Origin of the sequence: Streptomyces sp. NPDC096046 (assembly GCF_040303285.1) — a bacterium.
GTDB lineage: Bacteria > Actinomycetota > Actinomycetes > Streptomycetales > Streptomycetaceae > Streptomyces.
In genome coordinates this window covers 89,854-147,524 of record NZ_JBEOSZ010000004.1, presented here as the reverse complement: position 1 = coordinate 147,524, position 57,671 = coordinate 89,854, and the positions used below count along the sequence as shown (strand labels likewise).

Genomic DNA, 57,671 nt, shown 5'->3' with positions numbered 1-57,671 from the left:
AGGGCGCGCTGACGAGCACCTTCTTCGCGCCCGCGTCGAGATGGGCGCGGGCGGCCTTGGCCGAGGTGAAGCGGCCCGTGGCTTCCAGGACGATGTCGACGCCGAGTTCGGCCCAGGGCAGCTGAGCCGGTTCGCGCTCGGCCAGCACCGTGATCCGACGGCCGTCGACGACGAGGGCGTCCCCCTCGACGGCCACCGGGCGCCCGAGCCGGCCGGCCGTGCTGTCGTAGGCGAGCAGCCGGGCGAGCGTGGCGGGCTCGGTGAGGTCGTTGACGGCGACGACCTCGAGGGAGCTGTCGCGCTCCAGCAGGGCGCGCAGCACATTGCGTCCGATGCGGCCGAATCCGTTGATGGCGATGCGAGTCATGAGTGATGTCCCTTCCCTTCGCCACCAGGCTCGCCCGTGTCCCACGCAGCCGACAGTGGCGCGATCGCCACGGTTCAAAAGGATCCCGCCACAGGGTCGCGCGACAGGTGCTACTCGCCCCGGGTGAAGGTGCGCCGGTACTCGCTCGGGGTGGTGCCCAGGATGCGCTGGAAGTGCAGGCGCAGGTTCGCCCCCGTACCGAGGCCGACGTCGGCGGCGATCTGTTCGACGCTGCGCTCGGAGCGCTCCAGCAGTTCGCGGGCCAGGTCGATGCGGGCGCGCATCACCCACTGCATCGGGGTGTAGCCGGTCTCCTCGACGAAGCGCCGGGAGAAGGTACGCGCCGACACCCCGGCCTGCTGTGCCAGTACGTCGAGGGAAAGGGGCTCACCGAGTCGGTGCAGCGCCCACTCACGGGTGGCGCCGAAGCGCTCACCGAGCGGCTCGGGGACGCTGCGCGGCACATACTGCGCCTGGCCGCCGCTGCGGTAGGGGGCCGCCACCAGGCGGCGCGCCGCGTGGTTGGACGCGGCCACCCCCAGGTCGCCGCGCAGGATGTGCAGGCACAGGTCGATGCCCGAGGCGGCGCCGGCCGAGGTGAGCACACTGCCCTCGTCGACGAACAGGACGTTCTCGTCGACCTGGACGAGGGGGTGCCCGGCCATGAGCGCCCGCGTGTAGTGCCAGTGTGTCGTGGCGCGCCTGCCGTCGAGCAGGCCCGTGGCGGCGAGGGCGAAGGCCCCCGTCGAGATGGCGGCGAGCCGCGCGCCCCGCGCATGGGCGGCGATCAGTGCGTCCACGACGGCGCGCGGCGGGTCCTCGCGGTCCGGGTGCCGGTAGCCCGGGACGAAGACGATGTCGGCCCACGCCAGCGCGTCCAGGCCGTGGGCGACGGCGTAGGACAGGCCATCGCCGCCGGTCACGAGACCGGGTGTCGCCCCGCACACCCGCACCTCGTACGGCATGCTCGCGCGGGTCGTGAACACCTGCGCGGGGATACCGACATCGAGCGGCTTGGCGCCCTCGAGTACCAGGACGGCGACGCGGTGCAGTCGGGAGGCCGGCATGGGAACGAGGCTACGTGGGACGTGACGTCGTCACGTTCACCGCCCGGGCCCGACTTCGCAGTGCGGTCCACCGCTGGTTCCGCACGTGGCATGAGGGCTTCCCGCCCGGCTGCGTTCTGGTCGCCGGACCGATTGGTCTGCCGGCGACGACGTCTTCGGCGTCCTCGCTCCCGCCCGCCGCCTGGGTGCTTCCTGCCGCTACTTGGCCTCGGCATGGGCCCGTTTCATTCCCTTCCGGTCCTTGCGCTCCAGGCCCGGCGGTCGGCCGGAGCCCTTTGCTTTGCCGTGCGCGGTCGCGTCGGGCGCCGCCTGCCCAGAGCTGCCTGGAGTTCGGGTCGCATGCGGGGCGGGCCTCGGGCCGCCGGAGGCCGGACGAGCCTTGCGCGTGGACGCGGGATTCTTCACCGGCTGAGCCGAGACGGAAGGGCTGCGCGAGGGCGGGGTCGCCGATGCGGAGGGCGTGTCGTCGTCGTGAACGGCGGTGTCCGGGAGGGTGGAGGGGGCGACCGGATCAGGGGCGGACGGGGCCGCTTCGCCTGTGGCGTCGCGGTGCGAGAAGCCGTCGGTGACCACCAGGCCGCCGGCGATGACGGCGGCCAGTGCGGCCGCCGCCCCACGCGTACGCATGCGGCTGCGGATGGGGGCCGGCCGTGGCGCCCCCTCGGTATTCCCGGCGGGCGGCGAACTCCGGTGTGTCCTGTCCGCGTGATCCGCGACCGCGGCGGGAACAGCGCTGAGAACGGGCCGGGCCACGGAGGCGGACGAGGGCACCGTGCTCGTGCCGGCGAGACGGGTCAGGGCTAGGGCGCAGTCGCGCGCCGTGGGCCGGTCTTGTTCTTCCAGGCTGGTCATGTCCCGCAGGAGGGCGGCGAAGCCGTCGGACAGGAAGTCCGGCACAACAGGCCGGCGGTGGAGGCGCGCTATCGCGGCCTCCAGGGGGCCGCCGTCGTATTCGAGTCGGCCGGTGATGCTTTCGAGGAGGACCAGGCCGAGCGCGTAGAGGTCGGCGGGCCGGCCGACGGGCCGGCCCAGCACCTGTTCGGGGGCGAGATAGGCCGCCGTGCCGGTCAGGGTGCCGGTAGCGGTGCGGGTGGTCGCGTCCAGCAGCCGGGAGATGCCGAAGTCCGTCAGATGAGGATGGCCGGAGGAGTCCAGAATGATGTTGGACGGTTTCACGTCCCGGTGGACGATGCCCGCCTCATGGGCGTGCGCCAGAGCATCGGCCAACGCCGCACCGAGCGCGGCCGCGGCTTCGCACGACAAAGGCCCCTCGGCGATGCGGCTTTTCAGGGTTGGCCCGTCGATCAGCTGCATGACCAGGAAGGCGTCACCGTCATGACGTCCGGCGTCGAAGGCGGTCACCAGTCCCGGATGCTGCAACCGGGCCAGGATCACGGCCTCGCCACGGAAGGCCTCCTCCGTGTCGAAGCCGGTACCGGCGCGGAAGACCTTCACAGCGACCGGCCGCCGCAGCCGCAGGTCGAGACCCCGGTACACGTCAGCGGCGCCACCCGAACCGATCAGCGCGTCCAGGCGGTAGCGGCCCGCCAGAATCGGCGCACAGCCTCGAAAAGCCCGTGCCTCCCTCGCGTCGCGCCATCGCACCTCGATCTCCCCACTCCACACACTCGCACCTCGGACGCCCGTCGACGACGAGCCGCCGCACGCAGGTACCCAGCCATCCGCGACTTGCACACAGCCGGGGCGTCGTCCCGGGCAAGCGCCTCGATGCCCGTGGTCAGGATCTGGGCCGGTTGCGTTGCCAAGGTGCGGGGAAACGGTGCCTGTACGCCGGCGAAGCGGCGGTCCATGGCAGCGAACCGGCTCCGGCGGGTCACGTCCTCAGTGGTTGGTCCACAGGTTCCACTTCCAGGGCCACATGTTGCCCTCGGCGCACTGGTACTGGTCCCAGAAGCCGCCGGCTCACCGCCCCTCCCCCGCCACGCCCCCTGGCGCCGGCTGCGCGGACCGTGGTCCCTGCGCCGGATCGTCACAGCGGTCCTCGCCGCTGTCGTCACGGGCGCGCTCGTGACGGGCCTGTGGCTTCTGCTCTCCCCGCAGGACGGTCCGGGTAGCACGCCCGCGCAGGGCGCCGCAGCCGGAGCGAGCTCGGGCGGCGGTGCGGGGTCCTCGTCCACAACGTCGAGAAGGCATGCCAGGAGCCCCGCACGCACAGATGCGCGCTGTCGCTGGCCTACAACCCGTACCGGCCCTACACCACCACCAACTCCGCAGGCCGCGTCTGGCACCGCGACCTCCTTCAAGCCCGCTGCACCATCGCCAACGGCGTCACCGTCACCGACGAGAACACAAACACACCAGCATCTGGATCCAGGTCACATACCACGGACAGCGCCTCTGGCTCCCCGGAATCCGCGTCCGCCCCGGGCACCCGACCCAACTCACCACGATCCTGCCCGCCTGCGCCCCGCCGGCGTGACACGGAGACCCTCGGGCCAGACCGACAAGGGCGCCCGTCCTTCCGGTTCCGCCCGGGGTCAGCTGGACAGTTCCATGAGGCGATGCATCAGTCGCTGCTCCTTCTCGGCGGCCTCGTGCACGATCTTCGACGCGCTGTGGAGGGACTCCCGTGACGATGCGACTCCCGCCTCGTGCAGAAGTCCGGCCACCTCGGTCCACTTCTTCGACACCTCACGGTATGACTTCGAGACCTCCCCATATGCGCTGATCCCGGTGATTTCGGCGGTCTCCGCGAGGAATTCCGCCCACATCGTGCGGAACAGGCCCCCGCCGGTTCCCGCGTCCTCCATGATCGTGCAGATCTCGGGCAGGCTGTCGGCGGGCGATTCGAGGTCGTCGAGCCACTGCGGCATCAGGTCGGCGACTTTGTGCATGCCCTTGTATCCGAAATTCGAGATCGGCGGGTTCAGGAAATTTTCCGCCGCCGTCCTGATGCCCTTGCGGGCCGCTTCCCCAAGATCGGGAAGCCCGCCCTTCGGGAGATCGAGGGTGAAGGCACGGTTACGTGAACTCATCGGTCCGCGGGCGTTTCGCGCGGTCGCGAGGGATTCGCCGGTGGCCCATTGCAGGCCGAGGGGTCGAGTTTCGACCAGAGCGAAACGGTCGTCGTCGTACCCGACACAGGCGACATAGTGAGCCGCGAACCGGAAGTCGTCGGTGGAGTAGTCGAGAAAGTAGCGGTCGAGCTTGAGACCGACAACGGTTCCGGAATCGAGCTGGGCCAGCAGGTGTTCCCTCGCCCGCTTCGCCGACGACGTCTCATGGACGGACAGCCGCAGGTTCAGTGCGTTCGCGAGATGCTCGGACAGTGTGTCCGGTTTGATACGGCCACCGACGAACGGCGTCGGCATCTGCTTCGTCCGCCAGTAGATGAACGACAAGCCACCGGCGAGCCCGAAGATGAGCGGCTCCGACAAGTCCACCTCCCGCTGCCGCAGCAAATTCACGAGAGTGGTCGACTCGCAATGGTTGCCGACGTATGGATCTGCCTCTAAAAGCGACACTTGGTTTCGTCTCCCTTCCGTCGCGTCGAGCGTAGCGCAACCCCCTGAAGCACGATTGCGGACACCCGAATCAGGGAGGCGTTCACTCGCTCAGATTGGCGACACCAGGAAGTTGCCGAGGAACAGATGATCCATCTCCGTCTTGAGGAAGCAGGACAGAGCGTCCCCGGGTGAGCAGACGATGGGTTCGCCGGCGACATTGAACGAGGTGTTGATCAGGCAGGGAATCCCGGTCAGCTCGGTGAACTCACGCAGCAGCCGGGCGAGCAGGGGATTGCTCTGCTCGGTGACCGTCTGGATCCGTGAGGTGCCGTCGACGTGGCAGGCGCCCTGGATCATGTCCTGGTACTCGGGACGCACCGGAACCACGAAGGTCATGTAGGGCGAGGACTTCTTCTTGCCGAGCTCGAACACGTCGGGCGCGAGATGCTCCAGAACCACGGGGGCGAAGGGCCGGAACTGCTCGCGGTGTTTGATGCGTTCGTTGATGATGTCCTTGATGTCGGGGAACTTCGGGTTGGCCAGGATGCTGCGGTTGCCCAGTGCGCGCGGTCCGTACTCCATGCGCCCCTGGAACCACCCGATGACGCATCGCTCCCGCATCAGGGTCGCGGCCTCCCGCGGCACGTCCGCGGGGTCCAGTTCCCGCCACACGACCCGGTCGGCGTACTGCTGGAGGGCCGCCTGTATCTCCTGGCCGTCATGGCTCGGGCCCAGGTACGGCGACGGGCTGATCCGGGGCGGCGTGCCGGCCTGCCCGCTGGCGAACAGAGCCGCCCCGATCGCCACCCCGACGTCGCTCGCGCCGAAGCTGACGTCCATCGAGGTGAAGCGGGAACGCTCCAGCAGCTTGCTGTTGTTGACGCAGTTCAGGGCGAGTCCGCCCTCGAAGATCACGCGTGGGAGGTCGCTCCGGGCTTCGAGCGTCCGGATCTGCCCCGCGGTCACCGTTTCGAGCATGTGCTGTGCCGCACTGGCCACGCGGACGCGGTAGTCGAACTCCTCTCGGCCATCGGCGTCTCCGCCGAAGATCCGGTCCAAGAGTGCGTAGTAGTCGGGTATGGCGTTCGCCGGATACGGAATCCTGTAGGTGCCGTCGGGGCACATCTCGACCACGTCCGTGAGGAACGGGTTCGGCTCGGGCGGCGCGCCATAACCGGCCAGCCCCATCACCTTGTACTCGTCGTTGTTCGGCACGAATCCGAGGTAGCGCGTCACCACGGAGAAGAGCATCGCCAGTGAGTGCCGCGAGTCGATGGTCATGTCGTCGAAGATCTTCACTTCGCCGTCGCGCACTTCACCCGTGATCGACGACAGCCATTCGGCGCGACCGTCGCTGACCAGGAATGCCGCGTCCTGGCCGCCCGACAGGTGATACCCCGTCATCAGATGCGCCATGTGATGCGGGACCCGAACCAGTTTCTCCGGGTTCAGCCTGTGTCCCGTGTGTTCGATGAAGTCGGCTTCGGTCGCGGCCTGGCTGAACATCGCCTCATGAGTCTCCGCCAGGCGCTGCAAACGCGCGAACTTCTGCTCGACGGACGCCGCCGGGTCTTCGGTGATCTCGGCGATCATCTTGTTCAGCACGTCCTGGGAGAACTGCCAGGAGAAGGCGAAGAGATCGACGTCGTCGAAGGATATCCCGGCCGATTCCAGACACCAGCGCATGGCGTGGACCGGGAAGCTCGACGTCTTCTTCTCCCGGTTGAGCCGTTCCTCCTCCACGGCGGCGACCAGTTTCCCGTCGATGACGAGGGCGGCGGACGAGTCATGGCCGTACAACAGGTGGCGGTCGATGCCGGTGGCGCGAAAGAGGCGTCCGAAGATTTCCGCGGACCTACCGAATCCGTTGTAGCCCAGAACGATCATGAGAGCTCCTTTCGCTATGGCCAGATCGTGAGGTAGTCCGAGATCACAGCAGTCCGCCGAAAGCCCGGGTCGAGCACCGCGCCGGTCAGATCGGCGCCGCTGAGGTCCGCGCCCTCCAGCTTCGCGCCCACGAGGCGGCAGCCGTTCAGCTCGGCCAGGATGAGGTACGCCTCGCTCAGGTCGGCGCCTTCGAGGTTCGCGCCCCTCAGGTCCGCGGAGATCAGGTATGACTCGGTCAGCACGGCGTCGGTGAGGTCCGCGTCGGCGAGCTCGGCGCCCTGTAGGTCGGCGCCGTGCAGCACCGCCTTGCGCAGGTCAGGCCGGAAGGGGCCCAGTGCCCGGCTCCGTCGGGCGTGCTCGTTCCAGCGTGCGGGACCCTGGAGCAGTACGGTCTCGTCCTCGGTGGGCATGTCTCGACCTCGCCTCTACAGAGGGGTGAGCGCGCTGAGCGCCCGCTTCTCGACGTCCATCGCGGATCGCGCCGTGTCCGTCACGGCGTCCACGAGCGTTGTGAGATCGTCGCGCGCGGTGCCGGACCCCGCTGTGAGCAGTGCGGATCCCAGGTTCGACCACAGCCTCCCGCTGATGAGGAACTGCTCGGCCGCGTCGGCGTAGCGGGCCTCGCCGGTGCTGTCGGCGACCCTCGCCAGGTAGCGGCCGATCATCGGGCGGAACAGCCCGCCGCCGGTGCCGAAGGACTCGATCTGCCGCCCCAGGTGCAGCAGTTGACGCGCCAGTGCGTCGGTTCGCACCACGTTGCCCGTCAGGTCCACGTCCTCGACCTCGCCTTGTTTGGACTGCGGCCATGACGCCGCCGTCGTGGCCAGCGTCTTCATCCCGGGGAGGCCGAGATTCCTGCTGCCCGGCTTGAGGACCTCGCGGCACAGGGTGCGTACGGCCACCGGGCCGACGCGGTCCAGCTGGGGAGTGCGCCGGGGCGCGCCGAAGACGTACACCTTCCAGTCCGGGTTCAGCGGCGGCGAGTCGCGGCTGGACCGGGCCGCCTGGAGCTCGTCCGCGCTGACCGAGACGGGTTCGGCGAACGCCGGATCCGACACCTCGAACGCATCGGCCCCCAGAGGGCGGACCACGTTGACGAAGTACCCGCCGAAGGAGGAGCGCCCCTGCAGACCCCAGTACGGAAGCAGGCCGAGGTCCACCCGGGCCGTGACGGCCGGAGCCGACTCCAGCAGTCCGGTCAGGCCGGCTCCGGTCTTCGGCGTGTGCGTCACCACCTCGACCCCCATCAGTCGTGACGCCCGAAGCGGCATGATCGCCTGCTTGCCGACGACGATGTCCGGCGCGTTGCCGTTCGCCGGGAAGAAGGCGAAGCCGAACCCTCCGTCCAGTCCGAACACGATCTCCTCGTCCACCTCGTAGCCGGCGGCCGCGAGGACGGCGCATTGGCAGGCGGACTCAGAATTGATGCCTCGCCGGTGGGCGTAGCGGCCGGTCGCGTTCATCGCGTCACCCCTGTCCCAGTTCCATCAAGGACCGTCGAAGCCGCGGGTCCATCTTCTCCACCGCGTACCGGAACGTGTCGCGGGGCATGTCGGTGTGCCAGGTGCGCAGGAACTCGGCCACCTCGTCGGGGTGGACCTCGGCGGTGACCTTGAGCAGCCAGCCGGAACCCTTGCGCACGTAGGCGTCGTCGTCGTGCATCAGCCGGACGCAGTTGTCGAAGACGTGCGACAGCGGCAGCTCGAAGACCGTCCGGCCCACTGTGCGCCGGACGAACTTCACGACTGCCACGTTCGCGGCACGTCTGGCCCACGGGGAGGCGGACCCCGTCCAGCGCCGGGTGCGCGGGATCAGTTCCAGGTGCCCGAGGAAGAACGGGTACAGCAGCTTCAGGCACATGTCGTCGCACTGCGCCCAGTTGGACACGTATGTCTCCAGCCAGTGCTCGCAGCGGTCCAGCAGTTCGCCCCCGAGCCCGGTCCGGGCGACCTTGTGCAGGACGGCGAAGCCCAGCAGCACCTCCTCGTGGTGCGAGGCGCGCGCCAGCACCTCCTCCGCCAGGAGCAGCCGCGTCGCCGCGGGGATGTCGCGCCGCTCGCGGAAGTAGTCGGTGGCGATCTCGGCGACCGCGGCGTTGCCGACCCCGAGGGCCCGGATCTCGTGCGGGAAGTACCGCTGCGTACGCACCGCGAAGTCCGGGTCGGCTCGGGCCGCAAGTGTCTTCGACAGCTCGTCCGCGGCGGCTGCAACATCGATCACGGGGTGCCGATCGTGAGTGTGAGCGGCTGGGCGGTCACCGGCTTCGGCGCGCGTTCCAGCCGGGGCTTGCCTTGCATGACGTACTCGTACTCTTGTTGCATGTCGGCCACGGCCTGGACGGTGTCCCTCGAGCGGTCCGTCAGGTTCTGCCCGCCCAGGCCCCACCACAGATACCAGTTCTTGTGGCTCAGGTAGGCGTCGCGGACGAAGTCGAGCGTGTCCCGGTCGGCGAGGACGGCCGGCTCCACGTAGAAGGCGGGGACGAACGTGCCCTGGCCTTCTCGCAGGATGCCGGCCTTGGCGGCCTGACGCTGGAGCTTGGTGCCGCTGAGGATCCGGATCCCGAGGTTGGCGTAGATCTGGGCCGGGTTCAGGAACCGCTCGGTGAAGCGGATCGACTCCCTCAGTGCCTGCGGAGTCTCCCCCGGCCCGCCGAGGAAGATGCAGTGGGTGTGCTCGATCGGGCTGGCCGTGAAGAGGCGGTCGATCTCCAGGACCCGGGCCATGTCGAAGCCCTTCATCAGGTCCGCCAGGGCCTCGTCGGTGAGCGCGTCGGTGCCGAGGTCCACCCGGATGCAGCCGGCCGCGTGCAGCAGCTTCACGAACTCCGGCGTGACCGCGTTCGGCGTCAACTGGCAGTACCAGGGCACGTCGAGCTTGGCGCGGATCATCTCCTCGCACACCTCGGCGGCGTACTCCATCGGGTAGTTGAAGGTCGCGTCCACGATCTCGAACTCCCGCACGGCCGGGTTCTCCGCCATCGCCCGCTGGATCTCGCCGACGACCTCGGCCGGGTCCTTGAACCGGTCGCCCTTGCCCTCGGTCTTGCGGATGATGCAGTAGGAGCAGAACAGCTTGCAGCCCCGTTTGGTCTGCAGGGTTTCGATGGCCGGCTGGTGATCGCGGGTGAGGTCGGAGGCCGCCGAGACACCCTCCTCGAAGTAGCGGGGGTCGTAGACGGACCGGTCGGGCTCCAGCGCGCCCAGGTCGAACGCGGAATTGGATGGGTTCTGGCAGAACTTGCCGTTCTCGTCGAGGTAGCAGAGTCCCGAGATCGACTCCAGGCGCCCGCCGGACTCCAGGTAGTCCATCAGCTGGACGATGCCGGCCTCGCCCTCACCTGCGATGCCGTAGTCCGGCTGGGCGTACTCGAAGAACGACAGCGGCTCGACGGAGAAGCCGGATCCGCCGAGGACTACTTTGGCGCTGGTGTACTTGCGCACACACCGGACGATCTTCTCGGTCATCGGACCGAAGAAGACCGGGTCGATGAAGGTCAGGTTGTCCAGGTTGCGCACGGCGACGCCGACCACGTCGTACGTCGTCGCGGTCAGCTTCTCCCGGACCGCCTTGAGCTCCCGGGACTCCCAGAGCAGGTCCAGGACGTCGACCTGGTGCCCGGCATGCTTGAGCGCGGCGCTGATGTAGGCCATGCCGATGGGCAGCGCCGGCCGTGGTACCCGGATCTTGTTGGTGGAGATGAGCAGTACACGCATGGGCCTTCACTCTCGTCAGGACTGCCAGTACGTCGCCGGCTGCAGGTCGCCGCTCAGGGTGGCCTTGGTGCGGTAGCGGCGCATGCGCTCCAGGTCGACCTCGACGACACCGACGCCCGGCTCCTTGCCGAGGTCCACCATCCGCTCGTCACCGTCGACGAAATCGAATCGCTCGGCTTCGAGGAACAGCGGGTCCGCCAGGATCTGGCTGCGCCCCATGTATCCGAATCCCGCGTACAGGTTGGTGCCGATCCCGGAGGCGAACGCGATGACGCATTCGGCGTCCACCGCCCTGACCGGCAGTCGCATGTTCGCCACGTACGCGAACATCTCGGGCACCAGCGCGGAGCACACGATGACGTCGACTCCGCGGCGACAGTACTCCCGCGCGACCTCGGGGAAGTTGATGTCGTAGCCCTGCATCAGGCCGATGCGGCCGAACCCGACGTCGAAGACCGGGTATTCCGATCCGCCGGAGAGGTAGCGGGCCTCCAGTTCGTGGCAGTGCACCCGCCGGTAATGGCCGAGCATCGTCCCCTCGGGGCCGCACAGCACCGAGGTGCTGTAGTACTTGCCGTCGTCGCCGCGCTCCAGCAGGCCGGCCACGAGGTGCACGTCTGCCTGCTTCGCCTGCGCGCACAGGAACTCGGACTCCGGCCCCGGGACGGGCACCGACACGTCCGCGACCTCGAGGATGTTGCCGGAGGTGGAGAACGCCTCGGGCAGGCAGACCAGGTCCGCCCCCTGCTCGACGGCCTCGTGGATGTAGTGCTCGGCGCGCCGCAGGTTCTGGGCGGGCTTGCCGAGCTTCGATTCCATCTGGATGACGGCGATCTTCGTCCCGGGCATCACGGGCTCACCGGTTCGAGGGGACGCGAGGAGATCACCAGGCCGAGGTCCTCCTCCACCACCTGCCAGTCCGCCAGGCCGGCTTCCCGGAGCAGCTCGGCCGCCTCGTCCCGGGTGTAGGCGGCCTGAAGCGAGCGCATGAACTCGTCGCCGCCCTCCTTCACGAACTGCAGGATGAAGGTGATGTGCCCTTCCTCGGCGTGCCGGTTCATGTCCTCGATGATCACGACGCCGTCGGGCTTGCAGATGCGGGCGCACTCCTTCAGTGTCTCGACCGGCCTGCGCCAGCGGTGCAGCGAGGAGAACGAGAACACGATGTCCGCGGAGTCGTCCGGGAAGGGCAGCCGGTTCAGCTTGGCCATCTCGAACTCCACGTCGCCGGCGCTGTTGGCCCACACGGCCAGCGTCAGGTTGTCCTCGGCGACGTCTACGAGGTTCTGGTTCTCCTCCACCCCGGACACGGCCAGGTCCGGCAGTCGGCCGGCCACGTGGAGGGACAGCAGGCCGGTGTTGAAGCCGACCTCGACGAGGTCGGTCATCCCGTCGCGGACATGGGCCAGGATGCGGTCGCTCGGTCGCTTGTACGCCATCAGCGCGGAGCGGCGCATGCCGAGGTCGTAGAAGCGCACCTTGTCGATGTCGTCGTGCGGGGACGGCTGCGGCACCCGCTCGGTCAGGTTCAGCAGTCGGGCCTCAGTGGTGGTCACAGCCGGCCTCCTCGTCCTTGGGCCGCGTGGTGAGCTGCAGGGGGATGGGCTGGCTGGAGATGAAGTCGGAGATGTCCGCTCCCAGGTGCTGCGGGTAGCGCCGGTACTCCGGCGAGTAGAACGCCTTGGAGATGTTGTCCAGGTAGTACCAGCCCTTCGGGCCGGTCACCTCGATGCCGTTCTCATCGGCGGTGACGAGTTCCTTCTCGATCAGGTCCTCGATCTCGGTGCGGAACATCTCCATGAAGTCGACGCCGTGGATCCGGCGGAAGCGCTCCCGGTTGACCCGACCGGCCTTGACGCCCAGGACCATCGAGCGCCGGATCGCCTCCGACTTGGTGATGTGTTTGCCCATGGAGATCGGCAGCCGGCCCTCCATCACCGTCTGGATGTAGCGGCCGATGTCGGGCTCGTTGAAGTACCAGTGGTCGCGCAGGTGCCCGGTCGCGGTGGGGCCGAGCGGGATGATGGGGATGTCCTCGCTCCAGGACGTCTCGCCGTACTTGGGCTGGTACCCCGGCTTGGCGAAACAGTCGCCGTAGTAGCCCAGGAAGCCGTTTGCGGACAGCTTCTCAGCGGCGAACAGGAACATGTCGTCGACCACGGCCTTCTCCGGGACCGGCGGCAGTTTCCTGCGTTTGGTGGAGATCTGCGCGAACTCCATGTACGTGTAGAACGAGATGCAGGTGACGCCGAGTTCGATGGCGACGTCGAGGCTGTGCTCCCAGCTCTCCATCGTCTGCCCGTTGATGCCGTGCATCAGGTCGATGTTGATGTTCTCGAAGCCGCACCGGCGCAGCAGCCGGATGCTCTCCTTGAGCATCTCCGGGTCGTTCGGGCGGCCGATGTTCTTCAGTTCCTCCGGCACGAAGGTCTGAACACCGAGGCTGATGCGCCGTATCCCGCGCTCCAGCAGGACGGTGGCCTTGCGTTCGGTGATGTCGACGGGGGTGGTCTCGATGGAGAAGTCCGCGCCCTCCTCGACGTTCAGGCTGCTGAACATATGGCCCAGCAGGTCGTCGAGCTGGGGGGCGGTCAGCGCGGTCGGGGTGCCACCGCCGATGTAGCCGAGGGTGATGACGTGGTCCTGGATGTAGGGGCGCTCGGCGTAGTTGGTGATCTCCGTCTTCAGCGCTTCCAGGTAGGTGCGGGTGAGGTCCCGGTCGGTCTGGTGCTTGATGTACGGGCAGCTGAAGCAGAGCCGGTTGCAGAACGGGATGTGGACGTAGACGCCCATGGGCTTGCGGGCGAACACCTCCTCCTCGTTCACCGGCACGTGCTTGGTCGGGTACTGCCGTACCCATTCGCTGTCGCGCTCGGGGTACTCCTTCCAGAACGGCATGCTGGTGGTCGTGGTCGTGATGCTCATGCGATGTCCTCCGGTTCGACTTGGTCGACGATGGAACGGACGACGTCCGCCAGAGTGGGCTGGAAGTAGGACGCGGAGCGCAGGGCGAGGCCGGCGGCGTGGGCCCGGGCGACCACCTCGGCCAGAGTGCCTTGATGGTCGCCGTCGGCCAGGTCGAGCCGCACGCCCTGATCGACGGTGCGGACGGAACGGACCAGGCCGCCGGCGTCGGCCTCCTGCCCGGCCCAGGAACGCAGCCGTGCCAGGTGCGTCTCGGTGAAGGCCTCGATGATCAGGCTGGAGCGTTCACCCCACCGGGTGACGGCGTCGAGAGAGGCGTCCTTGATCTGCCGTCCCTGGTGGAGCACCACGACGGAGTCGGCCAACGCGACCAGTTCGTCGCGGTGGTGGCTGGCGAACAGCACGCCGACGCCGTCCTTCTTCAGGCTCCCCAGCATCTCCAGCAGCGTCTCGCGCGCCGTCGGGTCCAGGCCGGTGGTCGGCTCGTCGAGGATCAGCAGGTCGGGCCGGTGCGCGACGGCGCAGATGACGTGCAGTTTGCGCTGGCTGCCGCCGGAGAGACTGCGCACGTACTGGTGGCGGTACTGCTCCAGTTCGGCCAGGGCGATCAGCTCCTCGTACCGGCCGGGGTCGGCCCGCCGGAGTTTGAGCTGGTGTTTGACGTAGGTCTCCACGCTGACGCCGTCCGGGAGGTCCTTGGCCTGCTGGACGTAGCCGATGTGGCGGCCGACCCGGCCCCAGCGGCGGGGGGCGGTGCCGCAGATGCGCACCTCGCCGCCGGAGGGGCGCAGCAGCCCGGCGACGAGCCGGATCAGCGTGGTCTTGCCGGCGCCGTTGGTGCCGATGATGGCCATGCCCTCGCCCGCGTGCACGGAGAAGCTGAGGGAGCGCAGGGCGAAGTCGGGGCTCACCCGGTGGTCGAGCCGGGAGACCGACAGGACCGGCGCCGCGGTGCTCGTGGTGTCAGCCATGGCCGATCCTCCTGCGGAAGGCCCACGCGGCGACCGTGAGGGCCAGGAACGAGTAGGCCACCGCCAGCACCGACGCGCCGGTGGCCGAGACATCCGGTGAGGTGGCGGCGCGGAACATGTCGACGTGCACCGCGAGGGGGAGCTTGTCGAACACGTCGCCCAGCGAGCCGAGGTTGTCGAGGGGGAAGAAGATCCCGGCGAAGTACATCAGCGGGATCACGATGATGTTCACCACCGCCGGGAAGGAGATCTCGTTCGTGTAGGTGGCGATGAGGATCCCCAGCCCGGCGAAGGCCGTGCACGCGGTGAAGAAGCCCAGCGTGAGCATCGGCACCGACTCGATCCGGGCGTCGAAGACCCCGACGCCGAGCAGGAGCACCAGCACGAACTGGAACAGGCACTTGAGCACCACGCCGACGATCCGGGCGAGCAGGAACCCGGAGTACGACAGGGGCGAGAGGATGAGGTCCTCGATGGTGCGGCGGTTGCGGTCGATGATGACCGTGTAGCCGACGGTGTAGGTGCAGCTGAACATGATGCCGGCGCCGATGATGCCGGGGAAGACGAAACCGAAGTAGTCGGCGGCCGTCGGCGCCGGGCTCACCATCTGGTCGGTCGCCGCCCCGAAGGCGAGCACCATCGACACCGACGTCAGCAGGGTCGAGACCGCGAACAGACGGTTGTCGAAGAACTGCCGCATGTCCATGACGACGAGGCCGAGTACGTCACCGAGCCAGCCGGACTCCGGCTGTATACGCGTTGCCCTCATCAGGCGCGCCCTCCGTGGATCGTGGTCCAGGTCGAGCGCAGGTCGCCGTGGAACGGCAGTCCGGCGCGGACTTTCCGCCGCTGACGCCAGTAGACGTCCGCGTCGATGACCGCTTCCCGGCTGCCCGGGGCGGCCTCGGCGAGGATGTCGGCGTCCTGGTCTTCCCGGGCGTCCTGCACCAGTCCGTCGACGATCATGCTGCGGCCGACGTAGGTCATGTTCGCGAAGCGGTTCTCGCCTACGCCGCTGGCGAGCACCAGCGCGCACTCGTTGTCCGCGGCCCGGGCGCGGCACAGGGAGCGCAGCGGGTGCGAGAACGGCCCGAACAGGTTCGCCAAGCAGACGACGAGGTCGGCGCCCTGGGCGAGGTACTGCCGGCTCGCCTCGGGGAACCGCAGGTCGTAGCTGACCTGAAGGCCGATCCGCCCGACGGGCGTGTCGATCACCTCGCCCGGCGAGCCGGTGGAGATGTACTCGGACTCGCCCGCCCACACGCAGGACCGGTGGTACCGGCCGAGCGGGTCGCCGCCGGGACCGACGAGCACGGCGGCGTCGAAGACGTCCCGCCCGTCCGACAACAGCACGCCCGCCGCGATGTGGATGCCGAGGGTGCGGGCCTGCTCGGCGAGGAACTCGACGACCGGGCCGTCCTCGGCGGTGGCGTCGGTGCGCAGGGTCGGGAAGTTGAGTCCGGTGGCGAACGTCGCCGGCAGGCACGCCAGATCGGCCTCGCGTTCTCGTGCGGTGGACAGCAGCTTGGCGGCTCGCGCCAGGTTGTCCTCCCGCTGCCCGGGCTCGATCCGCATCTGCAGGGCGGCGAGCCGGGTTCGCGGGCCACGGAAGAGGCTCATCGCGGCGCCACCTCGGCAGCGACGTCCTTGCACGCCCGCTCCAGCTCCGGAAGGAACTCGTCCACCATCTTCGGTGTCACATGGCGGGTGACGACCAGCCGCAGGGTTTCACCGAACCGCTTGGAGGTGGAGACGATCCAGCCCCTCGTCTCCAGCAGCTGCGAGATCCGCACCGCGTGCGGCATCCTGACCACCACGATGTTCAGCGGCGGTTCGGTGAACAACTCGTGCCCCGCCGCGCGCAACCCGTCCACCAGATACCTCGTCACCTCGTAGTTGGTCCGGGTGAGGTCGAGGAAGCCGTCACGCCCCAGGTGCTCCAGCACCGCGTAGGCCGACACCGCGGCGGCCCCCGGACGGGTGCCGAGCAGGGTGTTGTGCACCGGCGTGTCGATGAAGAAGGAATCGACCGCGAAGCGTCCGGCGTCCTGGGCGCCCCGGAACAGGATCGCTCCGGCCGGGACGTTGGCCAGTCCGTACTTGTGCGGGTCGATGGTGATCGAGTCGACGCCGTCGACGCTGAAGTCGAACTGCGGCAGATCGTGGCCGAGTTCGCGGGCGAAGGGGATGATGAAGCCACCGGTGGCCGCGTCCACGTGCAGATGCACGCCCCGTCCGGCCACCACCGGGCCGATCTGGTCGACCGCGTCGACCACACCGAACTCGCTGCTGCCCGCGGTGGCGACGACCGCGACGGTGTGCTCGCCGATACGCCGGGCCACCTCACCGGCCGGCAACCGCAGGGACTCGTCGACCGGCACGACCACCGGGGCCAGCCCCAGCAGGCCGAAGACCTTGGTGAAGGAGAAGTGCACGGTGCTGCTGACCACGACTTCGGGCCGGTCGGTCAGCCGCCCCCGGGCACGCGCCGACTCGCGGGCCACCAGCATCGCGATCAGGTTCGCCTCGGTCCCCCCGGACACCAGACTCCCCGACCCGCCGGGGTTGCCCAGCAGATCGAGCAGCAGCTCGACGACCTTGCGCTCGATCCGCTTGGTGCCGCGGAAGATGCGCGGGTCGCCGAGGTTGGTGTGCGCCGCCGCGGCGGCCATCTCCACACCCAGCGGATGCGGTGCGGTGCAGATGGAGTTGAGCACCCGGTTCCACGGCACGTCGTCTGCCAGCTCCGTCGCGATCCGCCGTCGGACGTCGGAGGCGGGAGCGCCGGCGTCACGCATCTCACACCACCTGCGCGGTGAGGTCCGTGTACAGCTCCGTCCGGCGGGCCCACAGCCCGAACCACAGGGTCTGCTGGAAGCGCAGGTCGGGCTCGCGCAGGTGCCGGATCCTCTCGACGTCCCAGGGCGCCTCGATGACGCCCCCGTCGGCGCCCGCCTCGGCGACGAACCCCTCGGGCACCGCCACGGCACTGCCCCCACCGCAGCGTTCGCTCAGCGAACCGGCGAAGGCGACCGCGACGGTGTTGAGCGTCGCGATACCCCAGACCGCGGCGCGCTGCGCGGCCTGCTGCGCGCCGTCCAGGGAGCCGGCGACCAGCAGCAGTTCCGCGCCCGCCAGGCATTCGATGCGCGGTGGTTCGACCAGCCAGAAATCAGGGCCGAGCAGCACACCGACGTGGCCGAACGGCGTCTCGACGACGGGGAAGTCGTCGCCGGTGCCGGTCGTCCCGTCGGGCAGGACGGGCCGCTCCACCCGGGCGCACTCCGCGCCGCTCGGGTCGAGCAGCCTGGCCACCTGCATCAGCCCGCCGCCCGGCCGTTCCTCCGCCCACGAGCCGGTGAGCACGTAGGTACCGCGGGTCCGTGCCAGTGCCGTCAGGCGGTCCAGGCACCGCTCACGCAGCGGCCGGGACAGGGCCGGGCCGGCGTCGCCGGTGGTGAACGCGTTCTCGGGCAGGACGACGAACGATGCCTCGTCGGTCACCCGGCTGTCGAGATCGTCGAGTACGGCGTCGGCAGTCGCCTCGGGGGTGGCCCGGCGGGCGTGTTGAGCTACGAAGATGGTCACGGACGAGTCCCCTCATGTGCGCTGGTGGCGGCGACGGGCCGGCCGCGGTCCGGACCACCGCCCCCGGTCAGGCTCGCCCGCAGTTCGGCCGCGAGATCCCGGTCGGCTCCGGCGTACGGGGTGAGCAGCGCCCGGTAGGCGTCGGGCCTGCGGAGTTGCTGCCAACGGCGGCCGTCGCCCTCCGCGGGTTCGTCGAGGTCGACGACGAGGGTTTCCGGTTCGTCGCTGCCGGCCTGCGCGATCACGCCCTCCGGGCGAGCGACCAGGCTGGTGCCGGCGAAGTGGATCTCCACGAGCCGGTCCCCGCGTTTCCCGCGGACGACACCGACCGAACTCGCGTAGACGATGTTGACGTCGTTCAGGTACGCCGCCGTGCGCAACGCGTTCACCATCAGCGGCTGGTTCTGCCCCAGCGTCCCGCCCGGCACGAAGATCGTTCGCGCACCGGCCAGGGCCAGCAGCCGGACGACCTCCGGGATCCAGAAGTCCGAGCACACGGCGATGCCGATCTGCCCGAACTCGGTGGACAGGACGCCGAGCGAGTCCGCCTGACGGCACACCACCATCTCGTTGCCGAAGGCGTGTGCCTTGACGGCGCGCCCGGTGATGACGCCCTGCCGGCCGATCAGCAGGGACGTGTTCCGGTACATGCCGTCCTGCATGTCCTCGACGAGCGAACCCAGCAGGATGTGCGTGCCGAGCTTGCGGGCCAGGGACTGGAAGCCGTCGACGACCGGCCCCGGGACGGGGGTGTCGGTGCGCCCCCTCAGGCCGTCCTGCCCCGGCATGTACCACGGCGGGCCGAGCAGGAACTCGGGAAAGCACACCAGGTCGACGTCGCCGGCGCCGCAGGCGTCCTCGATCGCCTGGTAGGCATTGCGCAGGCCGTCCTCGTGATCATCGACCCATCGGGTCTGTACTACCGCTACCCTCATACGTCTTGTCTCCTCGGGATGCCACCGGTGGATCGGCCGCGGCGGCTGCGTGCCGCGGCCGGGTGCGGGTCATGACGTGGCGGTACTCCAGTCCTGCACTCCGACGACCGTGACCTCGGCCTCGATCCCGAGCGCCTCGCCGATGCCGCTGCGGATCGCCCGCCGCATCGCGTCCACGTCGACCGCTCGGGGGTCGGCCACGGCGCAGGTCAGGTGGAACGTGCCGTTTCGGAGGTCGCAGGCGAAGTGCGGTGCGAGCCTGCTGTGGCGGAACACGATCCGCTCCACCTCCAGCGTCGAGACCAAGCCGTCCGGACCGCGCACCGCCGACGCCGTGCTGCCGAGCGGCACCAGGATCCGGCTCGTGGAGCCGCAGTCGCAGCCGCGGTCCGCCGGCCACAGTTCGACGAGCTCCCCGGTCGGCGAGCCGTCCAGGAGCAGCTCACCGCGCAGTCCACCGCGGACCTCGGCCCGCAACCGGTGATCGCACAGGTGCAGTGCACCGGACTCGCAGGCGACGGCGACCGTCGGTGTCGACGACGTCCCGTACAGGGCGGAGCTTCTCGCCGCCCAGGCGGCGCCGATGCGGTCGAGCCGCTCGGTGGAGCAGGCCTCCCCCACACAGACGATCGCCCGGATCGTCGAGTCCTCCGGTCGCCGGCCCAGCGCGACCGCGAGGGTCGCCAGCTCCGCGGCGAAGCTCGGCGAGCACACCAGGGCCGTCACTTCGTACTGTTCGATCAACCCGAGCAGCCGGGGCATCGGGCAGATGGTCCCGCTCGTGCCGACGCTGATCACCGAGGCGCCGACCATCTCTATCACGCGGTCCACCTCGGCGCCGATGAACGACAGTTCGTACGGCACGGCCGAGACCACGACGTCGTCCTCGGTCAGCAGCCCGCCCAGCGCCAGCGTCAGGTCGATCTGGTTCCGCATCCACTCGTCGCGGGTGAGCACGATCGGCTGCGATCCGCCCGACGGGTCGACCCGTTCGCCGTACCGGGCACGGAGCCTGTCCCGGACGTCTGCCGTGTCGTCGGTGTCGCGGGTATCGCGGGTATCGCGGGCGAGCAGTTCCAGGAAGTGCTCGTAGTGCGTCGCGATGGAGGTGGTCGTCCTCACCTGGCCTCCGCTTCCCGGGCGAACCGGCGCCACCCGTAGTCGTCGAGCGCGCTGTCGCCCCGTTCGGTCCGCAGCAGGGGCCTGCGGTCGGCGCCGGCCTCCATGTCGACGCTGACGACCGTCGCCAGGACGAACTCGTGGTCGCCGATCCGGTAGGACGACTTCAGACCGCAGTCGATGGTGCCGACGGCGCCGGAGAGCCGTGGGCAGCCGTTGGCGGAGGGCGTCCACGACAGGGCGTCGAAGCGGCTGTCCGGCCTGCCCTGTGAGAAGGCGTCGGACACCTCGTGCTGGTCCTCGCCGAGGATATTGACGCAGAACCGGCCCGTGTCGGCGATGGCGTTCCAGCTGGTGCTGCCCGAGCGCACCAGGAAGCCGATGAGGGCGAGCTCGTCGGAGACCACGGTGAGCGAGCCGATCACCAGGCCGTACGGTGTCGGTCCGCTCCGCTCGGACTGCCGCGCCGTGCCGGCGACCACCGTGACGGCCCGCGGCAGAAGCTCGCCGATGACCCCGAGGTCCGGCGCCGCACTCGGTCGCCGGCTTCCGGCGGGCTCGGGCACCGGCGCCACCGCACCGGGTTCGTCACGCAGCCGGCGCAGGAACCGGCCGGTCACGCTGGCCGCGTTGTCCGCGAGGTCCTCCGGCGGCCCACTGTGCACCACCCGGCCCCCGTCGCGGCCCGCACCGGGCCCCAGATCGATCACCCAGTCGGCGATGGCGATGACCTTCAGGTCGTGCTCGATGACGACGATGGTGTTGCCGGTGGAGATCAACCGCTCGAACAGGGCCAGAAGATGGCGGATGTCGGCGGCGTGCAGACCGCGCGTCGGCTCGTCGAAGATGAACAGTGTGCGGCTGCGGCGCTGTTTGAGCAGCTCACCGGCCAGGTTGAGCCGCTGCGCCTCGCCGCCGGAGAGCGTGGTCGTCGAGCAGCCGAGCTGGAGATAGCCCAGGCCGAACTCGGTGAGCACGCCGAGCGCCTGGACGACCTTGGGACTGCTCGTGACGTCGAACCATGCGAGTGCGTCCTCGACGGTCATCGACAGCACATCGTGGATGTTCTTCCCGCCCAGCCGTACGTCGAGGACGTGCTCCTGGAAGCGGCGGCCCTCGCATTCGGGGCAGACGATGAACTCGCTCTTGAACAGGGTCATCTCGATCTCGGCCAGCCCGAGTCCCTTGCAGGACTCGCACCGCCCGCCGGCGACGTTGGGGCTGAACTCGCCACGGCCGAGTCCGCGCTCCACCGCGTCGGCACTGGCGGCGAAGGCGTCGCGGATGTGGTCGCTGATGCCGACGTAGGTGACGAGTGTGCTCCGGCTGGAGCGGCCGATCGGGCGCTGCTCGACATAGATGACGTCGTCCAGGGATTCGGCCCCCTCGATGCCGGTGCTCGCGGAGCCCGCACCCGTGGACCGCTGGGCGATGGCCCGGGAGACCGAGGCGTGGATGCCGGCCACCAGTGAGCTCTTGCCGGCGCCGGACACTCCGGAGACACAGGTCAGTCCACCGAGCGGGAACTTCGCCGTCTGGTCCACCACGTTGTTGCGCGTGAGGCCGCGCACCTCGAGCCAGGACGCGCCGGCGAGGTCGGCCCTCGCCCGCGACGGCCCGTTCGACACCATCGCGGTCGCCGTCGGCGAGTCGCCGGAGTGCAGCAGGTCGGTGAAGCGGCCCTCGAAGATGATTTCGCCGCCGCGGGATCCGGCTCCCGGCCCCAGCTCGACGATCCAGTCCGCGGCACGGATCACCGACTCGTCGTGCTCGATGACGATGACCGTGTTCCCGAGATCGCGCAGCCGTCGTAGTGAGTCGAGGATCTTGCCGGTGTCGGCCTCGTGCAAACCGGCGGTCGGTTCGTCGAGGACGTACATGACCCCGGTGAGGTCGCTGGCCAGGTGCTGCGCCAGCAGCAGCCGCTGCAGCTCACCGCCGGAGAGGGTGGTGACCGGCCGCCGCAGCTGCAGGTGCCCCAGACCGACGTCCTCGATGTTCGCGCTCTGTTTGACGATCGCGGAGGCGAGCTCACGGACCTGCGCCGGTACGGCACCGGAGGAAAGCCCCTCACGCAGGCGGGTGATCGAGCGTGACAGCTCGTCGCTCTGGAAGTCGGGGAAGGTGTGCCCGGCCACCGTCGCCTTGAGCGATTCCGGACGCAGCCTCCCTCCGTTGCACGCGGGGCAGACTTCCCGTCCGAGGTAGTTGGTGAAGGCGTTCTTGCGGGCGGCCGACGACGCGTTGCGGTACGCGCGCTCCAGGAAGCCCAGGATGCCTTCGAAGCGGAAGTCGTTGGTGACCTTGCGGATCTTGAGCGTGTAGACGGTGTCCGATCCGTGCAGCACCCGCTCGGTCTGCTCAGGGCTCAGCTTCTCGAACGGCAGGCCGAGGTCCAGGCCGATGTCCGCGGCCATCGCCTCGAAGGCCTTGCGCACGTTGGGAACGGCGAACGTTCCGGGGTCGGCACCGTCCCAGATCTCGGTGAGCGTCTTCGACCGGTCCGGGATGATCCTCTCGAGGGAGAAGCCGACGAGTTCGCCGATGCCGTCGCACTGAAGGCACTTGCCTTCCTTGCGGTTCGGGCTGAAGTGCTTGGCGGAGTGTGGTTCGGCGAAGCAACCGCAGTCGTCGCAGAACAGGTCCGCACCGGTCGGGCCGAGACAGGCCGGGCACACCGGCCGCGAGCCGGCGCCGAACAACAACCGGTACAGACCGTCGAGCCCGGTGAGGGTCCCCACGGTCGAGCGGGGATTGGAGTAGCCGCCGTCACGCTGGCGCAGCGCCACCGGCGGCTGTGTGCCCGCGATCCGGTCGAACTGGTAGTCGCCGTCGCCCATGTCGAGGGACTTGCTGGACAGGGCCCCCAGGTAGAGCGTCTTCGAGTGTTCGAAGAGGGTGTCGATGACCAGGGACGACTTGCCCGAGCCCGAGACTCCCGCGGCGACGACCAGCTTTCCCTTGGGGAGGGAGACGTCGACGGACTTGAGGTTGTGGGTCGTGACTCCCTCAAGCCGGATGCTGTCGAGACTCATGTGATGTCGTTCCGCCCTTCCGCCAGGTTTCGGGCCTGGGTTTCGCAGCGCTTCAGGTCGGGATACCGGGCGTAGAGCATGGAGCGGACCCGTGCGGGATCGCCGCGGTTCCACGTCTCGTAGAGCTCCTGGCGCATGCCGAAGCGGTCGACGGCCAGATCGGCGGCGAGGCGGAAGACGCGGGACTTCTCGTCCACGCCCATCTCGCGCCCGCACATGTAGGTGTCCAGCACCGCGCGCAGCTCGGACGTGCCCAGGTCGGCGTCCGAAGGCTGCATGATCAGGCCCGACGCGCCGATCTGCCGGATGATCTCCGAGCCCCGGGTCGAGAAGCGTCCGGCGACGGCGTCGAGCGCTGCCGTCGAGCCGGGGGCGAGCAGACCCGAGGGGGTGGGCCGGCTCTCGGCGTCGATCGCGGCCAGGCCGAGCCGCACGATCTCGACGTACGAGGTGAGTTCGCCGAGAAGGTCGGTGACCTGCCGGAACGTGTCGACGCCGATCGCCTGGGCCAACAGCGACGCGACACCGAGCATGGTGCGCAGCCGGTGGTAGTAGCGCAGTTGGCCGGTGTAGAGCGACCACTTGTTGAGCTCGCCGAACCCGCGGACGGCCGTCTGGGAGTCGTCGAGCAGGAAGACCCGGTCCATCGGGACGAACACGTCGTCGAACACCAGCATGGCGTCCTGCTCGTCGTAGCGCGCGGAGAGGCCGCGGGAGCCTTCGGCGTACGACGTGCGGCACAGGACGCGCAGGCCGGGCGTCGCCAGGGGGGCGGCGAACCAGCAGACGTAACGGGGGTCCTCGCGCAGGTAGTTGGCGGGCGAGAGGTAGATGAGCACCTCGTGGGCGTACGGCGCCAGGGTGGCGATCTGTTTGGCTCCCCGCACGACGATGCCGTCGGCGCCCCGCCGTACCACCCTCAGTCCCAGTTCCGGCCGGTCGGCGGGGGTCGCGGACCGGTCGATCTGCGGGTCGCCCAGGCCGTGCGTCAGCGTGAGGTCGTTCTCCCGGCAGTAGTGGTAGTACTTCTCGGCGTTGGACCCGAACTCGGGGTCGACCTCGGCCAGCTCGAACCGGTAGTCGTACAGCCCCACCACGACGTTCGACATGAAGTCGGGTATCCGGGAGAGCTGGCCGTAGGAGGCCTCCGCCCACCGGTGGGAGTTGGTCCACTTGCGGCTGAGGCCGTCCCGGTCGGCCGGCGCCAGGTACGACAGGCTGACGAGGTTGCCGGAGGTGTCCGACCGGTGGAGCATCTCGTCCGCCCGGCCGGGCAGGTGCTGGGCGTCGTAGAGACCGGCCAGGGTGGAGAGCATGGGCCGGAAGCCCGGATCGCCGGTCACGTCGACCCGGCGCCCGTCGCACCAGACTTCCCGCTCGTCCTTGAGACTGGCGATGTACTCGGCCCCTCGCCAGGCACCGCCGGAGGTGCCCGGCAGCAGGGCGGTCCCGTCGGTGGGCATGAGGCCGTCAGAGGCTGTGGATCCTGTGGTGGTCACCGTCCGCGCTCCTACGGGTTCCGCTCGGCCGCGCCGGACCGGAACGGCTGGTAGCTCTGCTCCTGTACCTGGGGGAAGTACTCGCGTGTCGCCTCGCCCACGACCCGCATCAGCTCGGAGTCGAGGGAACTGGGATCGGTGATGAGCTTGGCGAGGGGCGAGTCCGGCACGGCGTTCGCCAGGCTCGTGCGGCGTGCCCGGTGGATCACGGCCAGGGAGTGCTGGGCATTGGCCGCGTCCCGCATCTTGTAGACCGCCTGGGGCCCGTCCGGAATGCCGATCATGGACTTGGTGCCGCCGCTGCCCAGGCAGTTGCGGGGCATGTGCAGATGCTCGTGCCGCCACTGCTGGTGGGCGGAGTGGAGTTTGAACGCCTGGTCGACCACCGTGTGCCGCAGCCATGCCTCCGGGTCGTCGTGCCGGTGTGCGTCGATGCCCCGGACGGTCTCCTCGAGCGAGGACTCTCCGAGCGAGTCCAGCCAGGCCTCCAGGTCGTTCCACATGTGCTTGAACAGGTCCCGGAACATGTGCTGTTTGATCGACAGGGAGTGGGTGCCGCTGGCGGGCCCCAGATTGGTCCGGAACCCGTGGTACTCCCCGGTCGCCAGGTGCTCGGCCATCACCCGCTGCGCCTCGACGACCGGGCCGAGCAGTTCCCGGCAGGCCGTCAGGTGCTGCGCCGCCCGGCTCAGGGCCTTGGCGCGGATCGCCCGGATCGCGACCTCCAGGTGGTCGTTCGCCTCGGCGCACAGGATCTCCGGGACCTGGTGCAGGGCGACGAACTCACCGTGCAGGGTGTCCGCGTTCAGCTCGGTCGCGGCGACGGCTCGCGCCAGCGTCTCGGCCGAGATCAGCTCGTCGGTGCTCCGGCTCACCCCGATGGGCACGGCGGTGAGGTCGCTCTCCCACTTGGTCGCGTCGTGGCAGCCGGTCCGGATGCCGTGCAGCACGCGGTACAGCGCGTCGTCGATGCTCTTGGTGGCGATGGTGGAGCGCGTCAGCTCGGGCGCCCCGGCCAGCAGGGAGCCCTTGGCGACGTCCTCCAGCGCCCGGAGCTCATCGACGTAGGCCGCGTAACCGGCCGACTCGCAGATGCTCACGGTGGTGGTCCCGGCGGCCACGCCGGCTCCGAAGACGCTGTGGGCATCGAACATCACCGTGCCGAGCCTGCGCAGCAGCCGGTGGAACCCGACGGCCCACTGGACGTAGCGGGAGGCGGCGGGGATGTCGTCGGCGAGCAGGCGCTCCTGGGTCCTGCGGGCCAGGCGGGCCAGGTTGAGCAGGCACACCTCCGACGCCTGGAGGACGGCGCTCACCGTCGAGTCGTACGTGCCCTGCGGCACTCCTCGCGCGGCCCGCGCCTCGCCGAGCAGGTCGATGCGGTGCAGTTGGTCGTAGCTCTCGGCCACCGGGCCCAGTTCGGTCATCTGCCGTCGGCCGGCGCACCTGTCGGCTTTCACTGGATCGTCCAGGCTGGACATTGCGCCATCACTCCCCGTCGGGTGCCGCTGAGTACCGGATCGATTCGGTGGGGCAGGAGTCGAACGCGTCGAGAACGCGCTCGAGCTCGTCGGACGTCTCGGGCTGTTTGCACACGTAGTGGACGTCGTTGTCGAGGTCTGCGTCGAAGTTGTCGGGCGCCAGGTCGTTGCAGAGCTTGCAGTCGATGCAGGTGTCGTCGATCTCGAAGCGCCCGTCGAGCGGAACGCGCGTGGGAAGCGGCAGTTCAACCCTCACCGGCGGCCTCTCCTCCCTCATGGGCACGGAAGTTGCGCATCGTCGGTTTGGCCGAGGTGCGCAGCGCCGTCTCGAACCGGTCGGTGTCCAGCGGACCGAATCGTGTGGACGCTCCGAGACGGTCACGGACACCGCCTTCGATCGCCTTGCGGGTCGCGTCGTCGGCGCTCGACGGCGGCAGGGCGATCGTGAGGGCATCCCCGTCGACGTCGAAGGCGAAGTAGTACGGCTCGGTGGTCATGGCGCTCAGGACGATGTCCTCGATCTCCAGCTGGGAGGTCCAGCGGTCACCGACCGGGATGCGGTCACCGATCCGGCCCCGATGGCGCAGTCGGCGCAACGGGGAGCCGCAGCCGCACGGCGCCGCCTCGATCTGGCACACGTCACCGGTCCGGTACCGCAGCAGCGGCATGGCCCGGCTCGCCAGCGTCGTCACGGCCAGTTCGCCGACGGAGCCGTCCGGCCGGCGCTCGCCGGACCGGGGGTCCACCACCTCGAAGAACGTCCGTGTCTCGACCAGGTGCAGCTCACGCTCCCGGCAGAACATGGCCAGCGTGTTGGTCTCGGTCATGCCGAACATCGAGTACGCGACGGCGTCCCACTGATCGGCCAGGCGCCGCTTCTTGGCCGGTGACGCCCCCTCCCCCGCCATGAGGATCTTCGAGACCGCGAGGTCGCGCCGCGGGTCGATGCCGCGGCGGCGAGCGATCTCGCCGAGGAACAGGGCACGCGTTCCGGAGCACACCAGGGTGGTCGCGCCGGAGCGCAGCAGGGCATCGACCATCCGGTCCGGGGTGCAGGACGGTGAGGCCGCACCGAGCGGTACGACCGTGCAGCCGAGGATCTCGATGGCCCGGTCGAGGTCCTGGCCGACCCCGGCCAGTTCGTACGGGACGGCGATGGCCGCGACGTCCCGCTCGTCCAGGACGGCGGCCAGCAGGTGGGCGACGGTGAGGTTGTTCTCCAGCCAGTCCGCCATCGTGAAGAACGCCGCGATCGGGCGCCCGTTGCCGGTACCGGAACTCTCGTCGAAGCGGATCACCTCACGCCGCGGCACGGCGAGCATGCCGAGCGGGTAGGCAGCCGAGAGGTGGTCACGGGTGGTGAAGGGCAGGGCCTCGAACGCGTGTGAGCGGCCCTGCGCGACCGCTCGGGCGACATCGGCGGGGATGAAGTCGGCATAGAACGGTGAGTTGCGGCAGGCGTGCTCCACCGTCGCGGCGAGCGCCTGCGCCGCCCAGGTGTCGAGCGCCTGCCGGTCCAATGAGGTGACCGCGGTGACCTTCCGGGCGATGTCGACGCGGGAGACGAGGGTGTCGTGCAGCCTGCCGCGCGGGTCATGGCCGGCCGGCCGGGCGAGCGTGGTCATCGGGACGCCTCCTCCAGCCGCGCCATCGCCGTGCGCTCCTCGGCCGCCAGGCCGTCGACGATCGACGCTGCCTCGTCGAGTGAGCGGCGGGCACCGGCGTCGTCGGTCTCACGCAGCAGGTTCGCCACGTCCGTCCAGCGCCTGGAGATGCGGCGGTACTCGACAGCGAGCTCGTCGTAGGCGTCGATGCCGGTCAGTTCGTGCGCCTCTTCCAGGAATTGCGCCCACAGCGTCCGGAAGAGTCCGCCGCCCGTCCCGCCTTCCTCCATGCTGGTGCCGACGGCGGCCATGGCCTGGACGGGACGGTCGAGCCGCTCATGCCACCCCCGCATGAGCGAGCCGGCCTTCGCGATCCCCTTGAAGCCCATGTTGGTGATCGGCGGGTTCAGGAACTCCTGTGCGGTGGCCAGGATCGAGGTCTGGCAGGCCTTCGCGAGGATCGACTCGTCGTACCCGCGCGGATCCACCCGGACCGACAGATGGCGCGAGGACATCGGCCCCTTGGCGGCCCTGGCCCGGGCCAGGCTCTCCCGCGATGTCGACTGAACGCCGAGGGAGCGGGTCTCGACGACGACGAACCTGTCGTCCTCGTATCCGAGGCAGGCGACGTAGTGCGCGGCGAAGTGGTGGTTCTCCCGCGCGTAGTCGAGGTGGTAGCGGTCGAGTTTGAGTCCGACCACATCTCCCTCGTCGAGAGCCTCGATCAGCGTGGCCTCGGCCTTCGCCGCCGAGGACGTCTCCTGTGTCCGCAACCGCAGGGAAAGGGCGTCGGTGACGTTGCGCATGAGGTGGTCGGGCTTGACCCGGCCGGCGAGGAACGGGCTCGGCATCTGCTTCGCGTGCCAGTAGAGGAAGGACAGCCCCTGTCCCAGCCCGAAGATCAGCGGCTCGCTCAGCTCGATGTCGTGGTTGCGGAGCATGTTGAGCAACGCGGTGGATTCGCAGTGCTCACCGGAGTACGGAGAGATCTCAATGACCGCCATCGCCGTGCTCCGATCCGCCGCGCGACACCTCGTGGACGATCTCCAGCACGGAGCCGCTGTCGTTGTTGCGCAGGTGTCCGTAGGTGTGGCCGAGTTCGTCCGCCTCGGTGAACGCGATGTTCTCGAGGTGGTCGACGTCCCGGTCGAGGACGTCCAGGAGGTAGCGGACGTCGGCGTCGGTGTGCACGTCGACGGCGACGTGCGACATGAGACGCCCGCGTTCGCCGGCGGGGCGGTCCGCCCAGGGCCCGAACCGTCGGCAGGCGAACATCTCGATGACACGTCCGTCGGCGAGCACGATCGAGTTCCACCATCCCGGTGTGCCGTACTGCCGGGGTGAGATGTACGACGGGCCCATCTCGACGGTGGTGATCCGGCCGGACGCGCGGAGGTCGTTGAGGTAGGCGTTCCAGCCGAACACCTCGTCGTCGCTGTCGTAGTCGCCCATGTAGACGCCGACGTGGTTGACGCCGGCGAACTTGGCGACGACGTGGTCCGGCGCGTATCCGCACCAGGCCGACAGGTACTGCCCGCAGTCGAGGTCCCGCCACGTGTTCGACGTCTGGAGAAGCTCTTCCCAGGATCGGTCGAAGCCGGCGCGGCCGGGGAAGCGCCCGTCGCGTGTGGCGGTGATGGCCGGCGAACTTCCCGCGAGTGCGTTCATGGCGCTTCCTTCCTGCCCGTGATGACGATCCCCATCTGGACTTCCGTGACCGCGGCCGTTTCGAGCGCGGTGCCCCGCAGCAGCTCCTCGATCTCGCTCTTGACGTACGAGGACCGGATCGAGGTGCGAAAGCCCGGGCGCATGTCGGCCGCGATGTTCGCCTTCATGAACTGGAACGTCGTCCGGTCGACGTCCCGGCGCAGGTCGGAGACGCAATAGCGGCCGCCCGGCCTGAGCACACGGTGCATCTCCGACAGGGCGATCGCCGGATCCGCCCATTCGTGCAGCGAGGACGCGCTGATGACGTGATCGAAGCGGTGGTCCTCGAACGGCAGGGCCAGCACGGTGCCGCATTCGTAGGCGCATCGCCCGGCGACGCCGTAGCCGTCCGCGTTGGCGCTCGCGCGCCGGAGCATCGCCGGTGAGATGTCGAGGCCGACGAGTCGGGCGGAGTCACGGGCCTGGGTGAGCCATTCCAGGCCCAGGTAGCCCGGGCCGCATCCCAGCTCCAGGACCTCACCGGAGTCGATCTCCGCCGCGAGGATGTCGTCGATCTTCTCCTGGAGCCAGCCGTTGTCCCGGATGTGGCGTTGCATCTCGTCGTACTTGCGGGCCAGTTCGTCGCCCTGCAGGCCCTCGTCGGTTTCCGGCACCCGGGCGGCCACGGTGCTCCGCGCGCTAGCCACGGCCTGGCCCGAGTCGCCGTATTCCCACTGCTACACCTCTCATCGTGGCGCTCCCCATGTGCACGTCGGAACGGTCGTTGGTCGTCAGGAGATTGACCGAGGATCTGAGCGACTCGTCGATCGAGGGCTCGTCCGGATACCACCAGCCGGCGTCCGCCATCACGACGTTCGGTGCGACGGAGTCGGAGATCTTGACGGTCATGCGCACCCCGCGCGCACCGGCCCGCGTGAACAGGTCCACTTCTTCGCCGTCCGTCAGCCCTTCCCGCTGCGCGGTGTCCGGGTGGACGGTCACCCGTGCCGCCGTCTGGCTGCGCGAGGTGGTCGGCAGTTGGTGGAACTCGGTGTTGTAGAACTGGCGTGGATGGGCGCTGGTCATCACGTAGGGCAGGGCGAGGTCCGGCTGTGGGGGGTGCCGGTAGACGGGGAACGGTTCGTAGCCCATGGCCCGCAGCCCGTTGTTCATCAGGTTCACGCGCCCGGACCGGGTGCGGAATCCGCCGTCGCGGTACTTGCGGTAGCGCTTCTCGTTCCGGATGTGGCCGATCGTCGTGAACTGTTCCCAGGTGAGGTCGAGGCCGGCGAGTTTGGCGTCGAGAGCGGCGTGGAGGGAGGGGTGGAAGTGGTGGCTCAGGCCGAGCCGTTCGGCGAGTTCGAGGATGATCTCCTCGTCCGAGCGGCAGCCGTCGACCGTGGCGATCTTCTGCCGGGCCGCGATGTAGGAGTTGAACTCGACGATCTGGTCCCGTTCGAGCCAGCTGGAGGTCGGCAGGATCACGTCGGCGTACCGCGCGGTCGGCGTCATGAACAGGTCGCACACGACGACCAGGTCCAGCTTGGTGAGCGCCTCGCGGACCAGCCCGGTGTTCTCGTGCGAGGCCAGGATGTTGCTGCCGAAGATCAGCATCGAGGTGATCGGGTACGGCGTCCGGGTCACGATGGCCTTGTGCAGGTCTCCCGGCGCGACCCAGCCGGACATCGAGAGGATTTTGTGCCTGTCGCCGCCGATCCGCTTCCTCGCCTGCTCCTCGGGGAGCAGATCCGAACGCGGGAAGGCACGCCGGCCCTCGATCGGCATCGGTTCCCAGATCACGTCGCCACCGGGGGCGTCGATGTTTCCGCAGATCGCGGCGAGGAGGGCGATGGCGCGGTGGGTGTCGAAGGAGTTCTCGTTCTGCGACAGACCGGTTCCGGCCTCGATGCACGCCCGTGCGGCGAGGGCGTAGGACCGGGTGGCTTCGTGGATGAGCCCGGGTGTCAGCCCGGTGATCCGCGCGACCCGTTCGACGTCGAAGGCCGCGACGTGCTGGGCGAGTTCGTCGAACCCGGAGGTGTGCGCGGCGACGAAATCGTGGTCGTACCAGCCCTCGTCGATGACGATCTTGATCATGCCGAGTGCCAGCGCGCAGTCGGTTCCGGGCTGGACGGCCAGGTGGAGGCCGGAGCGGGCGGCGGTCTGTGTCCGTCGGGGATCGATCGTGATGAGGCGGCTGCCCCGTTCCACGGCTCGCAGCAGTTTGACACCGATCACGCCGTCCGAGTGGGTGTTCGGCTTGTTGCTGCCCCAGAGCAGGACGACCTCGGGGTCGCCTTCGTAGTCGCAGAACGTGAAGGCGCCGTACGTCATGATCGAGGCCATGACCCGGGGGTAGAAGCACACGTGCGCCGGGCCGGCCACGTTCGGCGTCCCGATCGCGTTGGCGAGCCGGAACACCCACTCCTGGTAGTTGCGGTCGGTTCCCTGGGCGAGGACCACGGATTCGGGACCGTGTCGGCCGATGGTCGCGGCGAGCTCTCCGGCGATCCGGTCGAGCGCGGCTTCCCAGCCGGCCGGTTCGAACGTTCCCGACCCGCGTGGGCCGCTGCGTACGAGCGGCGTGGTCAGCCGGTCCGGGCTGCGCAGGAGGTCGAGTGACGCCTTGCCCTTGATGCAGAAGTAGCCCTCGCTGGTGGGATTGTCCGGGTCGCCGTGGATGTCGGTGATGACGCCGTCCACGAGCTCGACGATGGCGCCGCATCCGCCGTGGCACATACGGCAGACGGATTTCCTCCGGGTGACGGTCAAGCCGGCTCACCCGCCCGCTTGGTGGCCGGTACGAGCAGCCCCTCGAAGAGGGCCTGTTCGGCGTCGGCGATGGCGTCCAGCCGGGCCGCGACGGCCAGCAGTTGCTGTCGCCGGTCTGCGCCGGGGTAGGCCATCAGCATGTCGATCGCCTGGTCCCACTGGCGTTGCACGTCGTCGAAGCCCTGGACGTAGGGGTCGAGTTCGCTGTCCCCGCACCGCTGCCGCGCCTCGTGCAGGAACTCACGGTAGAGCTTGCGGAAGTTCGCTCCCCCGGTTCCCGCGAAACGCCAGAAGCGACCGACTTCCGCCACCGTCTCGTCCGCGGAGGTGAGGGTGTCGCTCCATCCGGAGATCTCGGCAGCGGCTCGCCGCATGGCGCGGATCCCGCAGCGCGCTCCGCGGTCCTCGGTCATCCGCTCCGCCGTGAGCCGGATGGCGTTCCAGATCTGCTCGCGCAGCACCGCGTCGGTGTCGGTGGCCAGCCGCGACGGCAGCCGTTCGATGTACAGGTGCAGATGGGGCGAGGGCATGAATCCTTCGTCGGAGGCGCGGGCCCGACGCAGCGACTCCACCGGAAGCGTCTGCGCTCCGCCCTGCTGTTCGGTGTCGACCACATGGGCGAGGGTGTCGTCGAGTCCGTACAGCGCGATGTAGTGCGCCGCGAAATGGCTCCGGGACCTGAAGTAGTCGAGGTGGAAGATGTCCACGGACACTCCCACGACATGTCCCGCGTCCAGCAGTTGTGCCGCTGCTGTGGAGGCGGATTCCGCGTCGGGTGAGCGTGCTTCACGCAGTTCCGCGCCGAGGGCCGCGCAGGCGTTGCGGGACAGCAGGGCGGGCTCGATCCGGCCGGTGAGCATCGGGGTGCCACGACCCGGGTCCGGGGCGTCCCGGTATTGGAAGTCGATCCCCTGGCCGAGGCCGAACAACATGGCTTCGGATATGTCGACGCCGGCCTGGTGGAGCATGTTGCGCAGGGTGGTCGTCTCGCAATGAACGCCGAGCTGGGGTTGAAATGTCGCCAAGCGCATATGGCTTCCCAATCACCGGGTGCGGAGATGCCGTGAACGAGGGTGCGGCTATGCGTCGAGCAGGACTTCGCTGTATCCCTGCAGATCGAGGAAGCCGGAGCCGCTGGCGAGGACCACGATCACCGGTTCGAGGTCGTCCGCGTCGGCCTTGGCCACGACGTCCAGGGCCGCGGCGACCGCGTGACCGGCCTCGGGGGCGAGCAGCAGGCCCTCGGTCTGCAGCAGGAGCCGGCCGGCCTCGAGCGCCGTCCGCTGGTCGAAGGCGACGGCGTCCAGGACGCCCTCCCGCCGCAGCAGGCTGACCAGGGCGGAACTGTGGTGGTTTCGCAGGCCACCGACGTGGTTGGGCGGTGGGATGAAGCTCTCCCCCATGGTGTAGCCGAGCACCTCCGGCGTGAATCCGCCCAGGTCGGTGCGGCCATAGGCGTAGAGGCCCCGGGTGAGCCGAGGCGCGGCCGTGGATTCCGCGGCGAGGAAGCGGAGGTCCGCCCCGTCGGCCCTGGCCCGCAGGTGAGGGCCGACGAGACCGCAGAGATTGCTTCCGCCACCCGAGCATGCTATGAGGTGGTCGCCGCGCCCGTCGACGCCCAGGTCCTCGCCATGGATGTCCTTGAGCTGCTGCGCGACCTCGAGCCCGAGCAGTGTCTGGTGAAGGTAGACGTGTGGCATGCCGCTGCCGGCGAGATACGCGGCGGAGGGATCGTCCAGAGCATGCTCGATCGCGTCGCTGATGGCAGTGCCGAGACTGCCGGGGTGGCCCGGGTTCTCCGCGAGGATCTTCCGTCCGATCGCTGTGTGACGCGACGGCGACGGCCGCACCCGGGCCCCGAGGAGTTCCATGTAGTGCCGCCGGTAGGGCTTCTGCTCGAGCGAGCACCTCACCATGAAGATCTCGGCCCGCAGACCGAACATCTTGGCCGCCAGCGCGACACTCATGCCCCATTGACCCGCCCCCGTCTCGGTGACGAGGGTGGTCCGCCCCTCTTCGGCCGCGTAGTACGCCTGGGCTATCGCGGTGTTCAGCTTGAAGCTGCCGCTGGGAAGGACGTCTTCACGCTTGAGGTAGATCCTCGCGCTCGTACCGAGTTGCTTTTCCAGGTGGTGTGCCCGGTGCAGTGGTGTCGGCCGGCCGCATTGCCGCAGCCGTTCCACGACGGGTCCGGGTATCGCAGTCCATTGCTCGTCCGGGCTGTTTTGCTCAATGAGGATTCGCGGCCGGACTTTCGCGGATATCTCCGCTGCGGTAGGGCTTCCGGAATCCCTGATCTCCGGCATGGGGCCGGGCAGATCTCCCAGGAAGTTGTACCAATGCGACGGCATCTCCGATAATGCTGAACCGCTTGATGATGTACCGCTACGGACAACGGGCTGAGCCACGGGCGACCGATCATGCCCGGCACGGCTTGGACTATACGAAGTCACGTTCCCCCAGCTCCCCCGTTTTGCCTATTGTGCGAGTCAGCGTACAAAGCGTTCGAGCGCCACGCAACCGTGCGTATCGCAAGTCGCGGGTTCAACGATTGCGGCCGCGACCCAGAAAGCCTTTTCCGTCCTTGACGGAGCACTTCGAAACGATCAGTCGCCGGATAAGGAGCAGCGTATGCATGCGCAGGCAAAATCCCCTGAGTACAGCCGGATCTGTTGGGCCGGCGTTCAGGCGCGCGGCAGCATGAAGCACGGAGAAGATGTCGCCGGATTCCAGCGGAAGGCGCCGGAACCTAGGCATGGGAAACGGTGCCTGATGAACCGACCGGACCTCTTAGGCGTCAGTGTCGCGAGAATTCATCCGTTCCGTCAATGACTCCGCCAGGAGCTGCCAGCTCTCGGCGTGGTGTCGTGCCAGCTCGGCGATCAAAGGAGCGCAGTGGATGGGAATTCTGCTCGCCATCGCCGCCCAGTCGTGTGGCTGCGTGGCCGAGGGTTCCAGTGTCCGCAGCAGCTTCCGGCCCACCTCGGTGAACCGAAGTGAGGGGTCCGCCCGCAACCGGCGGACCGCCAGCGACAGATCCGCGCCCGCCGGGTGCGCCCTGGAACGCCTCGCACCGGCTGGGTGGCCGGTCCCATCGTCCGGGACCGGCGCGTCGCCCGGCTGCGCCGTCGTCGACGGTTCTCCTTGGTGTGTCCGCGCCCGCTTTCGCGCGTCCTTCGCCGTGGTGAGCGAGATGCCGGCGGCGCGCGCCACCTCCTTCGCGGACGCGTCGGGATGCGCGGCGAGGTGTTCCAGCGCGCGACGGCGGCCTTCGGCCGCCGCGAGCGGGTAGGCGACCCCGTCCCGCCCGAGCCGCACCGCGGGCGGGTGCGGAACTTCCGCACCCGACCTTCGCCTGAGTGCTGCGATGGTCTTGTCCGACAGGCCGACGACCCCCGCCAGCCGCCGATTGGACCACTCCGGGAAGTCGGCGAGCATGTGGAGGGCCGCGGCCTTGCGGTCGGCCAGGGAGAGCGGCAGTCCGTGGTTGCTGTTCAGCTTGACCGCGAGCACGAAGGCTTCTCGCTCGTCACCGTTGAAGAGCACGGCGCTTATGTGTGTGGCGCCGCTGCTTTCCACCGCCCTGAGTCGGTGCACACCGTCGATGACTGTCATCGTTTTGCGGTGTATCACGATCGGAGGCAGTTCCGAGCACACTTCGGCGAGCGCATTGATGTGCCGTGGGTCCTCCCCGGCCGTGCGGAGTGAACCCGCGACCATGATTCGGCTTATCGGTATCCGGGTGATCTCCGACAAGAGCCCGCCGAGCTGCGAATCCGGACGGCGAAAGTGCTGTTGTATCGGCTTCTGCACGGACGGAGAGATGTGGTCCATCGCTCTTCCTCCTCAGCAAACCCCCCGGTGGACCGGCCGGCTGTCGCACGACTCATCCGTGCGCGGATGACGTCAGGCAGCGCGGCGAACCACGGGCCGAGGCGGGAAAGAGCCGTCGTGGGCCATCGGAAAGGTGGACAACATCGAGTCTCCCCCGTGACGCAATGCCGAGAACCGACCCCCGAACACTGTCAGGAGGAGCGGGCCGGTGCAAGGCCTCTGTCATGCGGTTCTGCGAGAGAAGGCGAGCATTTCTTGATCGCTGATCGCGTGACCGCGGGACTGCAAATCTCCCTCACCAGGCGGAATGATCAACTCCCCGAGGACGGCCGGAAATATTTTCGCTGCTGACCGCACGATCTGCTGTGCCCGTCCGGAGGACGCAGCCTGTTTGCTTGGCCGGTGTGAAGAGCAAAGACGCCGAGAAATGTTCAACACTTGACTAATTTCCCGCTGCATCCACGGCGAGTGCGGAATGCCTTCTTCGACGACATGGGGAATACAGCGCCGCGCTCCGCACCCGTCGGCCGTAGCGCAGGGGCACGCTTCCCCTCCTGGACCGCCACCGGCGTGGTCTGGTTCTGGGCACCCCTGGCGCACCGGGGGGGGGACCTGTGCGCCCGGCCTGCCCCCGCGACCTCCCCCTCGGGAGCCGTCCGGATCCGGGGACCGGCCACGGCGAGGCTCGTCACCGGTCATGACCAGCCGTTCACGATCGCCGCCCGCGGCTGCGAGACCGCATGAAGGATCCGCGTGCGGCAGGTCAAGCGCTGGAACGGGCCACCAGACGCGCGGCAAGGATCAACGGTGTGGGGTCCTGCCCGTTGATGAGCGAGACGAGCATGCGCGCCATCTCCCGTCCGAGAGCCGCGACGGGTTGGTGGACGGTGGTGAGGGGCGGATCGGCGACCTGGGCGACGGCCAGGTCGTCGAAGCCCACCACGGCGACGTCGGCGGGCACCGCCCTGCCGGCCGCACGCAACGTGCGCAGGGCCCCCGCCGCCATGTTGTCGTTGGCGGCGAAGACCCCGTCCACATCGGGGTGGTTCGCCAGCAGGACGGTCATGGCGGCGGCTCCGCTGGGCTCGGTGAAGTCCCCCTCCCTCGGCGGCAACGGATCGAGTCCGGCCGCCAGCAAGGCGTCCCGGTAGCCGCGGTACCGTGCACGTCCGGCCTCGGTGTCCAGACGTCCGCAGATCGCCGCCACGCGAGTCCGGCCACGCGACACCAGGTACTCGGTCGCCTCGCGCGCTCCACCGACGTTGTCGACGTCCACGTACCACCGGGGAGCCGAACCGATCGGCCGCCCTCCGAACACGACGGGCATCTCCGCCTCCTCGGCCATACGGGCCAGCGGATCTCCCTCGCGCAGCGCCATCAGCATGACACCGTCGGCGCCCTTGGACCGAAGGAGCTCTCCCACGCGCTTGCGGCCCCGGTCGGAGGCGGCCAGACACAGCATCAGATGCAGATCGGCCTCTTCCAGAGCCTGTGAAGCCCCCACGATCACCTGGGCGAAGAACGGATCCGCGAAGATCGATGGATCCTCTCCCGAGACGACCAGGGCGGCCGCTCCCGTCTGACGCGTGGCCAGCGCGCGTGCGGTCGGATTGGGCACGTAATCCAGTTGCCGGACAGCCCGTTCGACCGCCTCGCGTTTGGAACGGCTGACATGCGGAGCGTTGTTGAGAGCACGGGAGGCCACGGACAGGGAGACACCGGCGCGTTGGGCCACTTCCAGGAGCGTCGGCTGCCGACGCGCCGCACCTTCTGCCATGGAGCACGCCCCCTTCCCTCACGATCGGACGGGAAGCGTCTCACTCCGGCCCGCGGCAGTGCCACCCACCAGGGCCCCTGTGACCACCTACTGGAAGCGCTTCCAATTTTTCGGCAGTAGACCTGTTCTCGCCAAGCGCATCGGGTTCCGCAATGGCCCTTGACAGCTCAACTACCCCGCCACACCATACCGAGCACGCCCCGACGATTTCCCCGTGCTATTGGGACCGCTTCCAATGGGAGCGCTCCCACTGCATGGCGCATCACCGCTCTGCTCAGGTCGCACGCTCGGGACCGGAGGGTGCGACACCCTGCCAGGAAGTTGAGGTTCAGTCATGCGCCGCAGACTCCGTGCCTTCGCCGCGACACTCCTCGCTCTGCCGCTGGCGCTCGCTGCCGCACCGTCCGCGCACGCGGCCGACCCGACCACCATGACCAGTGGGTTCTACGCGGACCCCGACTCCAGTGCGAAGAGGTGGGCGGCCGCCAATCCCGGCGACGGCCGGGCCGCCGCGATCAACACCTCCATCGCCAACACCCCGACGGCCCGCTGGTTCGGCTCCTGGAGCGGCGCCATCGGTACCGCCACGGGGGCGTACGCGGGAGCGGCGGACCGCGTCGACAAGCTGCCCCTGCTCGTCGCCTACAACATCTACAACCGCGACTACTGCGGCGGACACTCCGCGGGCGGTGCCGCCTCGCCGTCCGCCTACTCCAGCTGGATCGCCCAGTTCGCCGGCGGTATCGCCAACCGCCCCGCCATCGTCATCCTCGAACCGGACTCCCTCGGGGACTACGGCTGCATGACCCAGGCGCAGATCGACGAACGCGAGAACATGCTCACCGGCGCGCTCGCGCAGTTCAGCCGCCAGGCCCCCAACACCTGGGTGTACATGGACGCCGGCAACCCGCGCTGGGTCGACGCGGCGACCATGGCCCGGCGCCTCCACGAGGCCGGACTCCGGCAGGCCCACGGCTTCTCGCTCAACGTCTCCAACTACATCGGCACCGCCGAGAACACCGCCTACGGCAACGCCGTCAACCGTGAACTGAGTTCCCGCTACGGCTACACCAAGCCGTTCGTCGTGGACACCAGCCGCAACGGCAACGGCTCCAACGGTCAGTGGTGCAACCCGGCGGGCCGTCGGATCGGCTCCCCCACTCAGCTGGGCGGCGGCGCCGAGATGCTGTTGTGGATCAAGGTTCCGGGCGAGTCCGACGGAAACTGCGGCGTCGGAAGCGGGACCTCGGCAGGACAGTTCCTCCCCGAGGTCGCGTACAAGATGATCTACGGCTACTGACCGCGCGACCGTCGGCGACGATCGAACACACAGCGTGCGGCCCTCGGGGCCACACCCTCGCCCGGCTCGACGCGCTGTCGCCCGCCTGAGGCGCCTCAGGCGGGCGACAGCGACCCCGGGGCACCCCGGCGCGAATCGGCGGGCGCTCACCCGGCCGCCTGCCCGCTCTGAGCCGGATTCCGTCGTACCGCCTGTTCCTCCGTGCTGATGACGCTCGTCGCCGCCCCGACTCGTGGCGAGGCGCGGCACAACCGGCCGGCCCACGCCGAGACACAGGCCCGGTCGGGGGCCGCTGGGGCCGTCGCAGCGGTGGCGCTGCCACTCGGGTCGAGTCCGGGGGACGGCGGATCGATCCGGAGCGTGGCCAACCATTTGTCGGGGCCGGGCGATTGAGGTGCCGAGCCCTCTTCCCTTGTCATGCCCACTTCTGAGATCTTGCGTCGACCCAATCGACCCACGGCCCGGTCGCTGCCACCCCTCGCGCCGGGCTCTCGGAGGATGCTGTGACAACCCCCCGCATATCCCGGCACCGTCTCAGACGGCCCCTGCTGTCCGTCGCCGCCGCCGGAGCGGCTCTCGCGTTCGCCACGCCCGCCGGCGCCGCCGACCTGGGCACCGGCCTTCCCCCCGGCCCTGCCGCGGCCCGCGCCGCAACGCCCGCCCAGTCCGCCGCCGGGTGGGCCGCGGGCACCCGCTCCTACCTCGTCATCACCGCTCCCGGTGACACCTCGGCCGCACGCAACGCCGTCACGGCGAACGGCGGTTCCGTATTCGCGCACTACGACGCGATCGGCGTCGTGGTCGCACACTCCGCTTCGGCCGGCTTCGCCACCGCCATGCGCTCCGTCACGGGCGTGCAGAAGGTGGGCGCGACCCGCACCTCGGACGTCCCCGCGGACGCCTACTCCCCCACCCTCCCCAGTGCTCCCCCTCAGTCGACCACCACGCTCACCGAGACCGCGCGGTGGGACATGACCAGGATCAAAGCCGACAAGGCCTGGGCCGTCAGCACCGGCTCGCCGTCCGTCACGGTGGGCGTACTCGACACCGGAGTCGACGACCGGCACCAGGACATCGCGCCCAACTTCGACGCCGCGGACTCCCTCTCCTGCGCCTACGGCAAGGCCGACACCCGGGCCGGCGCCTGGCGCGACGTGGGCACTCACGGCACGCACGTGGCAGGCACCATCGCCGCCGCCAAGAACGGCAAGGGAGTGGTCGGCGTCGCTCCGGGCGTGAAGATCGCCTCGGTGCGCATCGCGGAGCCGGGTACGAGCCTGTTCTTCGCCGAGAACACCATCTGCGGGTTCATGTGGGCCGGTGACCGAGGCTTCGACGTCACCAACAACAGTTATTACACGGACCCGTGGATGTTCAACTGCCCCGACGACCCGGACCAGGCGGCCATCATCGAGGGGGTGAGCCGGGCGCAGGAGTACGCGGAGGGCAAGGGCTCCCTCCAGGTCGCGGCAGCGGGCAACTCCAACTACGACCTGGCGAACAAGCGCACCGACAGCTCCAGCCCGAACGACTCCACCCCCGTCAACCGCACCATCACCAACGCCTGCGTCGACATCCCGACGGAACTGCCGGGCGTGGTGACGGTCGCGGCGATGGGCAACGGGAACATCAAGGCGTCCTACTCCAACCTCGGCCGGGACGTCATCGACGTCGCGGCCCCGGGTGGCGACGGAGCCTACGGCGTCTACTCGACGCTGCCCGGCGGCAAGTACGGGAACATGAACGGCACGTCGATGGCCTCACCGCATGTGGCCGGTGTGGCGGCGCTGCTGAAGAGTGCCGACCCGGCCGCCACCCCCGCTGAGCTCCGCGCACGGCTGGGCACCCAGGCCACCGACATCGCGTGCCCGTCCGACAGCCGCTGCACCGGTACCACCGCGAAGAACGCCTTCTTCGGGGAGGGTCAGGTCGACGCGCTGAAGGCCATCGGCGGGACCGTTCCGCAACCCGGCCCATACTTCGAGAACACCGCCGACGTCACCGTCGCCGACAACGCCACGGTGGAGTCCCCGATCACCGTCACCGGTGTGACGGGCAACGCCCCGGCCGCGCTGAAGGTCGGTGTCGACATCAAGCACACGTACCGGGGGGACCTGGTGCTTTCGCTCGTCGCCCCTGACGGAACGGTCTACGCCCTGGAGGACTTCGCCGACCGTGACAGCGGGGACGACGTGGTGAAGACCTACACGGTCGACGCCTCGTCGGAGACGGCCTCCGGTACGTGGAAACTGCGTGTCCGTGACACGGCGACACAGGACACCGGGCGGATCGACACCTGGAACCTCACCTTCTAGCAACAGGTTTCGGCCGCGTACATGCACTCCTCGCGGTGGGGCGGCGTCACCACCGCCGCACCGCGAGGACCGTGATGGCCGGAGCGAGGGGCGGTGCTCGCTACCGTCGCGCCTTCCCGCCCCGGAGCGAATATGACCGAATCGCAACAGGAACCCGTGATGGGCAACTTTTCCGCCAGCTCGATCATCTCAGTACGCGACATGGTCAGACGCAGGTAAGAGGGCCCAAGGATGAACGCGGTACCGGTTGATGAGACGTCCGCCCAGGGGCCGGAAGGTGAGCAGGCTCCTGACGACGGGCACAGGGTACCGGTGGAGGGGCCTGACACCGCCGAGGAGCCCACCCGCACGCGCTCCGCTGCCGCTTCCGGGGGACCAGCGGGTGCGGCGGGCTGGGACACCGACTCCGCGGAAGATCCGGAAGCCTGCCCGGAGGCCCGCCCGGAAGCCGGACCGCAGCAGGAAGCGGCACCTGTCCTGAAGCCGGGACCGGGACCCGGGCTGGACCCCGGGTCTGGGTCTGGGTCTGGGTCTGAGCTTGAGCCCGCTGCCGAGCGTGACACCGACGCCGAGCCGGCATCCGACGAGGCCGAACCGGCCACCGAACCGGAGCAGGAAGCGCCGAGTGGAGCGGAATCGAATGCCGCACCCGATGCCTCCGAAGCGGAGCCGCACGCCGAGCTGGAACGGGAAACGGCGCCCGCGTCCGAGCCCGAATCCGAGTCCGCGTCCGACTCCCAGCCCGCGTCCGAGCCGGCATCCGAGCCCGAGCCTGCGTCCAAGCCCGCGTCCGAGCCCGAGCCTGCGTCCAAGCCCGCGTCCGAGCCCGAGCCTGCGTCCACGGACGTGCCGGACATCGACGCGGGTTCCGCCGACGCCGATGCTGGGGACGGGGACGGGGACGGAGGCGGGGAAGCGGTGGCTCCCTCACCGGAGCCGAAGCCGGAGCCGGAGACAGAGCCGGAGCCGGAGCCGGAGCCGGAGTCAAAGCCGGATCCACAGCCAACCATCTCCCTGCGCGTGCCTGCACCTGCGCCCGCTCGCTCACCGGACGTCCGCCGCGACATAGCCGACCCGGAGCGGACACGGGAAGCTCCGCTCCCGCCGCTCGATCTGCTCGCGCAGCTCACCAACACTCCCCCGCCGGCCGGGACCCCGACCAGGACCCTCGTACGGCGGATCAAGATCTGGACTCCGCTGTTCCTGCTGCTGGCCGTGGTGTTCATCGGCGTACAGGCGCTGCGGCCGCTGCCGGAACCGGCGCTGGGCGGCGCCAGGACCTCGTACGTGCTGCCGGGCCGCTTCGAGATTCCGTGGCCGGACCACGGGCAGGGCGCGGTGCGCATTCCCGGCAGCGGCCAGGTCGCGGTGTTCGGTCAGCAGAAGCCCGCGCCGACGGCCAGCGTCGCGAAGATCATGACGGCGTACGTCATCCTCAAGGAGCACCCGCTGAAGCAGGGTGAGGAGGGGCCGCGTATCGCGGTGGACGCCAAGGCCGTCGAAGAGGGGAAGGCCAAGCACGAATCCCGGATCGAAGGCCTGGCCGCCGGGGCCACGTTCAGTCAGCAGGACATGCTGAAGATGCTGATGATCCCGTCCGGCAACAACATCGCCCGGTTGCTGGCCCGGTGGGACGGCGGTGGCGACTCCACGGCGGCCTTCGTCGGGAAGATGAACGCGGCGGCCGAGGACCTCGGCATGGACGACACCACGTACACCGATCCGAGCGGGCTGGACCCCAGGACCGTGAGCACAGCCGTCGATCAGCTGAAGCTGGCGGAGGCGGTCATGAAGTTCGACGTGTTCCGGGCGATCGTGGCCATGCCGAACGCCACGATCAAGGGGCTGGCCGAGCCGCTGTACAACAACAACGACAGCCTGCTGCTCGCCGGTTTGAGTATCAGGGGCATCAAGACCGGTTCCAGCACACCGGCGGGCGGCACACTGGTGTGGGCCGCGTACAAGACGGTCGGCTCGCATACGCCGCTGGTCCTCGGCTCGATGATGGGCCAACGGGTCGACGGACCCGACCCCAACGCCACCAAGAGCCTGAAGCTGGTGAAGTCCAACAGTGAGAAGGTCGTCGCGGCCGTCCGTACGGGTCTCAGGTCCGTGACCGTCGTGTCCGAGGGCCAGGTCGTCGGGCATCTGGACGACGGCTTCGGCCGGCGCACGCCCCTGGTGGCGGCGAAGGACCTCCAAGTCATCGGCGTACCCGGTCAGAAGCCGAGTGCCGTCCTGAGGGCCCACGGCAAGACGCTTCCCCGCACCGCCGCGGCCGGCACCGAGGTCGGCACGCTGACGGTGGGCAGCGGGCCGCAGGCCCCGTCGGTCCCGGTGACCGTGCGGAGCCGGCTTGTGGAGCCCACGTTCATCGCCAGGCTCACCCGCCTGGGCTGACGACCTTGTGGCCGACGGGCCCACCGTCCGCGCCCTCACCACGTCACGGGCAGCTCCACCGGGAAACGACGGATGGTCTGGGTGTCCCAGGGGACGTCCTGGGCGGGTACCGCGAGGCGGAGCTCGGGAAGGCGGGTGAAGAGGACCTCGATCGCCGTCCTGAGTTCCGCGACGGCGAGTGTGCTGGCGATGCAGTGGTGGCCGCCCCAGCCGAACGTCATATGGGGATGAGCGGAGCGGTGGACGTCGATGATTTCAGGGTCCGCGAACACCGCGGGGTCCCGGTTGGCCGCGAGGTAGGAGACGTGGACGAAGTCACCGGCACGGATCATTACTCCTTCCAGTTCCACGTCCTGCAGCGCGACGCGCGGGATGCCGACGCCCTTGCGGAAGGGGATGTGCCGCAGGAGTTCGTCCAGCAGCCGGGGCAGTTGTTCCGGGCGGTGCCGCAGCAGGGAGCGAAGCTCGGGGCGGGTGAGCAGCGTGTAGGCGATATTGCTGATCTGGCAGGTGGCTGTGTCGTTGCCGCTGAGGATGAGAGTCAGTGCGAGGACGGCCAGCTCGTCGTCGCTCAGTGGCTCCTCCCCTTGGTCGCAGGCAGCCATGGTGTTGATGAGGTCGCTGCTCCCGTCCTCGCGCCGTTCGGCGACCAGCGTGGTGAAGTAGGCGCGCAGGTGCTGCTTGGCCTCGGCCGCCGCCTGCCGGGCATCGGGCGCGGTGGCGAGCATCTGCTGTGTGTGGCGCAGCATGAGGGGCCGGTCCGGGGCGGGTACGTCCATCAGGGCGCAGATGGTGTGGTTGGGCAGTTGCGCGGACAGGCCCTGCGCCAGGTCGGCCGGCGGCCCGTGCTCGACCATGTCGTCCACGAGCCGGTGGGCCACCTGTTCGATGGCCGGCGTCATGCGCTTGACGCTGCTCTGTGTGAAGGCCCGTGCGGCGGCATGGCGCAGCCGGGTGCTCCGCGGGGGGTCCATGACGTTGATCGACTCCGGGGAGACGATCGGCTCGGGGGTCATCCGGGGGTAGTCCCGTCCGACGATGGCGGCCCGGCTGAACCTGGGGTCGGTCGTCACCTGACGTACACCGTCGAAGGTGGTGACCAGCCACGCCTCGGCTTCGCCGTAGGGCAGTCGGATACGGCTGACCGGGCCGCTGGCCATGAGCTGTGCGAGGGACGGGTCGAAGGCGAGGTGCTCGCTGAAGTCGAAGGGGCAGGCGGCGGTGTGAGCCATGTGTACTCCTGTACTCCTGAGCGCGCGCGGCGGTGCGGCCATGTGGGCGGAACCGGTGGGCCCGGGCCACGGCCGCCCGGCCCGTGGGGGACATTTCGCATAGTGCGGCAGAGCGCCGCTCCGTGCATCCAGTGCCGGTCAGACGGCAGAAAGCAGGGAGACGTGCCCGATCCCACCCTTCAGACACCACGGCAGCCGACTGTGGACGTGCTGGTCGTCGGCGGCGGACCGACCGGCCTCACCCTCGCCTGCGATCTGGCCAGGCGCGGCGTGCGGACCCATGTCATCGAGACGGCCGACGAGCTTTCCGCCGGTTCGCGCGGCAAGAGTCTGCAGGCACGCACGCTGGAGACGTTCGACGACCTGGGCGTCGACGACGCGCTGAAGGCGGCCGGCGCCGCCTTCCCTCCCATGCAGACCTGGCGCGACGGCGAGCGCCAGGGCGAGTGGCAGCTCATCGAGCCGGACCCCGAGGCCCCGGTGTCACGTCACCCGCAGCAGTGGCTGGTCCCCCAGTGGCGTACGCAGGACATCCTGCGCGACCGGCTGCTGGAGCTGGGCGGAACCCTGGAGTGCGGTGCCCGGCTCACTTCCCTCACTCAGGCGGACACGCACGTGACGGCCGAGGTGGCACGGACCGACGGGGGCAGCCGCGTGATGACAGCGCTGTACCTGGTGGGCGCCGACGGCAGCCACAGCACGGTGCGCGAGTCGTTGGGCATCGCCATGAAGGGTGAGGATCGTGGGCTGCGCTCGGCTGTGGTGGCGGACGTACGTGTCAGGGGCCTGGACCGAGATCACTGGCACATCTGGCCCGACGACCCGCCCGGGGAACTGCTGCTGTGCCCCCTGCCCGGAACGGCCGACTTCCAGCTGAACGCCAAGATCACCGGGGAGGAGTTCACCGCGACGCCAGAGACCGTGCGCGGTCTGGTCGCCGCCCGCACCCACCTGCCCTCGGACGCCGTCACGGACGTGCGGTGGTGCTCGTTCTACCGGCCCCGCACCGCACTGGCCGAACGTTTCCGCCAAGGGCGCGTCCTGCTCGCCGGGGACGCCGCTCACCTCCACCCGCCCGGCGGCGGCCAAGGGCTGAACATCGGCGTGCAGGACGCCTACAACCTCGGCTGGAAGCTCGGCCAGGTCATCGCCTGCCACGCCCCGGACACGCTGCTGGACAGCTACGAGGCCGAGCGTCGGCCCGCCGCTGCGGGCGTCCTGGACCTCAGCACCCGCCTGTACCGAGCCGGTCGCAAGCCCGAGGACGGTGACCAGTCCCGCTACCGCGGGCGGGTCTGCCATCTGCTGTCGGTGCACTACCGGGGCAGTGAGCTTTCCGTCGACGCCCGCGAACGCCGTTCTGCGGCCGGTGTCCAGGCCGGCGACCGCGTGCCCGACCTCGCGTGCGTCACCCCCGACGGCTCCTGCCGGAATCTCTTCGACCTGCTGAGAGGCCCGCACTTCACGCTGCTCGCGGTGAACTGTGCGCCGCCCGCGGTGACGGCGGGTATCCGCACGCACCAGGTGACGGACGGGCCGCTCGCCCGGGAACTCGGCACAGGACTGTTTTTGATCCGCCCCGACCACCACATCGGTCTGGCCGCCGACGGCCCGGAACAGCTCGGCCGCTACCTGGCGCGCTTCGGTCTGCGGAACACCGAGACGCAGAGGACGCTCGGCGCCGCTGCTCCTGGGCGTCGCGGGGCACGCGGGTAGACGACGTCCGTCCGGGCCGTGCCGACGGCGCCCGCTGGGGGCCGGACGGCGCTGCCGCTCACCCTCAGCCCGGTGCGGTGACCGACCGGCCGAGATGCCGGGCGAGGAACCGGACCGCGTTGTCGGCCTCGAACCCGGGCAGTTCCATGTGCTTGCTGGAGTGCCTGGTTGTCGAGGCGCTCCCGGCGACGCCGGTGTCAATCGCCGACCGTAACGGGAAGGGGAGCACCCATGTCGATACAGCGTTCGTGGGCCCTCCTCGGGCGGTGTCAGGGACAGGGTGTGGCCGACATGAGGACGCGCCGGCCGGTGGCGGGACAGCACAAGGTCCGCAAGCGAAATACCGTTGGCGGTCTCCCCGAATCATCTCTACGCTGAGCCGGTGGCCATGGGGAAAACGTCGTGCGTCTGCCTCCCCTGCCGGGTCTCGTACAAGCAGCCTCATGACACAACAAGGCAGCGATCCTGCCCGCGCTGCACCCAGCTCATGATGCACGCCGGATCGGCGTTCGCGACGCCCCCGCGGCGAGACGTCGCTTCATGGCGGACCCTCAGTGTGCTGCTCAACGCAGGCGTGGGCTTCCACAAGAGCTGCTGCGGAGGGCCAGGGTTCCGACCTCGGAAGCCGCGCGAGATACGTGGACGAATGACGTACGCGCAGCGCAGCGGCACACCGATCGCTGAAGCCCTCGCACGGCGTGATATTGCGGCTTGAACAACCCCGCTGATGTTGACAATCCCTCTTCCGACCGCCGCCATCAGATGTGCTCGCACGTGATCGCCGCAGCATGTGGCGACTGGGATACGGCTGATCCGACCCCCTCGTGGCTACGAGGTCATCACGAAGGGGGCGGGAGAGTGGTTACATAGCAGGTTTGCGTGCGTCCTACCGTAAGGGCGGATCCGGGGGGGGCGATGAGGCATCGGTGGCGGCGAGGGCTACTGGCCGTGGTGGTGGGGCTGCTGGTGGCGGGATGTTTCGCCCCGTCGCCGCCGATGTTCGGCGATGGGGAGGCGGTGCCCGAGGAGGCCTCGCGTGTTCCACTGCCGGTGCGGCCGGGCCCCGATGGCACCTGGGCACTGAACGCCCCCGCGGCGGGGCTGCTCGGCCAGGGCCGCACGCTGGTCCGCCTGGATGGCGCAGAGAACGAGGGCTGGCGGCTGGCATTGCCGGCCGAATTCGCGTTGACCTCGCACCAGCCCGGCGCGGCGCACTCCGTGCTCGGCGGTGGTCGCCGGGTGGTGCTGGTCGGCGGCAGGGACGGCCGCCGGGGGCCGAGTGCGATCGCCGGGCTCGACCCGGAGCGGGGGCTCCTGATCTGGCGTCAGGCCTTGCCGCCCGGCAGTCAGGTTTTCCTGTCGGAGAACAGCTCCGTGGTACTGACGGCGGTCTGCCGCCCCAGGTCCTGCCGCCTCACCGGCTGGGACGCCTGGTCCGGTGTACTCCGGTGGACGCGCGCAGTGTCCGGGGCGGTAGGGGTCGTCTGCCAGGCCGACGCGCTCGCCACCGCCAACGGGCGCAGTGAGGACCAATGCGGGCCCTATCTGGTCACCCCCGACCGTGTCGGCACTGTTGACCCGGGCGACGGCGGGCTTCACTGGCAGGCGGGGCTGCGGCCGCCCGACGGCATCGTCGATCGAATCATCAAGGACAACGACCGGGTCATCATGGTCACCGCACCGGCCAAGGGCAGCTGCCGCGCCACCGTCCTCGCCAGCGGGGTGGAATCCGGTGACGGGGACCGCGGCTGGCGGTACAGCTTCGTCTGGGACCAGCCTCAGGCCCCGCGCGACGCGCGCACCGGATGCCGCTGGGACCGCACTCTTCCCCTGATCGTCGGCTTCCGCATGGTACTGCCGGACGCCAAAGGCGCCCTGGTCGTCGATCCCTACTTCGGCACCCTGCGCCCCTCCCGGCGACTGGCCCCGGGCGAGTACCTGGTCACCTACGGCACCATGAACGAGATCATCCGCGCGCCCGGCCGCCCGGACCGGCTCCTGTACGCGGGCGCCGACCAGCTGGTCCGGCCCCACGGGCTGAGCCCCGCGGCGCGGTCCGTCACCGACGGCTTCTGGCAGGACGGCCACCGCCTGCTCCTACTGGACCACCGGGGCAATACCCTCTGGCGGGGCACATCGGACTGCCAGGCGTTCCGGCACGCAGATAAAGCCGTCGGCGGGCCGCTCACCTACTGCGACGGCAACGACCTGGTGACCCTGCGGCCCGTGCACAAAGACTGACAGCCCCGTACCACCGGCCGGCAGGCACCGCTTGGTGGCGTACCGGCCTGGGCAGGGCCGCGCCGGCCGGGTGGCCGTCGCACATCCGCCCCACGGACGCGAGTGACGGTGCGAAGTAGACGGAACCTATCCACCGCGGTCACAGGCCCAAAGCGGAGTGGCCCGGAGCTTGCAGCAGTCCCATCCACAGGATTTGACAATTCCTCCGGCAGACCTGCCGTCCGTCCTGACGGGCAAGGTAGCGGTCCATCTTCGCTGCCCGGCGGCTCGGTCCGGGCTGGGCCTGCGGGACTTGCCGGCACGGACGATGCGTGATCCGGACGGGTCGCACGGCCGGGCCCCCAAGGGGGGCACGGCGTAGTTCGGGCCACTCCGCGACACAGTCTCAAACGATCGGTAAGGGCCCGTCGGCAGCTTGCCGGCGGGCCCTTGTGCGGACGCCCTCAACTGGCCTTCCGGCCCGGGGGCGAGGTCACCGTCTGCGGCTCCAGCCGCCGCCGACACCGGCCACCTGCAGAGCCAGGCACAGCAAACCCAGCAACATGACGTTCGTCGAAGAGAACACATCGTTGGTGCTGATCTCTGCCGCGTTGATCAAGAACGCGAAGAAGAACAGCACCGCCGCGACTATGCCGAGCATGAAACGAGCTCCTCTCGAAGGGGGTGAAGCCCGTATGCCCCGCCTCCGCCCCGGCAGACACCAGACTTCCGGCCGACCCGTCCGCGCGGGTCCCGGCCGGTGTACACGGGGGACGGACACGGTCGGCTCGTGCCCCCTGGCGAAGTGCTGCTCGGCCGCGGATCACTCCGCCGGGCGATGCCGGCTCGCTTGCCCCTCCGGAAGGATCAGCGCGACCGTTCCTTCTCCCCTTTCGAGGAATCGCATGCAACTGTGATCTTGGGCCTTGTCGCCGCTCTGTCCCTGGCGACCCTCGTCGTGCCGAGCACGAGCGCGTCAGCCGCCGCGCCACCCCCCGTGTCCCGGCGGTTCGGTCTGCTTCTTCAGTGAAACGGACTTCCGCGGCTCGAGCCGGGAATGGACGGCCGCCAGCGGCTACCGCGACCTGCCTCCACAACTCCATGACGACGTCGGCTCGTTCGTGGCCGCCACCGACGCCTTGCTTCATCAACTGGGCGCCGAAGGAGACGCGTCAGGTGCGCAACGGCGACTGGCGCCGCGCGTACAAGGGTGACTTCGGCGACCGGATCGACGGAGTGGGCAGCGGACGCTGCTGACTGCGCCCCACCGCCATCAGTGTCGCTCGCTCGGGGAACGGTCACCGCGACCGTTCCCCGAACGCTTGCGTCACGGCCCTCCCTTCGGGCCGCATCCCCCGCAACGGGCCGGGAACGGCACTGACACCATGAGCGCTTCCCCGTCCACCGAACCGGGCGCCTCCCCGCCTCTCCCGTCTGGGTGGAGTCGATGGGCCGACCCTCGATCGTCATCCCGGTCTCCGCGTCGGCCGCATGCCGCGGATGTACGGAGACGGGGGTCATGGCGGGAGAAGCCCCCGCTCCTGACGACTGCGACCGGGCCTGCGCGGTGGACGATCTGGCCGGTGTGATCGCTGTGGGCGGGAGTGGTGCGCAGGCACTGGTGCCGGCGGACGAGCCGGCCACCAGCTGCTGTCCGCCCGAGCGGCCGGGCTTTCCTTCGGTGGCTCGCCGCCGACTCCGCAATCGGGTTGAAGGCCGCAGCCGAGGCCGTCCTGGCGGACCCGGCCACCGCTTGGGAGACGTGCGGCACGTGGGTGTCGGACGGTCCAGCCGTGCTCATGGATTCCGCCGAAGCAGAGTCCGAACTCGACACCGCGTATCCCGGCGGTGGGATGCCCGCCCAGGCACCGGTGCCGCTGCCCGCCGGCCACTTCAGAGTTCTGGCCACCCACACGAAGACGGACGGGCGAAACCGGGTGGGCCTGGTTCGGATTCTCCCCGTCGATGGCTGAACCAGTCGTGGCGTGGGTGCAGTTCACGAGGCGTCCACTGACGGACGGCCACGGTTCGGCGTGATCGTACGATCGCCGTTTCGGGCGCCGGGTACGGGACCAGCTTGCGTCGTCCGACTGCACACGGCCCGAGAATAGGCCTAGACCTTCCCATGATCACCGGCTAGGCTCTGCCGCGCATATTCCGAGAGCGCTCTCAAGCTCTGCTGTTCCACCCCCACTCTGCTGGAACAACGAAGGGGCATCCCTTGAGACGCACCACGATCCTGCGCACCGGCCTGTCCGCTCTGCTCCTGCTCGGCTCCTGGGCGACCGCGAGCGCCCTGCCGGCTTCCGCCGCGGAGGGTCCCGCCCGCTCCACCGAAGCACCGGCGTCCGCCGAGCTCCTGACCGCGATGCAGCGCGACCTGGGGCTGACCCGAGACGAAGCGGAAGCACGCCTGACCGCCGAGAAGGCGGCGACAGCCGTCGAACGCAAGGCGCGCAGTGCCGCCGGTTCGGCCTACGGCGGCTCCTGGTTCGACGCCGACAGCGGCAAACTCACCGTCGCCGTCACCCGAGCCGCTCGCGCCGACGCCGTACGCGCGAGCGGAGCCGCCGTTCAGCTCGTGCGGTACGACGCCCGCCGACTCGACGCGGCGAAGGAGAGGCTCGACGCGCTGCGAGCCCCTGCCGGAGTCGGGAGTTGGCACGTGGATCCGAAGGTCAACAAGGTCGTCGTGAACATCGTCGCGTCACACCGGGACGACAACGATGTCCAGGCCTTCCTCTCCCGAGCCCGCCAGGCCGGTCCCGTGACGGTGCGACAGACCCCCGCCGCACCGCGCACCTTCGCCGCCGGCACCGTGGGCGGCGATCCCTACTACACCGGCAACGTGCGCTGTTCCATCGGCTTCTCGGTGCACGGAGGCTTCGTCACCGCCGGGCACTGCGGCTCACCGAGCGCGGCGGTGTACGGCTGGGACCGGTCCTACATCGGCAACTTCCAGGGGTCGTCGTTCCCGGGCAACGACTACGCCTGGGTGAACGTGGGCAGCGGCTGGTGGACCGTACCGGTGGTGCTCGGCTGGGGCACGGTCCCCGACCAGCTCGTCCGCGGCTCTGCCGAGGCCCCGGTGGGTGCGTCCGTCTGCCGTTCCGGTTCCACCACCCACTGGCACTGCGGCACGGTGCTGGCGAAGAACGAGACGGTGAATTACAGCCAGGGTGCCGTCCACCAGATGACGAAGACCAGCGTCTGCGCCGAGCCCGGTGACTCGGGCGGCTCCTTCATCAGCGGCGACCAGGCCCAAGGCGTCACCTCGGGTGGCTGGGGCAACTGCCGCAGCGGCGGCGCGACCTGGCACCAGCCCGTCAACGAGATCCTCAACCGGTACGGGCTGAGGCTGCACACAGCCTGACCGACCACCGGCACACCGAGCGGGCCCGTCGACGCAACCGGACGACGGTGCCCGCTCGGACCCCGCCTTGTCTTCGGAACTCAAGGCTCCTTCGCGCTGGAGGGCGGCGACCAACAGCCGGACAACGTCCGGGCCAGGAGGGCGCAGACGCGGATGACGGCGGCGGACAGGCCGACGGGCGCGGTCACCTGCCGACATCAGCAGCCCGGCGCTCCGCGGGCGACAACCCGGCCGGTATCGGGGCAACGGCCCGCGGAGGGGCGGGCCGGCAACGTGATGTTCACGAACAGCAGGCGCGGCCCGGGCCGCAGCCGCACGCGTCGCCTGCTCGAGACTCGGTTCGGGTGTCGTCCGCCGGGCCCGCGGTGGGGACGCAGCAGCCCTTGCCCTGCCAGGCGTCGCGGCCTTCCCTGACGGCCATGCCGGCGATGACGAGGGCGGCGAGCGGGTCGGCCCAGGACCAGCCAAGGGTGGCGTTGAGGACCAGGCCGACGAGGAGGAATGCCGACAGGTAGGTGCACAGCAGGGTCTGCTTGGAGTCGGCGACCGCGCTGGCGGAACCGAGTTCGCGACCGGCGCGACGCTGGGCTGCGGACAGGAACGGCATGATCGCCAGGGAGAGGGCGGCGAGGACGATGCCGGGGATGGAGCGTTCGGCTTCGCCGGTGCCGGTCAGAGCGCTGACGGCGTCGACGGTGACGTAGACGGCGAGGGCCAGGAACGAGACCGCGATGATGCGCAGGGTGCGCCGCTCGCGCGCTTCCCGCACCGCGTGGTCGGCTGGGGAGAACTGCCAGGCGACCGCGGCGGCGGAGGAGACTTCGATGACGGAGTCGAGCCCGAAGCCGATCAGGGCGGTGGAGGAGGCGATCGTGCCGGCGGTGATGGCGACGATCGCCTCGATGACGTTGTAGGCGATCGTAACGGCGACCAACAACCGTATGCGACGGGTGAGTGCGTCGCGGCGGGCGGGGCTCGGGCCGAGGGAGAGCGCGGTCATCAGCAGCATCCCTCCGTGTCGGCGTCGGGGCAGGTGCGATCCGTTTCCACGGCCACCACGGCGGTGCGCAGGTGGTCCAGGGCATCTGCGATGCGGTCGTCGGCGAGTTCATAGCGCGTGCGGCGGCCGTCCGGGATGGCGACGACCAGGCCGCAGTCGCGCAGGCAGGCCAGGTGGTTCGACAGTCGGGTGCGGGAGACGCCGAGCGTCTCGGCGAGGTCCGACGGGTAGGCGGCCGCCTTCCGCAGGGCCAGCAACAGCCGGCAGCGGATGGGGTCTGCGAGAGCGCGGCCGAAGCGCGTGAGCACCTCGACGTCCGGGGCGATGGTCAGCACCCCAGGAGAGTACAAGAATTTCTGAATTCAGGACAACCTGAACTGTCGGCTTCCGGCTGACTGCGCGGTGACGCGTCGACGTACCGAGCACCCGCGCAGGGTCGGTGGTGCCGCCGGGCCCCGCATGGGGTCCGATGCTCACAGCCCGATGGTCACAGTCGGGATGCTTCACGGTCCCGGGCGGCGCCGAACGTGCCATTCCGTGGTGGAGTCGGGTCATGTCCTCACCGCCCGTGGATGACCAGGACTCCCCGGCGCCTCCCCGGCGCGAACGCCCTTCCCGGCTGACCGACATCGCCGTCGCCCTGCTGTTCGCGGTAGCGGACGCCGTGATTGTGGTCGTCGGCGCGATATGGCACTTCGTGATCGGCATGGGAACCGCACCGTCGCCGGACTCCCCGCGCCCCGCGCAGTCCCGCGACATTCCTGTTCTGATCTGGCTCGTCATCTGGGGGATTCCGGCCGTGGCCGCGGCCGGTGCCTTCGTGCACGCCCGTCTGAGGATGCCTGTCACCGCAGTCGTGCAAGGGTTGTTCACCCTCGTCTGCACACTGCTGGCCGTGGCGTGGACACGCATGCTGCTGTCGTAGCGCCGGACGCTGCAGGCTCGCTGGGGCGAGGAGCACGGCGAGCGCACCGTGCCGTTCAAGAAGGACCACCTCGAGCCAAGATCGATTGTCAGTGGTGGGTGAGAAGGTGGAGACATCAAGCCGGAACAAGGGGGAGCTGTGATGTCCGGAAGCCAGAATTACATCAATCACGTCGCTCTAGTGCTGGATGCCAGCTCATCCATGTCGCACCTGAGCCGCAAGGTCGTCGAAGTCGCCGACCAGCAGATCGCGTATCTCGCCCGCCGTTCCAGGGAATTGGATCAGGAAACCCGCGTCACGGTGTACGCCTTCGCCGACAAGGTGGAGTGCGTCATCTACGACAAGGACGTGCTGCGCATGCCGTCGCTGAAGCAGTTGTACCGGACCGGTGGAATGACGGCCCTCCTGGCAGCCGCCCTCAAGTCACAGAGCGAGCTGGCTCAAACGGCCCAACTGTACGGCGACCACAGCTTTCTGACGTTCGTTCTGACCGACGGGCAGGAGAACGCGAGCCACCGCTGCCCGGATTCCCCCACCGGGGATCCGTGTCAATTGGTCCAGGCCGTGGCCCAGATGATCGAGACACAGCAGGACAACTGGACGCTGGCCGTCCTGGTGCCCGACCAAATGGGCAAGCGCGAGGCCATGCAGTGCGGTTTCCCCAAGGACAACATCGCCATATGGGACGCCACCAGCACACAGGGCCTGGAGGAGGCCGGGCAGGTCATCCGGCAGGCCACCGAGAACTTCATGATGGGCCGCACCCAGGGCATCCGGGGATCGCGAGCGGTGTTCTCCACCGGCGCGGAAGCCGTCAACGAAGACACCATCAGGGCTGCCGGCCTCACCCCGGTCGACCCGTCGAAGTACCAGCTGATCCCCGTGGCCCGCGACGCGGCGATCAGGGAATGGGTGACCGAGTGCGGGCACACCTACCAGACCGGTAAGGCGTTCTACCAACTGAGCAAGTCGGAGAAGATCCAGGCGCAGAAGCAGATCGCGGTGCTGGAGAAGAAGACGGACCGCGTGTTCACGGGGCCCGCGGCCCGAACCCTGCTCGGACTGCCCGCTACGGAAGTCCGCGTCAAGCCGGACCACAACGACCACTTCACCATCTTCGTGCAGAGCACCAGCGTCAATCGGAAGCTCATACCGAACACGCGGCTGCTGCTCATGCTCTGACCATTCCGGAAGCAGGTGGGGGTGCCGGGTGTCGGAGCGTCGCCACTCCGGCACCCCGCCATCCTTACCGCTTACCGCTGTCGGCCAATTCAGAAGCCCGTGAGTTCATTCCCGCAACGCGTACCGCGGGGCTTTCGAGGCCGAGCCGGACTTCCCTTGAGTGTCCGTCCGCCTACAGGCCGAGTTCGCGATCGCCGAGTGGGGCGAAGAAGCGCTCGACCTCGGCCTCGGTGACCTCGGTGAGGGTTTTCGGTGACCACCGCGGCCTGCGGTCTTTGTCGATGACCTGGGCCCGGATTCCCTCCACCAGGTCGGGTGTGGCCAGGGCGGCGCAAGAGACGCGGTATTCCTGGTTCAGGACCGGCACCAGCGCGCCGAGTTTCCGGGCACGGCGCAGGGAGGCGAGGGTGACCTTGAGGGCGGTCGGCGACTTGGCGAGCAGGGTCTCCGCGGCCTCTTTGGCGGCGGGGTCACCATGCGCGAGCAGCCGACGCACGATCTCCTCTACGGTGTCTGCGGAGTAGCAGGCGTCGATCCAGTCACGCCGGGCGGTCAGAACCCCGGGCGGAGGGGTCCGCACAAGGCCGGCCATGGCCTCCCCTGCCGGCGCGTCGGCCAGGGCGTCGAGGAGGTCCGGCAGCAAGGCCGACGGCACGTAGTGGTCGGCGAGCCCGCACAGCAGCGCGTCGGCGGCCGAGATGTGAGCGCCCGTCAGGGCAAGGTGGGTGCCCAACTCCCCGGGGGCCAGGGCGAGCAGATGGGTGCCGCCCACGTCCGGCACGAAACCGATGCCGGTCTCCGGCATGGCGACCCGGGACCGCTCGGTGACGACACGGACGCTGCCGTGCGCCGACAGGCCGACTCCGCCACCCATGACGATGCCGTCCATCACGGCGACGTACGGCTTGGGACAGCGGGCGATACGGGCGTTGAGGCGGTACTCGTCGCGCCAGAACAAGGCGGAGGCAGAGCCGTCACCGTCGCGGGCGTCGTCGTGGATGGCACGGATGTCACCGCCGGCACACAGGCCGCGCTCTCCCGCGCCCGTGAGGACGACGGTCTTCACGGCCGGGTCCCGCTCCCACGCGGTCAGCACCTCGTCGATACGGCGGACCATGGTGTGGGTGAGGGCGTTCAGGGCCCGAGGCCGGTTGAGCGTGATGTGGGCGGCGCGCCCGCTGATGCGGAAGAGGACGGGTTCCCGTTCCTCGGCTCCGCTCATCGAAGGGCCTCCCCCGGGCCGTGGGCCACGATGACGCGCATGTCTTGTCGATCCTTTCCTCTCGGGTGGGGTACGGCGTCCGCCGCACCGGGGCCGAACCACCTTGCCACGCGCACCCTACGATGCGTTGAGACCTTCCTGGCCGCCAGTGCGATCAGGCCGAAGGCTCGTCGGTCGGCGAAGGCACGGCACACGGGCGGAGGACCATGAGCGAGTCCTCCAGGGTCGCCACCATGGCAAAGGGGAAGCGGTCCAGCTCAAGACAGAGTGCGATGTCATCGGGATGCACCCCCTGACGCACCCCCTCCGCGAGCTCGGCGGCGGCACGCGAGTCGCCGGCGCGGCGGAGGAACTCGGCCGCATCCATGTCGGCCCCGGTGGCCCTCCTCGCGATGTATTGAGCGCACGCCAGGTCTTCATCGGCCTGTCCGCCCTCACCGGTGACCACGAACGTGACACGGTCGCACGCACGAGCCCGCAGGAGCACGGCCGTCGCCTCCGCCACCACGAAGCCGGCGCACAGCACCAGCGACGCCTCCTTGACCGCCAGGGCGCCGACCGTCCCTGCTGTGGTCTTCTGGACAACGGTCCGTCCGTCGAGGTCGGCCGAGCGCAACAGGCCCGGCGAGTGGACCCTGTCGAAGCCGGGCGCTGGCGGCCCGTCCTTGAGCGTCACCCACTCCGGGTGGCGAGCCTTCAGCGCCAGGGCTTCGTCCAGCGACTCGGCAAGAACGATCTTCTCCGCCCCTCGGGCGAAGACCCAGGCAGCCACCGTGAAAGCACGCATGACGTCGACCACGACCGCCACGGGCGGCGCTTCGGGCAGGTCGGCGATGCCAAGGAAACGTGCCTCCATCCGGCCATGATCGCCCATGTCCGGTCCGAACATCCCGAGCGTGACACGCATCACCCTCGGCGCCACCGCCGCGCCCGAGACACCAGGGGATGTGGACTGTCGCCGTTGCGTCCCACGGAGGGGCGGGCGCCGTTCGGCGGGCGGCGTGTGTGCGCTACATTTTGCCTCTCCTTGACCGCGATCAGTCATGATCCCTAGCTTCGGAGTTGGCAACCCCATGAGCGACATCGTCAACGGAC

At 69.3% G+C, this 57,671-nt stretch carries 50 protein-coding genes and 2 pseudogenes (2 of these 52 only partly in view); 14 read left to right on the top strand and 38 right to left on the bottom strand.

Going from position 1 to position 57,671, the window contains the following annotated elements; all coding sequences use genetic code 11:
• The 32 genes from gap to ABTX62_RS05525 all read right to left on the bottom strand — a co-directional run.
• Positions 1-367: the 5' portion of a type I glyceraldehyde-3-phosphate dehydrogenase gene (gap, locus tag ABTX62_RS05680; protein ID WP_352114976.1), read on the bottom strand. The gene continues 632 nt to the left of window position 1, outside the view; the window shows 367 of its 999 coding nt (coding positions 1-367); its start codon is at positions 365-367; its stop codon lies off the left edge, out of view.
• Between the two features lie 110 nt (positions 368-477).
• Positions 478-1,434, bottom strand: a complete 957-nt coding sequence (locus ABTX62_RS05675; RefSeq protein WP_352114975.1) for a GlxA family transcriptional regulator — start codon at positions 1,432-1,434, stop codon at positions 478-480.
• Positions 1,435-1,632: 198 nt separating this feature from the next.
• The gene (locus ABTX62_RS05670) at positions 1,633-3,039 is read right to left on the bottom strand and encodes a serine/threonine-protein kinase (RefSeq protein WP_352114974.1); all 1,407 of its coding nucleotides are present in this window, start codon (positions 3,037-3,039) and stop codon (positions 1,633-1,635) included.
• An 893-nt stretch (positions 3,040-3,932) separates the two neighbouring features.
• Entirely contained in the window at positions 3,933-4,919 is a 987-nt protein-coding gene (locus ABTX62_RS05665) for a BtrH N-terminal domain-containing protein (RefSeq protein ID WP_352114973.1), read from the bottom strand.
• A 90-nt stretch (positions 4,920-5,009) separates the two neighbouring features.
• Positions 5,010-6,788 carry a carbamoyltransferase family protein gene (locus ABTX62_RS05660; protein ID WP_352114972.1) on the bottom strand — a complete coding sequence of 593 codons (1,779 nt, stop codon included), beginning with the start codon at positions 6,786-6,788 and terminating at the stop codon, positions 5,010-5,012.
• A 14-nt stretch (positions 6,789-6,802) separates the two neighbouring features.
• Entirely contained in the window at positions 6,803-7,198 is a 396-nt protein-coding gene (locus ABTX62_RS05655) for a pentapeptide repeat-containing protein (RefSeq protein ID WP_352114971.1), read from the bottom strand.
• Positions 7,199-7,213: 15 nt separating this feature from the next.
• Entirely contained in the window at positions 7,214-8,251 is a 1,038-nt protein-coding gene (locus ABTX62_RS05650; RefSeq protein ID WP_352114970.1) for a DUF4872 domain-containing protein, read from the bottom strand.
• Positions 8,252-8,255: 4 nt separating this feature from the next.
• Positions 8,256-9,008, bottom strand: coding sequence for a DNA alkylation repair protein (locus ABTX62_RS05645; RefSeq protein WP_352114969.1), 753 nt, complete (start codon positions 9,006-9,008; stop codon positions 8,256-8,258).
• Positions 9,005-10,504, bottom strand: coding sequence for a B12-binding domain-containing radical SAM protein (locus ABTX62_RS05640; protein ID WP_352114968.1), 1,500 nt, complete (start codon positions 10,502-10,504; stop codon positions 9,005-9,007). Before ABTX62_RS05640 ends, ABTX62_RS05645 begins: the two co-directional genes overlap by 4 nt.
• Before the next feature lie 15 nt (positions 10,505-10,519).
• On the bottom strand, positions 10,520-11,353 hold the full coding sequence (locus ABTX62_RS05635) for a carbon-nitrogen hydrolase family protein (protein WP_352114967.1): 834 nt from the start codon (positions 11,351-11,353) through the stop codon (positions 10,520-10,522).
• Entirely contained in the window at positions 11,353-12,060 is a 708-nt protein-coding gene (locus ABTX62_RS05630) for a class I SAM-dependent methyltransferase (protein WP_352114966.1), read from the bottom strand. Before ABTX62_RS05630 ends, ABTX62_RS05635 begins: the two co-directional genes overlap by 1 nt.
• Complete coding sequence (locus tag ABTX62_RS05625; protein WP_352114965.1) at positions 12,047-13,429, bottom strand: coproporphyrinogen-III oxidase family protein; 1,383 nt, start codon at positions 13,427-13,429, stop codon at positions 12,047-12,049. The genes ABTX62_RS05630 and ABTX62_RS05625 overlap by 14 nt, the downstream gene beginning before the upstream one ends.
• Entirely contained in the window at positions 13,426-14,400 is a 975-nt protein-coding gene (locus tag ABTX62_RS05620; RefSeq protein WP_352114964.1) for an ABC transporter ATP-binding protein, read from the bottom strand. The genes ABTX62_RS05625 and ABTX62_RS05620 overlap by 4 nt, the downstream gene beginning before the upstream one ends.
• Entirely contained in the window at positions 14,393-15,169 is a 777-nt protein-coding gene (locus ABTX62_RS05615; protein WP_352114963.1) for an ABC transporter permease, read from the bottom strand. Before ABTX62_RS05615 ends, ABTX62_RS05620 begins: the two co-directional genes overlap by 8 nt.
• Positions 15,169-16,020: a carbon-nitrogen hydrolase family protein gene (locus tag ABTX62_RS05610; RefSeq protein WP_352114962.1), complete on the bottom strand. Its 852-nt coding sequence runs from the start codon at positions 16,018-16,020 to the stop codon at positions 15,169-15,171. Before ABTX62_RS05610 ends, ABTX62_RS05615 begins: the two co-directional genes overlap by 1 nt.
• On the bottom strand, positions 16,017-17,198 hold the full coding sequence (gene mfnA / locus ABTX62_RS05605) for a tyrosine decarboxylase MfnA (protein ID WP_352114961.1): 1,182 nt from the start codon (positions 17,196-17,198) through the stop codon (positions 16,017-16,019). Before mfnA ends, ABTX62_RS05610 begins: the two co-directional genes overlap by 4 nt.
• 1 nt (position 17,199) lies before the next feature.
• Positions 17,200-17,988 (bottom strand): carbon-nitrogen hydrolase family protein, encoded by a 789-nt coding sequence (locus tag ABTX62_RS05600; protein ID WP_352114960.1) that lies wholly within the window; start codon positions 17,986-17,988, stop codon positions 17,200-17,202.
• Positions 17,985-18,923 carry a carbon-nitrogen hydrolase family protein gene (locus ABTX62_RS05595; protein WP_352114959.1) on the bottom strand — a complete coding sequence of 313 codons (939 nt, stop codon included), beginning with the start codon at positions 18,921-18,923 and terminating at the stop codon, positions 17,985-17,987. The genes ABTX62_RS05600 and ABTX62_RS05595 overlap by 4 nt, the downstream gene beginning before the upstream one ends.
• Before the next feature lie 69 nt (positions 18,924-18,992).
• Complete coding sequence (locus tag ABTX62_RS05590) at positions 18,993-20,045, bottom strand: phenylacetate--CoA ligase family protein (protein WP_352114958.1); 1,053 nt, start codon at positions 20,043-20,045, stop codon at positions 18,993-18,995.
• On the bottom strand, positions 20,042-23,077 hold the full coding sequence (locus ABTX62_RS05585; RefSeq protein WP_352114957.1) for a flavin reductase: 3,036 nt from the start codon (positions 23,075-23,077) through the stop codon (positions 20,042-20,044). Before ABTX62_RS05585 ends, ABTX62_RS05590 begins: the two co-directional genes overlap by 4 nt.
• Positions 23,074-24,576: a 4-hydroxyphenylacetate 3-hydroxylase N-terminal domain-containing protein gene (locus ABTX62_RS05580; RefSeq protein WP_352114956.1), complete on the bottom strand. Its 1,503-nt coding sequence runs from the start codon at positions 24,574-24,576 to the stop codon at positions 23,074-23,076. The genes ABTX62_RS05585 and ABTX62_RS05580 overlap by 4 nt, the downstream gene beginning before the upstream one ends.
• A gap of 11 nt (positions 24,577-24,587) precedes the next feature.
• On the bottom strand, positions 24,588-26,003 hold the full coding sequence (locus ABTX62_RS05575) for a hypothetical protein (protein WP_352114955.1): 1,416 nt from the start codon (positions 26,001-26,003) through the stop codon (positions 24,588-24,590).
• 61 nt (positions 26,004-26,064) lie between these two features.
• Positions 26,065-26,313 carry a ferredoxin gene (locus ABTX62_RS05570; RefSeq protein ID WP_283970699.1) on the bottom strand — a complete coding sequence of 83 codons (249 nt, stop codon included), beginning with the start codon at positions 26,311-26,313 and terminating at the stop codon, positions 26,065-26,067.
• Positions 26,303-27,682 carry a phenylacetate--CoA ligase family protein gene (locus ABTX62_RS05565; RefSeq protein WP_352114954.1) on the bottom strand — a complete coding sequence of 460 codons (1,380 nt, stop codon included), beginning with the start codon at positions 27,680-27,682 and terminating at the stop codon, positions 26,303-26,305. Before ABTX62_RS05565 ends, ABTX62_RS05570 begins: the two co-directional genes overlap by 11 nt.
• A complete protein-coding gene (locus ABTX62_RS05560) occupies positions 27,679-28,665 on the bottom strand; it encodes a BtrH N-terminal domain-containing protein (RefSeq protein ID WP_352114953.1) in 987 nt (328 codons plus the stop codon). The genes ABTX62_RS05565 and ABTX62_RS05560 overlap by 4 nt, the downstream gene beginning before the upstream one ends.
• Positions 28,652-29,329 carry a hypothetical protein gene (locus ABTX62_RS05555; protein WP_352114952.1) on the bottom strand — a complete coding sequence of 226 codons (678 nt, stop codon included), beginning with the start codon at positions 29,327-29,329 and terminating at the stop codon, positions 28,652-28,654. The genes ABTX62_RS05560 and ABTX62_RS05555 overlap by 14 nt, the downstream gene beginning before the upstream one ends.
• A complete protein-coding gene (locus ABTX62_RS05550; protein ID WP_352114951.1) occupies positions 29,326-29,982 on the bottom strand; it encodes a class I SAM-dependent methyltransferase in 657 nt (218 codons plus the stop codon). Before ABTX62_RS05550 ends, ABTX62_RS05555 begins: the two co-directional genes overlap by 4 nt.
• Positions 29,983-30,007: 25 nt before the next feature.
• Positions 30,008-32,080 carry a molybdopterin-containing oxidoreductase family protein gene (locus ABTX62_RS05545; RefSeq protein ID WP_352114950.1) on the bottom strand — a complete coding sequence of 691 codons (2,073 nt, stop codon included), beginning with the start codon at positions 32,078-32,080 and terminating at the stop codon, positions 30,008-30,010.
• On the bottom strand, positions 32,077-33,111 hold the full coding sequence (locus ABTX62_RS05540; protein ID WP_352114949.1) for a BtrH N-terminal domain-containing protein: 1,035 nt from the start codon (positions 33,109-33,111) through the stop codon (positions 32,077-32,079). Before ABTX62_RS05540 ends, ABTX62_RS05545 begins: the two co-directional genes overlap by 4 nt.
• A 48-nt stretch (positions 33,112-33,159) precedes the next feature.
• Positions 33,160-34,431, bottom strand: a complete 1,272-nt coding sequence (locus tag ABTX62_RS05535; protein WP_352114948.1) for a TrpB-like pyridoxal phosphate-dependent enzyme — start codon at positions 34,429-34,431, stop codon at positions 33,160-33,162.
• Between the two features lie 439 nt (positions 34,432-34,870).
• Positions 34,871-35,893 carry a ParB/RepB/Spo0J family partition protein gene (locus tag ABTX62_RS05530; protein ID WP_352114947.1) on the bottom strand — a complete coding sequence of 341 codons (1,023 nt, stop codon included), beginning with the start codon at positions 35,891-35,893 and terminating at the stop codon, positions 34,871-34,873.
• Positions 35,894-36,677: 784 nt separating this feature from the next.
• Positions 36,678-37,691, bottom strand: a complete 1,014-nt coding sequence (locus tag ABTX62_RS05525; protein WP_352114946.1) for a LacI family DNA-binding transcriptional regulator — start codon at positions 37,689-37,691, stop codon at positions 36,678-36,680.
• 334 nt (positions 37,692-38,025) lie between these two features.
• Between ABTX62_RS05525 and ABTX62_RS05520 the strand changes: the two genes are divergently transcribed.
• The 3 genes from ABTX62_RS05520 (at position 38,026) to ABTX62_RS05510 (ending at position 43,706) form a co-directional block, all read left to right on the top strand.
• Positions 38,026-38,991, top strand: a complete 966-nt coding sequence (locus ABTX62_RS05520) for a glycoside hydrolase family 6 protein (RefSeq protein ID WP_352114945.1) — start codon at positions 38,026-38,028, stop codon at positions 38,989-38,991.
• Between the two features lie 503 nt (positions 38,992-39,494).
• Complete coding sequence (locus ABTX62_RS05515) at positions 39,495-41,306, top strand: S8 family peptidase (RefSeq protein WP_352114944.1); 1,812 nt, start codon at positions 39,495-39,497, stop codon at positions 41,304-41,306.
• Positions 41,307-42,326: 1,020 nt separating this feature from the next.
• A complete protein-coding gene (locus ABTX62_RS05510; RefSeq protein WP_352114943.1) occupies positions 42,327-43,706 on the top strand; it encodes a D-alanyl-D-alanine carboxypeptidase family protein in 1,380 nt (459 codons plus the stop codon).
• Positions 43,707-43,741: 35 nt separating this feature from the next.
• Here ABTX62_RS05510 and ABTX62_RS05505 read toward each other — a convergent pair whose 3' ends face one another.
• The gene (locus tag ABTX62_RS05505; protein ID WP_352114942.1) at positions 43,742-44,938 is read right to left on the bottom strand and encodes a cytochrome P450; all 1,197 of its coding nucleotides are present in this window, start codon (positions 44,936-44,938) and stop codon (positions 43,742-43,744) included.
• A 162-nt stretch (positions 44,939-45,100) separates the two neighbouring features.
• On the opposite strand from ABTX62_RS05505, the gene ABTX62_RS05500 reads away from it, so the two are divergent.
• The 3 genes from ABTX62_RS05500 to ABTX62_RS05490 all read left to right on the top strand — a co-directional run bounded on the left by ABTX62_RS05500 (position 45,101) and on the right by ABTX62_RS05490 (position 48,895).
• Positions 45,101-46,654: an FAD-dependent oxidoreductase gene (locus ABTX62_RS05500; protein WP_352114941.1), complete on the top strand. Its 1,554-nt coding sequence runs from the start codon at positions 45,101-45,103 to the stop codon at positions 46,652-46,654.
• A gap of 382 nt (positions 46,655-47,036) precedes the next feature.
• Entirely contained in the window at positions 47,037-47,369 is a 333-nt protein-coding gene (locus ABTX62_RS05495; protein WP_352114940.1) for a deoxyxylulose-5-phosphate synthase, read from the top strand.
• A gap of 200 nt (positions 47,370-47,569) precedes the next feature.
• Positions 47,570-48,895 (top strand): PQQ-binding-like beta-propeller repeat protein, encoded by a 1,326-nt coding sequence (locus ABTX62_RS05490; RefSeq protein ID WP_352114939.1) that lies wholly within the window; start codon positions 47,570-47,572, stop codon positions 48,893-48,895.
• Positions 48,896-49,367: 472 nt separating this feature from the next.
• Here ABTX62_RS05490 and ABTX62_RS05485 read toward each other — a convergent pair whose 3' ends face one another.
• Positions 49,368-49,535 carry a hypothetical protein gene (locus ABTX62_RS05485; RefSeq protein WP_283970683.1) on the bottom strand — a complete coding sequence of 56 codons (168 nt, stop codon included), beginning with the start codon at positions 49,533-49,535 and terminating at the stop codon, positions 49,368-49,370.
• 265 nt (positions 49,536-49,800) lie between these two features.
• Here ABTX62_RS05485 and ABTX62_RS05480 point away from each other — a divergent pair.
• The 5 genes and pseudogenes from ABTX62_RS05480 to ABTX62_RS05460 form a co-directional block, all read left to right on the top strand.
• Positions 49,801-49,938, top strand: a pseudogene (locus tag ABTX62_RS05480) (peptidase inhibitor family I36 protein); the annotation flags it as partial.
• Between the two features lie 37 nt (positions 49,939-49,975).
• Entirely contained in the window at positions 49,976-50,131 is a 156-nt protein-coding gene (locus ABTX62_RS05475) for a hypothetical protein (protein WP_352115043.1), read from the top strand.
• Positions 50,132-50,321: 190 nt separating this feature from the next.
• Positions 50,322-50,477 (top strand): annotated as a pseudogene (locus tag ABTX62_RS05470) (Imm21 family immunity protein); the annotation flags it as partial.
• Position 50,478: 1 nt separating this feature from the next.
• Positions 50,479-50,847, top strand: coding sequence for an Imm21 family immunity protein (locus ABTX62_RS05465; protein WP_352114938.1), 369 nt, complete (start codon positions 50,479-50,481; stop codon positions 50,845-50,847).
• 248 nt (positions 50,848-51,095) lie between these two features.
• On the top strand, positions 51,096-52,247 hold the full coding sequence (locus tag ABTX62_RS05460) for a S1 family peptidase (RefSeq protein WP_352114937.1): 1,152 nt from the start codon (positions 51,096-51,098) through the stop codon (positions 52,245-52,247).
• A 280-nt stretch (positions 52,248-52,527) separates the two neighbouring features.
• Here the strand turns inward: ABTX62_RS05460 and ABTX62_RS05455 are convergent, their stop codons facing one another.
• Positions 52,528-53,256 (bottom strand): cation efflux transmembrane domain-containing protein, encoded by a 729-nt coding sequence (locus ABTX62_RS05455; RefSeq protein ID WP_352114936.1) that lies wholly within the window; start codon positions 53,254-53,256, stop codon positions 52,528-52,530.
• Positions 53,247-53,582, bottom strand: coding sequence for an ArsR/SmtB family transcription factor (locus ABTX62_RS05450; protein WP_352114935.1), 336 nt, complete (start codon positions 53,580-53,582; stop codon positions 53,247-53,249). Before ABTX62_RS05450 ends, ABTX62_RS05455 begins: the two co-directional genes overlap by 10 nt.
• A 218-nt stretch (positions 53,583-53,800) precedes the next feature.
• Between ABTX62_RS05450 and ABTX62_RS05445 the strand changes: the two genes are divergently transcribed.
• Both ABTX62_RS05445 and ABTX62_RS05440 read left to right on the top strand, forming a co-directional pair.
• Complete coding sequence (locus tag ABTX62_RS05445; protein WP_352114934.1) at positions 53,801-54,172, top strand: hypothetical protein; 372 nt, start codon at positions 53,801-53,803, stop codon at positions 54,170-54,172.
• Between the two features lie 141 nt (positions 54,173-54,313).
• The gene (locus tag ABTX62_RS05440) at positions 54,314-55,354 is read left to right on the top strand and encodes a vWA domain-containing protein (RefSeq protein WP_352114933.1); all 1,041 of its coding nucleotides are present in this window, start codon (positions 54,314-54,316) and stop codon (positions 55,352-55,354) included.
• A 172-nt stretch (positions 55,355-55,526) separates the two neighbouring features.
• On the opposite strand, the gene ABTX62_RS05435 is transcribed toward ABTX62_RS05440, so the two are convergent.
• Together ABTX62_RS05435 and ABTX62_RS05430 are read right to left on the bottom strand one after the other, a co-directional pair.
• Positions 55,527-56,576: an enoyl-CoA hydratase/isomerase family protein gene (locus ABTX62_RS05435; RefSeq protein ID WP_352114932.1), complete on the bottom strand. Its 1,050-nt coding sequence runs from the start codon at positions 56,574-56,576 to the stop codon at positions 55,527-55,529.
• A 154-nt stretch (positions 56,577-56,730) separates the two neighbouring features.
• Positions 56,731-57,432, bottom strand: coding sequence for a 2-phosphosulfolactate phosphatase (locus ABTX62_RS05430; RefSeq protein WP_352115041.1), 702 nt, complete (start codon positions 57,430-57,432; stop codon positions 56,731-56,733).
• A gap of 217 nt (positions 57,433-57,649) precedes the next feature.
• Here ABTX62_RS05430 and ABTX62_RS05425 point away from each other — a divergent pair, with 217 nt between their 5' ends.
• Positions 57,650-57,671: the 5' portion of a DUF350 domain-containing protein gene (locus ABTX62_RS05425; RefSeq protein WP_283970674.1), read on the top strand. Its footprint extends 401 nt past the window's final position; the window shows 22 of its 423 coding nt (coding positions 1-22); it begins with the start codon at positions 57,650-57,652; its stop codon lies beyond the right edge, outside the window.

Excerpts from the sequence above, each read along its gene's own strand:
- ABTX62_RS05675 (WP_352114975.1), bottom strand. The coding sequence starts at position 1,434 with ATGCCGGCCTCCCGACTGCACCGCGTCGCCGTCCTGGTACTCGAGGGC.
- ABTX62_RS05660 (WP_352114972.1), bottom strand. The coding sequence starts at position 6,788 with ATGATCGTTCTGGGCTACAACGGATTCGGTAGGTCCGCGGAAATCTTC.
- ABTX62_RS05655 (WP_352114971.1), bottom strand. The coding sequence starts at position 7,198 with ATGCCCACCGAGGACGAGACCGTACTGCTCCAGGGTCCCGCACGCTGG.
- ABTX62_RS05650 (WP_352114970.1), bottom strand. The coding sequence starts at position 8,251 with ATGAACGCGACCGGCCGCTACGCCCACCGGCGAGGCATCAATTCTGAG.
- ABTX62_RS05640 (WP_352114968.1), bottom strand. The coding sequence starts at position 10,504 with ATGCGTGTACTGCTCATCTCCACCAACAAGATCCGGGTACCACGGCCG.
- ABTX62_RS05635 (WP_352114967.1), bottom strand. The coding sequence starts at position 11,353 with ATGCCCGGGACGAAGATCGCCGTCATCCAGATGGAATCGAAGCTCGGC.
- ABTX62_RS05625 (WP_352114965.1), bottom strand. The coding sequence starts at position 13,429 with ATGAGCATCACGACCACGACCACCAGCATGCCGTTCTGGAAGGAGTAC.
- ABTX62_RS05620 (WP_352114964.1), bottom strand. The coding sequence starts at position 14,400 with ATGGCTGACACCACGAGCACCGCGGCGCCGGTCCTGTCGGTCTCCCGG.
- ABTX62_RS05615 (WP_352114963.1), bottom strand. The coding sequence starts at position 15,169 with ATGAGGGCAACGCGTATACAGCCGGAGTCCGGCTGGCTCGGTGACGTA.
- ABTX62_RS05610 (WP_352114962.1), bottom strand. The coding sequence starts at position 16,020 with ATGAGCCTCTTCCGTGGCCCGCGAACCCGGCTCGCCGCCCTGCAGATG.
- mfnA (WP_352114961.1), bottom strand. The coding sequence starts at position 17,198 with ATGCGTGACGCCGGCGCTCCCGCCTCCGACGTCCGACGGCGGATCGCG.
- ABTX62_RS05595 (WP_352114959.1), bottom strand. The coding sequence starts at position 18,923 with ATGAGGGTAGCGGTAGTACAGACCCGATGGGTCGATGATCACGAGGAC.
- ABTX62_RS05585 (WP_352114957.1), bottom strand. The coding sequence starts at position 23,077 with ATGAGTCTCGACAGCATCCGGCTTGAGGGAGTCACGACCCACAACCTC.
- ABTX62_RS05575 (WP_352114955.1), bottom strand. The coding sequence starts at position 26,003 with ATGACCGAACTGGGCCCGGTGGCCGAGAGCTACGACCAACTGCACCGC.
- ABTX62_RS05565 (WP_352114954.1), bottom strand. The coding sequence starts at position 27,682 with ATGACCACGCTCGCCCGGCCGGCCGGCCATGACCCGCGCGGCAGGCTG.
- ABTX62_RS05560 (WP_352114953.1), bottom strand. The coding sequence starts at position 28,665 with ATGGCGGTCATTGAGATCTCTCCGTACTCCGGTGAGCACTGCGAATCC.
- ABTX62_RS05555 (WP_352114952.1), bottom strand. The coding sequence starts at position 29,329 with ATGAACGCACTCGCGGGAAGTTCGCCGGCCATCACCGCCACACGCGAC.
- ABTX62_RS05540 (WP_352114949.1), bottom strand. The coding sequence starts at position 33,111 with ATGCGCTTGGCGACATTTCAACCCCAGCTCGGCGTTCATTGCGAGACG.
- ABTX62_RS05535 (WP_352114948.1), bottom strand. The coding sequence starts at position 34,431 with ATGCCGTCGCATTGGTACAACTTCCTGGGAGATCTGCCCGGCCCCATG.
- ABTX62_RS05525 (WP_352114946.1), bottom strand. The coding sequence starts at position 37,691 with ATGGCAGAAGGTGCGGCGCGTCGGCAGCCGACGCTCCTGGAAGTGGCC.
- ABTX62_RS05520 (WP_352114945.1), top strand. The coding sequence starts at position 38,026 with ATGCGCCGCAGACTCCGTGCCTTCGCCGCGACACTCCTCGCTCTGCCG.
- ABTX62_RS05505 (WP_352114942.1), bottom strand. The coding sequence starts at position 44,938 with ATGGCTCACACCGCCGCCTGCCCCTTCGACTTCAGCGAGCACCTCGCC.
- ABTX62_RS05490 (WP_352114939.1), top strand. The coding sequence starts at position 47,570 with ATGAGGCATCGGTGGCGGCGAGGGCTACTGGCCGTGGTGGTGGGGCTG.
- ABTX62_RS05485 (WP_283970683.1), bottom strand. The coding sequence starts at position 49,535 with ATGCTCGGCATAGTCGCGGCGGTGCTGTTCTTCTTCGCGTTCTTGATC.
- ABTX62_RS05475 (WP_352115043.1), top strand. The coding sequence starts at position 49,976 with ATGACGACGTCGGCTCGTTCGTGGCCGCCACCGACGCCTTGCTTCATC.
- ABTX62_RS05455 (WP_352114936.1), bottom strand. The coding sequence starts at position 53,256 with ATGCTGCTGATGACCGCGCTCTCCCTCGGCCCGAGCCCCGCCCGCCGC.
- ABTX62_RS05445 (WP_352114934.1), top strand. The coding sequence starts at position 53,801 with ATGTCCTCACCGCCCGTGGATGACCAGGACTCCCCGGCGCCTCCCCGG.
- ABTX62_RS05440 (WP_352114933.1), top strand. The coding sequence starts at position 54,314 with ATGTCCGGAAGCCAGAATTACATCAATCACGTCGCTCTAGTGCTGGAT.
- ABTX62_RS05435 (WP_352114932.1), bottom strand. The coding sequence starts at position 56,576 with ATGAGCGGAGCCGAGGAACGGGAACCCGTCCTCTTCCGCATCAGCGGG.
- ABTX62_RS05430 (WP_352115041.1), bottom strand. The coding sequence starts at position 57,432 with ATGGAGGCACGTTTCCTTGGCATCGCCGACCTGCCCGAAGCGCCGCCC.